Annotated in this window: 57 protein-coding genes, 1 tRNA gene and 1 pseudogene (2 of these 59 cut by a window edge); 37 read left to right on the forward strand and 22 right to left on the reverse strand. The window is 61.1% G+C overall.

What is annotated here, in order from left to right:
* The 7 genes from Q0Z71_RS04850 to Q0Z71_RS04880 all read left to right on the forward strand — a co-directional run.
* Positions 1-780 carry the 3' portion of a xanthine dehydrogenase family protein subunit M gene (locus tag Q0Z71_RS04850; RefSeq protein ID WP_298019067.1) on the forward strand. Its footprint begins 117 nt before the window's first position, so 780 of the gene's 897 nt are visible here — the last part of the coding sequence; its start codon lies beyond the left edge, outside the window; its stop codon occupies positions 778-780.
* A complete protein-coding gene (locus Q0Z71_RS04855) occupies positions 777-1,256 on the forward strand; it encodes a (2Fe-2S)-binding protein (RefSeq protein WP_298019070.1) in 480 nt (159 codons plus the stop codon). Before Q0Z71_RS04850 ends, Q0Z71_RS04855 begins: the two co-directional genes overlap by 4 nt.
* 2 nt (positions 1,257-1,258) lie before the next feature.
* A complete protein-coding gene (locus tag Q0Z71_RS04860; RefSeq protein ID WP_298019073.1) occupies positions 1,259-2,548 on the forward strand; it encodes a xanthine dehydrogenase family protein molybdopterin-binding subunit in 1,290 nt (429 codons plus the stop codon).
* Between the two features lie 13 nt (positions 2,549-2,561).
* On the forward strand, positions 2,562-3,563 hold the full coding sequence (locus tag Q0Z71_RS04865) for a xanthine dehydrogenase family protein molybdopterin-binding subunit (RefSeq protein ID WP_298019076.1): 1,002 nt from the start codon (positions 2,562-2,564) through the stop codon (positions 3,561-3,563).
* 153 nt (positions 3,564-3,716) lie between these two features.
* Positions 3,717-4,844, forward strand: a complete 1,128-nt coding sequence (locus Q0Z71_RS04870; RefSeq protein ID WP_298019081.1) for a PTS transporter subunit IIC — start codon at positions 3,717-3,719, stop codon at positions 4,842-4,844.
* Positions 4,845-5,152: 308 nt separating this feature from the next.
* Positions 5,153-6,313, forward strand: coding sequence for an amidohydrolase family protein (locus Q0Z71_RS04875; RefSeq protein WP_298019084.1), 1,161 nt, complete (start codon positions 5,153-5,155; stop codon positions 6,311-6,313).
* A 59-nt stretch (positions 6,314-6,372) separates the two neighbouring features.
* Positions 6,373-6,990 carry an amino acid synthesis family protein gene (locus tag Q0Z71_RS04880; protein ID WP_298019087.1) on the forward strand — a complete coding sequence of 206 codons (618 nt, stop codon included), beginning with the start codon at positions 6,373-6,375 and terminating at the stop codon, positions 6,988-6,990.
* A 109-nt stretch (positions 6,991-7,099) separates the two neighbouring features.
* Here Q0Z71_RS04880 and Q0Z71_RS04885 read toward each other — a convergent pair whose 3' ends face one another.
* Both Q0Z71_RS04885 and Q0Z71_RS04890 read right to left on the reverse strand, forming a co-directional pair.
* Complete coding sequence (locus tag Q0Z71_RS04885; protein ID WP_298019090.1) at positions 7,100-8,485, reverse strand: MATE family efflux transporter; 1,386 nt, start codon at positions 8,483-8,485, stop codon at positions 7,100-7,102.
* Positions 8,482-8,931 (reverse strand): MarR family winged helix-turn-helix transcriptional regulator, encoded by a 450-nt coding sequence (locus Q0Z71_RS04890; RefSeq protein WP_298019093.1) that lies wholly within the window; start codon positions 8,929-8,931, stop codon positions 8,482-8,484. The genes Q0Z71_RS04885 and Q0Z71_RS04890 overlap by 4 nt, the downstream gene beginning before the upstream one ends.
* Before the next feature lie 171 nt (positions 8,932-9,102).
* Here Q0Z71_RS04890 and Q0Z71_RS04895 point away from each other — a divergent pair, with 171 nt between their 5' ends.
* A complete protein-coding gene (locus tag Q0Z71_RS04895) occupies positions 9,103-9,948 on the forward strand; it encodes a DegV family protein (RefSeq protein ID WP_298019096.1) in 846 nt (281 codons plus the stop codon).
* Between the two features lie 55 nt (positions 9,949-10,003).
* On the opposite strand, the gene rbr is transcribed toward Q0Z71_RS04895, so the two are convergent.
* The 3 genes from rbr to Q0Z71_RS04910 form a co-directional block, all read right to left on the reverse strand.
* Positions 10,004-10,618, reverse strand: a complete 615-nt coding sequence (rbr, locus tag Q0Z71_RS04900) for a rubrerythrin (protein WP_298019099.1) — start codon at positions 10,616-10,618, stop codon at positions 10,004-10,006.
* A gap of 98 nt (positions 10,619-10,716) precedes the next feature.
* Complete coding sequence (locus Q0Z71_RS04905) at positions 10,717-12,465, reverse strand: Na/Pi cotransporter family protein (RefSeq protein WP_298019102.1); 1,749 nt, start codon at positions 12,463-12,465, stop codon at positions 10,717-10,719.
* 250 nt (positions 12,466-12,715) lie between these two features.
* Positions 12,716-13,576 (reverse strand): patatin family protein, encoded by an 861-nt coding sequence (locus Q0Z71_RS04910; protein ID WP_298019105.1) that lies wholly within the window; start codon positions 13,574-13,576, stop codon positions 12,716-12,718.
* 252 nt (positions 13,577-13,828) lie between these two features.
* Here Q0Z71_RS04910 and Q0Z71_RS04915 point away from each other — a divergent pair, with 252 nt between their 5' ends.
* From Q0Z71_RS04915 to Q0Z71_RS04925, 3 genes are all read left to right on the forward strand, one after another.
* Entirely contained in the window at positions 13,829-14,104 is a 276-nt protein-coding gene (locus Q0Z71_RS04915) for a hypothetical protein (RefSeq protein WP_298019108.1), read from the forward strand.
* 99 nt (positions 14,105-14,203) lie between these two features.
* A complete protein-coding gene (locus tag Q0Z71_RS04920) occupies positions 14,204-15,709 on the forward strand; it encodes a DUF1538 domain-containing protein (protein WP_298019264.1) in 1,506 nt (501 codons plus the stop codon).
* Between the two features lie 29 nt (positions 15,710-15,738).
* Entirely contained in the window at positions 15,739-16,404 is a 666-nt protein-coding gene (locus Q0Z71_RS04925) for a P-II family nitrogen regulator (RefSeq protein ID WP_298019111.1), read from the forward strand.
* 478 nt (positions 16,405-16,882) lie between these two features.
* Here the strand turns inward: Q0Z71_RS04925 and Q0Z71_RS04930 are convergent, their stop codons facing one another.
* From Q0Z71_RS04930 to uxuA, 3 genes are all read right to left on the reverse strand, one after another.
* Entirely contained in the window at positions 16,883-17,557 is a 675-nt protein-coding gene (locus Q0Z71_RS04930; RefSeq protein WP_298019114.1) for a GntR family transcriptional regulator, read from the reverse strand.
* A gap of 80 nt (positions 17,558-17,637) precedes the next feature.
* The gene (locus Q0Z71_RS04935; protein WP_298019117.1) at positions 17,638-19,254 is read right to left on the reverse strand and encodes a mannitol dehydrogenase family protein; all 1,617 of its coding nucleotides are present in this window, start codon (positions 19,252-19,254) and stop codon (positions 17,638-17,640) included.
* Positions 19,255-19,265: 11 nt separating this feature from the next.
* A complete protein-coding gene (gene uxuA, locus Q0Z71_RS04940) occupies positions 19,266-20,351 on the reverse strand; it encodes a mannonate dehydratase (RefSeq protein WP_298019120.1) in 1,086 nt (361 codons plus the stop codon).
* Between the two features lie 945 nt (positions 20,352-21,296).
* On the opposite strand from uxuA, the gene eda reads away from it, so the two are divergent.
* The 6 genes and pseudogenes from eda (at position 21,297) to Q0Z71_RS04975 (ending at position 25,843) form a co-directional block, all read left to right on the forward strand.
* A complete protein-coding gene (gene eda / locus Q0Z71_RS04950) occupies positions 21,297-22,256 on the forward strand; it encodes a bifunctional 4-hydroxy-2-oxoglutarate aldolase/2-dehydro-3-deoxy-phosphogluconate aldolase (protein WP_298019124.1) in 960 nt (319 codons plus the stop codon).
* Between the two features lie 13 nt (positions 22,257-22,269).
* Positions 22,270-23,298, forward strand: coding sequence for a sugar kinase (locus Q0Z71_RS04955; protein WP_298019127.1), 1,029 nt, complete (start codon positions 22,270-22,272; stop codon positions 23,296-23,298).
* A 127-nt stretch (positions 23,299-23,425) separates the two neighbouring features.
* Positions 23,426-23,611 (forward strand): annotated as a pseudogene (locus tag Q0Z71_RS04960) (sugar kinase); the annotation flags it as partial.
* A gap of 54 nt (positions 23,612-23,665) precedes the next feature.
* On the forward strand, positions 23,666-25,105 hold the full coding sequence (gene uxaC / locus Q0Z71_RS04965; protein ID WP_298019130.1) for a glucuronate isomerase: 1,440 nt from the start codon (positions 23,666-23,668) through the stop codon (positions 25,103-25,105).
* Positions 25,106-25,151: 46 nt separating this feature from the next.
* The gene (locus tag Q0Z71_RS04970; RefSeq protein WP_298019133.1) at positions 25,152-25,412 is read left to right on the forward strand and encodes a hypothetical protein; all 261 of its coding nucleotides are present in this window, start codon (positions 25,152-25,154) and stop codon (positions 25,410-25,412) included.
* Positions 25,413-25,612: 200 nt separating this feature from the next.
* A complete protein-coding gene (locus tag Q0Z71_RS04975; RefSeq protein ID WP_298019135.1) occupies positions 25,613-25,843 on the forward strand; it encodes a hypothetical protein in 231 nt (76 codons plus the stop codon).
* A gap of 87 nt (positions 25,844-25,930) precedes the next feature.
* On the opposite strand, the gene Q0Z71_RS04980 is transcribed toward Q0Z71_RS04975, so the two are convergent.
* Together Q0Z71_RS04980 and Q0Z71_RS04985 are read right to left on the reverse strand one after the other, a co-directional pair.
* Positions 25,931-26,022: transfer RNA gene (locus tag Q0Z71_RS04980), tRNA-Ser, on the reverse strand.
* Between the two features lie 150 nt (positions 26,023-26,172).
* Positions 26,173-26,352, reverse strand: coding sequence for a hypothetical protein (locus Q0Z71_RS04985; RefSeq protein WP_298019138.1), 180 nt, complete (start codon positions 26,350-26,352; stop codon positions 26,173-26,175).
* A 142-nt stretch (positions 26,353-26,494) separates the two neighbouring features.
* On the opposite strand from Q0Z71_RS04985, the gene Q0Z71_RS04990 reads away from it, so the two are divergent.
* The 5 genes from Q0Z71_RS04990 (at position 26,495) to Q0Z71_RS05010 (ending at position 30,763) form a co-directional block, all read left to right on the forward strand.
* Positions 26,495-27,604, forward strand: a complete 1,110-nt coding sequence (locus Q0Z71_RS04990; protein ID WP_298019141.1) for a GNAT family N-acetyltransferase — start codon at positions 26,495-26,497, stop codon at positions 27,602-27,604.
* Positions 27,605-27,883: 279 nt separating this feature from the next.
* The gene (locus Q0Z71_RS04995) at positions 27,884-28,840 is read left to right on the forward strand and encodes a calcium/sodium antiporter (protein WP_298019144.1); all 957 of its coding nucleotides are present in this window, start codon (positions 27,884-27,886) and stop codon (positions 28,838-28,840) included.
* A gap of 141 nt (positions 28,841-28,981) precedes the next feature.
* Positions 28,982-29,299, forward strand: a complete 318-nt coding sequence (locus Q0Z71_RS05000; protein ID WP_298019147.1) for a PadR family transcriptional regulator — start codon at positions 28,982-28,984, stop codon at positions 29,297-29,299.
* A complete protein-coding gene (locus Q0Z71_RS05005; protein ID WP_298019151.1) occupies positions 29,296-30,243 on the forward strand; it encodes a DUF1700 domain-containing protein in 948 nt (315 codons plus the stop codon). The genes Q0Z71_RS05000 and Q0Z71_RS05005 overlap by 4 nt, the downstream gene beginning before the upstream one ends.
* A complete protein-coding gene (locus Q0Z71_RS05010; protein ID WP_298019153.1) occupies positions 30,230-30,763 on the forward strand; it encodes a hypothetical protein in 534 nt (177 codons plus the stop codon). Before Q0Z71_RS05005 ends, Q0Z71_RS05010 begins: the two co-directional genes overlap by 14 nt.
* Positions 30,764-30,992: 229 nt before the next feature.
* Here the strand turns inward: Q0Z71_RS05010 and Q0Z71_RS05015 are convergent, their stop codons facing one another.
* On the reverse strand, positions 30,993-31,580 hold the full coding sequence (locus Q0Z71_RS05015) for a CoA pyrophosphatase (RefSeq protein WP_298019155.1): 588 nt from the start codon (positions 31,578-31,580) through the stop codon (positions 30,993-30,995).
* Between the two features lie 14 nt (positions 31,581-31,594).
* Complete coding sequence (locus tag Q0Z71_RS05020) at positions 31,595-32,482, reverse strand: diacylglycerol kinase family protein (RefSeq protein ID WP_298019158.1); 888 nt, start codon at positions 32,480-32,482, stop codon at positions 31,595-31,597.
* Positions 32,483-32,616: 134 nt separating this feature from the next.
* Between Q0Z71_RS05020 and Q0Z71_RS05025 the strand changes: the two genes are divergently transcribed.
* The 7 genes from Q0Z71_RS05025 to Q0Z71_RS05055 all read left to right on the forward strand — a co-directional run bounded on the left by Q0Z71_RS05025 (position 32,617) and on the right by Q0Z71_RS05055 (position 40,068).
* Complete coding sequence (locus Q0Z71_RS05025) at positions 32,617-33,873, forward strand: AI-2E family transporter (protein ID WP_298019161.1); 1,257 nt, start codon at positions 32,617-32,619, stop codon at positions 33,871-33,873.
* Between the two features lie 214 nt (positions 33,874-34,087).
* Positions 34,088-35,641: an ABC transporter substrate-binding protein gene (locus Q0Z71_RS05030; protein ID WP_298019165.1), complete on the forward strand. Its 1,554-nt coding sequence runs from the start codon at positions 34,088-34,090 to the stop codon at positions 35,639-35,641.
* Positions 35,642-35,692: 51 nt separating this feature from the next.
* Positions 35,693-36,643, forward strand: coding sequence for an ABC transporter permease (locus tag Q0Z71_RS05035; RefSeq protein WP_298019168.1), 951 nt, complete (start codon positions 35,693-35,695; stop codon positions 36,641-36,643).
* On the forward strand, positions 36,640-37,449 hold the full coding sequence (locus tag Q0Z71_RS05040) for an ABC transporter permease (RefSeq protein ID WP_298019170.1): 810 nt from the start codon (positions 36,640-36,642) through the stop codon (positions 37,447-37,449). Before Q0Z71_RS05035 ends, Q0Z71_RS05040 begins: the two co-directional genes overlap by 4 nt.
* Positions 37,449-38,237: an ABC transporter ATP-binding protein gene (locus Q0Z71_RS05045; RefSeq protein WP_298019173.1), complete on the forward strand. Its 789-nt coding sequence runs from the start codon at positions 37,449-37,451 to the stop codon at positions 38,235-38,237. Before Q0Z71_RS05040 ends, Q0Z71_RS05045 begins: the two co-directional genes overlap by 1 nt.
* The gene (locus tag Q0Z71_RS05050) at positions 38,234-38,968 is read left to right on the forward strand and encodes an ABC transporter ATP-binding protein (protein ID WP_298019176.1); all 735 of its coding nucleotides are present in this window, start codon (positions 38,234-38,236) and stop codon (positions 38,966-38,968) included. The genes Q0Z71_RS05045 and Q0Z71_RS05050 overlap by 4 nt, the downstream gene beginning before the upstream one ends.
* Before the next feature lie 2 nt (positions 38,969-38,970).
* Positions 38,971-40,068 carry a DUF3810 domain-containing protein gene (locus Q0Z71_RS05055; RefSeq protein WP_298019179.1) on the forward strand — a complete coding sequence of 366 codons (1,098 nt, stop codon included), beginning with the start codon at positions 38,971-38,973 and terminating at the stop codon, positions 40,066-40,068.
* Between the two features lie 180 nt (positions 40,069-40,248).
* Here Q0Z71_RS05055 and Q0Z71_RS05060 read toward each other — a convergent pair whose 3' ends face one another.
* From Q0Z71_RS05060 to Q0Z71_RS05075, 4 genes are all read right to left on the reverse strand, one after another.
* Positions 40,249-41,685, reverse strand: coding sequence for an S-layer homology domain-containing protein (locus Q0Z71_RS05060; RefSeq protein WP_298019182.1), 1,437 nt, complete (start codon positions 41,683-41,685; stop codon positions 40,249-40,251).
* A 33-nt stretch (positions 41,686-41,718) separates the two neighbouring features.
* The gene (locus Q0Z71_RS05065) at positions 41,719-42,708 is read right to left on the reverse strand and encodes an LCP family protein (protein ID WP_298019185.1); all 990 of its coding nucleotides are present in this window, start codon (positions 42,706-42,708) and stop codon (positions 41,719-41,721) included.
* Between the two features lie 127 nt (positions 42,709-42,835).
* Complete coding sequence (locus tag Q0Z71_RS05070; protein ID WP_298019190.1) at positions 42,836-43,099, reverse strand: hypothetical protein; 264 nt, start codon at positions 43,097-43,099, stop codon at positions 42,836-42,838.
* A 23-nt stretch (positions 43,100-43,122) separates the two neighbouring features.
* Positions 43,123-43,371, reverse strand: a complete 249-nt coding sequence (locus Q0Z71_RS05075) for a sporulation transcriptional regulator SpoIIID (RefSeq protein ID WP_298019193.1) — start codon at positions 43,369-43,371, stop codon at positions 43,123-43,125.
* A gap of 248 nt (positions 43,372-43,619) precedes the next feature.
* On the opposite strand from Q0Z71_RS05075, the gene Q0Z71_RS05080 reads away from it, so the two are divergent.
* On the forward strand, positions 43,620-43,859 hold the full coding sequence (locus tag Q0Z71_RS05080) for a hypothetical protein (RefSeq protein WP_298019196.1): 240 nt from the start codon (positions 43,620-43,622) through the stop codon (positions 43,857-43,859).
* Positions 43,860-43,900: 41 nt separating this feature from the next.
* On the opposite strand, the gene Q0Z71_RS05085 is transcribed toward Q0Z71_RS05080, so the two are convergent.
* Positions 43,901-45,064, reverse strand: a complete 1,164-nt coding sequence (locus tag Q0Z71_RS05085; protein WP_298019199.1) for a pyridoxal phosphate-dependent aminotransferase — start codon at positions 45,062-45,064, stop codon at positions 43,901-43,903.
* 184 nt (positions 45,065-45,248) lie between these two features.
* Here Q0Z71_RS05085 and Q0Z71_RS05090 point away from each other — a divergent pair, with 184 nt between their 5' ends.
* The 3 genes from Q0Z71_RS05090 (at position 45,249) to deoD (ending at position 47,770) form a co-directional block, all read left to right on the forward strand.
* Positions 45,249-45,770, forward strand: a complete 522-nt coding sequence (locus Q0Z71_RS05090; RefSeq protein WP_298019202.1) for a nitroreductase — start codon at positions 45,249-45,251, stop codon at positions 45,768-45,770.
* Positions 45,771-45,811: 41 nt separating this feature from the next.
* Positions 45,812-46,888, forward strand: a complete 1,077-nt coding sequence (mtnA, locus tag Q0Z71_RS05095) for an S-methyl-5-thioribose-1-phosphate isomerase (protein WP_298019205.1) — start codon at positions 45,812-45,814, stop codon at positions 46,886-46,888.
* 147 nt (positions 46,889-47,035) lie between these two features.
* Positions 47,036-47,770 carry a purine-nucleoside phosphorylase gene (gene deoD, locus Q0Z71_RS05100; RefSeq protein ID WP_298019207.1) on the forward strand — a complete coding sequence of 245 codons (735 nt, stop codon included), beginning with the start codon at positions 47,036-47,038 and terminating at the stop codon, positions 47,768-47,770.
* Between the two features lie 63 nt (positions 47,771-47,833).
* Here deoD and Q0Z71_RS05105 read toward each other — a convergent pair whose 3' ends face one another.
* The 4 genes from Q0Z71_RS05105 to Q0Z71_RS05120 all read right to left on the reverse strand — a co-directional run bounded on the left by Q0Z71_RS05105 (position 47,834) and on the right by Q0Z71_RS05120 (position 50,093).
* Positions 47,834-48,313, reverse strand: a complete 480-nt coding sequence (locus Q0Z71_RS05105) for a MarR family winged helix-turn-helix transcriptional regulator (protein WP_298019209.1) — start codon at positions 48,311-48,313, stop codon at positions 47,834-47,836.
* Between the two features lie 254 nt (positions 48,314-48,567).
* Positions 48,568-49,191 (reverse strand): hypothetical protein, encoded by a 624-nt coding sequence (locus Q0Z71_RS05110; RefSeq protein WP_298019211.1) that lies wholly within the window; start codon positions 49,189-49,191, stop codon positions 48,568-48,570.
* A 13-nt stretch (positions 49,192-49,204) separates the two neighbouring features.
* Positions 49,205-49,621, reverse strand: coding sequence for a hypothetical protein (locus Q0Z71_RS05115; RefSeq protein WP_298019213.1), 417 nt, complete (start codon positions 49,619-49,621; stop codon positions 49,205-49,207).
* Positions 49,605-50,093 carry an RNA polymerase sigma factor gene (locus Q0Z71_RS05120; RefSeq protein ID WP_298019215.1) on the reverse strand — a complete coding sequence of 163 codons (489 nt, stop codon included), beginning with the start codon at positions 50,091-50,093 and terminating at the stop codon, positions 49,605-49,607. The genes Q0Z71_RS05115 and Q0Z71_RS05120 overlap by 17 nt, the downstream gene beginning before the upstream one ends.
* 195 nt (positions 50,094-50,288) lie before the next feature.
* Between Q0Z71_RS05120 and Q0Z71_RS05125 the strand changes: the two genes are divergently transcribed.
* Positions 50,289-51,389: a PhnD/SsuA/transferrin family substrate-binding protein gene (locus Q0Z71_RS05125; protein WP_298019217.1), complete on the forward strand. Its 1,101-nt coding sequence runs from the start codon at positions 50,289-50,291 to the stop codon at positions 51,387-51,389.
* 49 nt (positions 51,390-51,438) lie between these two features.
* On the opposite strand, the gene Q0Z71_RS05130 is transcribed toward Q0Z71_RS05125, so the two are convergent.
* Positions 51,439-51,660: a helix-turn-helix domain-containing protein gene (locus tag Q0Z71_RS05130; protein ID WP_298019219.1), complete on the reverse strand. Its 222-nt coding sequence runs from the start codon at positions 51,658-51,660 to the stop codon at positions 51,439-51,441.
* A 121-nt stretch (positions 51,661-51,781) separates the two neighbouring features.
* Here Q0Z71_RS05130 and Q0Z71_RS05135 point away from each other — a divergent pair, with 121 nt between their 5' ends.
* The 3 genes from Q0Z71_RS05135 to hisD form a co-directional block, all read left to right on the forward strand.
* Entirely contained in the window at positions 51,782-51,991 is a 210-nt protein-coding gene (locus Q0Z71_RS05135; RefSeq protein WP_298019221.1) for a hypothetical protein, read from the forward strand.
* Positions 51,992-52,173: 182 nt separating this feature from the next.
* Complete coding sequence (gene hisG / locus Q0Z71_RS05140) at positions 52,174-53,748, forward strand: ATP phosphoribosyltransferase (protein WP_298019223.1); 1,575 nt, start codon at positions 52,174-52,176, stop codon at positions 53,746-53,748.
* Positions 53,745-54,662, forward strand: the 5' portion of a protein-coding gene (hisD, locus tag Q0Z71_RS05145) for a histidinol dehydrogenase (protein ID WP_298019225.1). 375 nt of this gene lie beyond the right edge of the window; 918 of the gene's 1,293 nt are visible here — the first part of the coding sequence; the start codon lies at positions 53,745-53,747; the stop codon falls past the right edge of the window. The genes hisG and hisD overlap by 4 nt, the downstream gene beginning before the upstream one ends.

The raw sequence follows: 54,662 nt of genomic DNA on the forward strand, positions 1-54,662 counted from the left end.
AACGAGTACAAAGCCGCTCCAGCAGTCGTGATCGATCTGAAGCAGATCAAAGAGCTGGACTACATCCGCGTGGAGGACGGTGTGCTCCGCATCGGCGCCATGGCGACTCACGCCAGTCTGGCGGCGGACCAGACCATCAAGGAAAAGGTCCGCATCCTGTACGAAGCCACCCGTCAGGTGGGCTCTCCCCAGATCCGGAACCTGGGCACCATCGGCGGCAATATCGCCCAGTCCTCCGTGGCGGGCGACGGCCTGGCGGCCTGCGTGACGCTGAACGCCGACGTGACGCTGCGCAGCGTCCGGGGCACCCGCACCATGAACATCAACGACTTCCTGGCCGGAGAGGGCGCCCAGAAGCGCAATATCCTGGCTGCGGATGAACTGCTGACGGAGATCTCCTTCCCCGTCCCCGATACGAAGCATACCGCCACCGCCTTTTACAAGCTGGCCAAGCGCAAGTCCCTGGCCATCAGCGTCATCGGCGGCTGCATGGTGGTCACCGTGGACGATAACGGCGTCTGCACCCACGTCTCCATGCGGGGCGGCGCGCTGGGACGGTATCCCATGCACTTCGCCACCTGTGAGGAGCATCTGCTGGGCAAGAAGCTGACCTACGCCACCATGCTGGAGACCCTGCCCATTATGCACGACCAGATCCTGGAGGCCAACCGCTCCCGTCCCTGGTCCGTGTTTTACAAGAAAGAGGGCGCCCAGGGCGTTTACAAGAAGCTGTTCGCGGATGTCCTGGGACAGCTGGGCATTGAGGAGGTGCAGGAATGAACAAGATCACAGTACATTGCACGGTGAACCACAAGCCTGTGGTTGTGGAGACCGCCCCCAATAAGCGCCTGCTGGATATGCTGCGGGAGGACCTGAACCTGACCAGCGTCAAGGAGGGCTGCAGCGAGGGCGAGTGCGGCGCCTGCACCGTGATCTTCAACGGCGAGACAGTGACCAGCTGCTGCGTGCTGGCCGGTCAGGCCGAGGGCGCTGACATCGTCACCCTGGAGGGTATCAGCGTGGACGGCAAGCCCGACGTGGTGCAGCAGGCATTCATGGACACGGGCGCTGTCCAGTGCGGCTTCTGCACACCTGGCATGATCCTCACCGCCGAGGTGCTGCTGGCCAAGAATCCGGACCCCACGGAAGAGGAGGTCAAGCAGGCCATGAGCGGCAACCTGTGCCGCTGCACCGGCTATGCCAAGATCGTCGAAGCCGTACTGCTGGCTGCTGAGAGAAAGAGAAAGGAGGCGTAAGCATGAAGGACTATGCCGTTCTCGCGCAGGACCACGTAAAAGTTGACGCGCTGGAAAAGGTGCTGGGCACCGCAAAATTCGCGGCGGACTACAAGATGCCCAACATGCTTTACGGCGGTGTGTTTCGCAGCACCGTACCCCACGCCTATATCAAAAAGCTGAACATGGATAAGGCCCGGGCCCTGCCCGGTGTGGCCTGTGTGCTGGACCACACCGCCATCCCCGGCAAGAACCGCTTCGGCATCATCTTCAAGGATGAGCCCTGCCTGGTGGATGACAAGGTCCGCCGGTATGGCGACGCCATCGCCGTGGTGGCGGCGGAGACCCCGGAGCTGGTGCACGAGGCTCTGGACCTGATCGAGGTGGAATATGAGGAGCTGGAAGCTGTTTCCACCTTCGAGCGGGCCATGGAGGAGGATTCTCCCAAGGTCCACGGCGACACCAATGTCAACGTGACAAAGCATCTGGAATACGGCAATGTGGACGAGGCGTGGGAAAAGTGCGACGTCATCGTGGAGAACACCTACACCACCCACATCCTGTCCCACATGTTCATCGAGCCCGACGCGGGCATCGCCTATCTGGATGAGCAGGGCGTTATGAACGTGATCGTCTCCACCCAGAACGCCCACTATGACCGCAACGAGGTGGCGGCGATGCTGGGCGTGCCCCAGAACCGCGTCCGTGTGAAGCAGGCCGTCACCGGCGGCGGCTTCGGCGGCAAGCTGGATATCAGCGTGCAGCTGCACTGTGCGCTGCTGGCGCTGTATACCAAGCGCCCGGTGAAGATGGTCCGCTCCCGCACGGAGTCCACTATGGTCTCCTCCAAGCGCCATCCTATGACCATGAAGTGCAAGACCGGCGCCACCAAGGACGGCAAGCTGGTGGCGGTGGACTGCTACATGACCTGCGACGCCGGTGCGTACAGCTCCTATGCCCCCGCGGTCATCGGCCGCGCGCCGGTGCATATCGTGGGCCCCTACGAATGCCCCAATGTTCGCTGCCATGCGGTGTTCGCCTATACCAACAACCCCATGTGCGGCGCGTTCCGCGGCTTCGGCGTGCCCCAGGCCGCCGTGTGCCATGAGGGACAGATGACCGCCCTGGCAAAGGCGCTGCATATGGACCCGCTGGAGATCCGGATGATCAACGCCCACCGCGTGGGCTCCGTGATCCCCACCGGACAGGAGCTGACGGAGAGCGTCGGCTTCCTGGATACGCTGACACAGGCACGTGACAAGGCCGCGGAGGTTATGCCCGAGGCTTTGGAACGCCTGCAAGAGACGGAATAAGGGAGGACTTGATATGAAAAGAAGAGGAACAGGCGTCGGCTGTATGTTCTACGGCGTCGGCAATACCGGTCTTCCCAATCCCGCCGCTGCATTTGTGCAGGTGCTGCCGGATACCAGCGTCCATGTGACGGTGGGTGCGGCGGATATCGGGCAGGGCTCCTCCACCATGGCGGCCTCCGTGGCCGCGGAGACGCTGGGCCTGAACTATGAGGATATCCAGGTGAGCTGGGCGGACACCATGTACGCCCCCGAGGGCGGCGCCACCTCCGCCAGCCGCCAGACCTTTATCACCGGCAACGCGGTGAAGAACGCCTGCCAGACGGCCATGGGCGAGCTGAAGCGCACCGCCTCCGAGGAACTGAATGTCCCCGAGGAGGACCTGGTCTTCCGCAAGCGGGAGATCTACAGCAGCAAGGATGAGTCCATCCGGATGACCTATCCCGCGCTGATGGCAGCCATGGGCAAAAAGGGCCGTCTGGCGGTGGGCGCCGGCTACTACAACCCCAAGACCACCTATCTGAACCCCGCGGACATGTCCGGCGTCCCCTATGAGCTGTACTCTTACGCCACCTGCATCCTGGAGGTGGAGGTGGACACCGATACCGGCGAGGTCTCCCTGCTCAAAGCGGTCTCTGCCCACGACGTGGGCACCCCCATCGGCATCAAGCTGGTGGAGGGCCAGATCGAGGGCGGCACCGCCATGGGCACCGGCTTTGTCATCAGCGAGAAGATCGATATCGACCCCAAGACCCTGGCCATCAAAAATCCCACGCTGTCCAAGTACATCATCGAGACCAGCATGGACGTCCCTGTGGTGTATCCCATCGTGGTCAGCAGCGAGGGTGAGGCCGGTCCCTTCGGCGCCAAGGGCGTCGGCGAGCCGGCACTGATCCCCAGCATCCCCGCCACCGTCGCGGCCATCAACGACGCGATCGGCAGCAATTTCACCTCCACGCCCATCTTCCCCGCCGACATCGTGAAGGCCTGGAAGGAAAAGCAGGAGACCCAAGGTTAAAAGTACTTTTCCCTAAGGGTGCTTTCAACATAACTCATGGCCCGCCGGAACGCGGCGGGGCCCGCCAGAGGCAGCCCTGCGTACCCGCGCCTCTAGTACCTTTACTGTCATGCAAAGATACCAAGAAACGCGTATTGAGGGAGGAATTTAATTATGTCAAACACCACTACTGAATTGACCGGCTGGAAGAAGTATTGCAAAGAGCAGAACATTGAGTTCTCTGTTCAGCGGATCCTGATCGACGGTCTGGGCGGCATGGCCCACGGCCTGTTCGCGTCCCTGCTGATCGGCACGATCTTCAGCACCATCGGCGTATATCTCTTTGACCTGAATTACAGCATCTGGGGCCAGGAGTTCGCGCTGCTGGTCGACTCCAAGACCTTTGCCTACGCTGTGCAGGGCGCGGCAATGGCCGGCGCTATCGCCTACTCCATGAAGGCGCCGCCCTTTGTCATCTACTCCTGCCTGGCAGTCGGCTATGCCACCAACTCTCTTGGCGGCGCCGGCGGCCCCTTGGCCGTGTTCTTTGTGACGCTGATCGCTGTGTTCCTGGGCAAGCTGGTCTCCAAGCGGACCCCTGTGGACCTGATCGTCACTCCCACTGTCACCATCGTGGGCGGCGTATTCGTTGCCACGCTGATCGCACCCCCCATTGGCGCTGCCGCCAGCTGGCTGGGCAACATCATCATGTGGGCCACCAACCAGCAGCCCTTCCTGATGGGCATCCTGGTCGCCGCCATCATGGGCATCGTGCTGACTCTGCCCATCAGCTCCGCCGCAATCTGCGCCGCTCTGGGCCTGGTGGGCCTGGCCGGCGGCGCTGCCGTGGCCGGCTGCTGCGCCCACATGGTGGGCTTTGCCGTGGCCTCCTATCGTGAGAACGGCATCAATGGCCTGACTGCCCAGGGCATCGGCACCTCCATGCTCCAGGTCCCGAACCTGGTCCGCAAGCCGGTCCTGTGGCTCCCCGCTGTTGTGGCCTCGGTGGTCAACGGCCCCATTGCCACTTGCCTCTTCAAGCTGAAGATGAACGGCGCGGCCATCTCCTCCGGCATGGGCACCTGCGGCTTTGTCGGCCCCATCGGTGTCATCACCGGCTGGATCAATCCCTCTGAGGCCGCTGCGGCCCAGGGTGAAGTCGCCTACTCTGCCGGCGCTTTTGACTGGATCGGCCTGATCATCATTTCCATCATTGTCCCCGCCGTTGTTGCCTGGCTCACCTCTGAGTTCATGCGCAAGAAGGGCATGATTCAGGAAGGCGACTATAAGCTGGACCTGTAAGTGACCCCGCGCCGCCTATCCGAAGAGTCTCTGGAAAGAGATTGGCGGAACATCATCGACTGTGCGGAATGGCTGCACGCAGGCATTTGAGTTATCATACCGCCGCCCGCTCCCGGCGCTGAATCGCCGGGAGCGGGGGAGGACGGTACTTAGGGAAAAAGGTCTCGTCCGGCATCCGGCCGGATACAGGGGGACGAGCACCCTGGAAGTTCATCTATTGTATTTGGCAAATGCTCCGTTGGTAGATCTGACAGAGGAGTTGCAAATAATGAATTGCCGCGCAGACTGCGGCAGAAGGGAGTTCAATCATGGCAACATTAGTAATCAAGAACATTGGAACCATCGTTTCCGGTGACATTACGAAGCCTATTCTCGAGGGCAGCGTCATCGTGGTGGAGGACAATCTGATCTCCGCTATCGGCGGCGAGGAGCTCCTCGCTAACATTGGGGACGCGACTGTGGTCGATGCCAACGGAACCACCGTCACCCCCGGCCTGTGGGATACCCACGTGCATGTTACCACTGCCGACGGTTACGGCACCCGCCAGAAGACCTTCGGCTTCATTGAAAGCGCCAAGAACGGCGGCGTGACCACTATGATCTCCGCCGGTGAGTGCCACTTCCCCGGCCGTCCCAAGGACCCCGCCGGCACCAAGGCCCTGGCTGTTGTGGGCCACAAGAGCTTCGCCAACGCCAAGCCCGCCGGCGTGAAGGTCGAGGGCGGCGCCCTGATCATGGAAAAGGGCCTGGTGGAGAAGGACTTTGAGGACCTGTCCAAGGAAGGCGTTTGGGTCGTCGGCGAGATCGGCCTGGGCTCCGTCAACAATCCCGAGCTGGCTGCTCCCATGGTGGAGTGGGCCCACAAGTACGGCTTCAAGGTGCAGATGCACACCGGCGGCACCTCCATCCCCGGCAGCTCCACTGTTACCGCTGACGACGTGATCAAGACCAAGCCCGATGTGGTCTCCCACATCAACGGCGGCCCCACCGCCATCCCCGAGCATGAGGTGGACCGCATCATGGACGAGACTCCCTTCGCCATGGAGATCGTGCAGTGCGGCAACCCCAAGATTGCTACTTACGTGCTGAAGCGCGCCACCGAGAAGGGCCAGCTGGGCCGTGTCATCTTCGGTAACGACGCTCCCTCCGGCACCGGCATCATCCCCCTGGGCATCATGCGCAACATCTCCTTCGCTGCCTCCATGGGCGGCATCGAGCCCGCTGTCGCTGTTGCCATGGCCACCGGCAACCCCGCGAAGGTCTATGACCGCCTGAACCGCGGCACCATCGCCGTTGGCAAGGAAGCCGACCTGCTGATTATGGACGCCCCCATGGGCTCTGTGGCTGACGACGCTCTGGGCGCTTTCGCCGCCGGCGACCTGCCCGGCCTGAGCTATGTCATCATCGATGGCAAGATCAACGTCAAGAAGAGCAGCAACACGCCCCCCGCCAAGAGAAAGCCCTGCTAAGACCGTATCCAGTCTGATTGGATTGAGAGTTTGATATTATTAAAATAGGAGGAATTATCATGAAAGAACCCAAGATTCGCAAGATCGTTACCAACCTGGAAGAGATCTATCTCGAAGGCGGCGCTGATATGCCCGTTGAGAACGGCGACAAGAAGTGCCTGAAGACCGTCTCTGTGGCGGCCGTCATCAAGAATCCGTATGCCGGCAAGTGGCAGGAGGACCTGAGCGAGCTGACCGAGTACGGTGAGTACCTGGGCGACCTGCTGACCCGCAAGGGCGCTGAGCTGCTGGGCGCTGAGAACGTCGAGACCTACGGCAAGGGCTGCATCGTCGGCACCGACGGCGAGCTGGAGCATTCCTCCGCCATGCTGCATCCCAAGGCCGGCAAGACCATCCGCGCGGCCATCGGCGGCGGCAAGTCCATCATCCCCTCCAACGAGAAGGTCGCCGGCATCGGCGCTTCCCTGGACATCTCCATCCACTTCAAGGATGCCGCTTTCGTCCGCACCCATTACGGCTCCGTCGAGGTCTCTGTCCCCGATGCTCCCAGAGCTGACGAGATTATCATGGCTGTGGTCCTGACCGACGGCGGCCGTCCCCATGCCACTGTGAACGGCGTTGGCCGTATCGGTGGCCTGCAGAAGTCTGAGGCCAAGTGCGAGGACGGCCAGCGCTGATTGGCACGCCCTTTGCGGACATCATCCTGACACTGACATAAAAAGGCGCCTCCTGCTGTGGCAGGAGGCGCCTTTTTGTCGTTTTTCCAGGGCGCCGACTGTGTCTCTCTTAAGAAATGCCGGAGCCGTTTTCCAATGCGCTCATGCTCTTTTTGAACTGGACGGCAAACATGGATGCGGTGGTGCAGACGGCCAGGAAGTCCGCCACCGGCTCCGCCAGAAAGACGGCGAAGGCTTTGTCGGCAAAGAAGAGGGGCAGGATGTAGATCAGGGGGATCAGGAGGATGACCTTCCGCAGGACCGCCAGAAACAGGGAGGTCTTAGCATTTCCCAGGGCGACAAAGGTCTGCTGGCAGGCGACCTGGATGCCGAAGATGCCGGTGGCGGCCATGTAGATGCGGATGGCCCAGGCGGCATATTCCACCAAGGCGGGATTGTTGTTGAAGATGAGCGCGAAGGAGCGGGGGAACAGCTGCACCAGCGCCCACAGCGACAGGGAGTAGGCCAGGCAGGCCCGCAGCAGGCAGCGGAAGGCATCCCGCACCCGCTGGGCATTTTGGGCGCCGAAGTTGTAGCTGATGATGGGCTGGGACCCCTGGGTCAGGCCGTGGAGGGGCATCATGGCAAACTGCATGACGCTGGTCAGCACCGTCATGGCGCCCACGGCGATATCCCCGCCGTATTTCAGCAGGGAGGAATTGAAGCACACGGCGATCAGGCTCTCTGTGGACTGCATGATAAAGGGCGACAGGCCCAGGGCCAGACAGGGCAGAAAAATGGCGGGCACAGGCCGCAGATACGCCTTCCGCAGATGCCAGCGGGTCTTGGGTCCGGTGAGGAACCGCAGCACCCAGACAGCGGACACCGCCTGGGAGAGGATGGTGGCCAGCGCAGCGCCCCGGACGCCCATCCCAAAGGCGAAGATGAAGATGGGGTCCAGCACGGTATTCAGACCCGCGCCGATGAGCACGGTCTTCATGCTGACGGAGGTAAAGCCCTGGGCGGTGATATAGGCGTTCATGCCCAGGGTCATTTGGACGAAGAGGGTGCCCATGGAGTAGATGCGCATATAGTCCAGCGCGTAGCCGATGGTGTTGGGGCTGGCGCCGAAGGTCAGCAGCAGCGGCTCCGCGAAGAGCTGAAAGACCAGTGTCAGCACCAGTGAGACCAACAGCAGCAGCGTGAAGCTGTTGCCCATGATGCGCTCCGACTCCTGCGGATTGCCCCGCCCCTCCTGGATGGAGGCCCGGGGGGCGCCGCCCATGGCCAGCAGTGCCGCGAAGGCGGAGATCACCATGATGACCGGCAGGCACACGCCCACGCCGGTGAGGGCCAGCTTGCCCACGGTGTCCACAGGCTGCATGTGGCCGATGTACACCCGGTCCACCAGGTTGTAGAGCATATTAACGATTTGAGAAGTGATGGTGGGCAAAGACAGAGAAAACAGCAGCTTTCCCACGCTGCCGCTGCCCAGATCCACATTCTTTTGTTTCATACAGAGACCTCCTCCGCCAAACGGGCGCCATTTTCCAAAAGTGTTTCCAGCAGACTGTGGAGCAGGGCTTCCTGCTCCGGCGTCAGTCCGGACAGCAGGCGCCGCCCGCAGGCGGCCTGAATGGCCTGACACTCCCGGGCCAGGGGAAGTCCCTCCCCCGTGATGGCCAGGTGGACGACGCGGCGGTCCCCGCTGTCCGGCGCGCGGGCCAGCAGGCCCTCCGCCGCCAGAAGCTCCACAGCCTGGGAGACCTGGGATTTGGAGATGCCCCGGAACTCCGTCACATCCCGGGCGGTGTCATAGTCCGGATTGTTGACCAGAAACAGCAATACATGGACCTCGCGCATGGTGAGCCCGGTCCTGGCCAGAAGCGGAGAGAATTGACGGGCGTAAAATTTCTCCAGCTGACGGGAGAACTGCAAGATGCGGGAATAGTTGAACGACATGGCCGCCTCCAAAAGTTCCTGAAAAAATGGTTTTAAAAAGAACTATTTGCAGGATACTACCGAATGGATGGGATGTCAAGACGGCGGAAACACTTTTTTACATTGACAAATGCGCGGTATAGCGGTATGATAGGAATATGATATTCAAAACCAGATTATAAGGAGCGGCGTATGACTTGGAATATTGTGAGTGACAGCAGCTGCGATCTGCGGATGAGCGACTTTGAAAGCGCCCGCGTGCGCTTTGAGACCGTGCCCCTGCGGCTTCAGGTGGGCGACCTGGAGTTTCTGGACAACGACGACCTGGAGATCCCGGAGCTGCTGACGGCCATGGCGGCGGAAAAGAGCGCCTCTTCCACGGCCTGCCCGTCTCCCGCGGCCTTTGCCCGGGCCTTTGAAAAGGGCGACCGGACCATTTGCTTTACCATCTCCTCCAACCTGTCCGGCACCTATAACGCGGCGGTGATGGGCCGGGACATGGTGCTGGAGGAGCACCCGGAGAAGAAGGTCTGCGTCATTGATTCCAAGGCCACCGCCGGAGCTATGGTCCTGCTGATCCGCAAGGCCAGGGAGCTGATGGAGGCGGATACCGAGGACGACTTTGAGGGCATCTGCAGCCAGCTGCGGATCTATCAGGCGGCGCTGCGCACCTGCTTCACGCTGGAGAATTTCGACAACCTCATCAAAAACGGCCGGATGCGGCCCCTGGTGGGCACGCTGCTCCACACCCTGGGCATCCATGTCATCGCCGACGCCACGCCCCAGGGCACCATCCATGTGGCCGACAAGGCCCGGGGCGAGGTCAAAACCTACAAGGCCATCACGGCCCTGATGAAGGCCAGCAAGGACTGCACTGACGCGGAGGTGGTCATCTCCCACTGTGAGAATCTTGCGGCCGCCCTGAAGCTGAAGGAACAGATCCTGGCGGACCTGCCGGTCAAGGCGGTGGAGATCATTCCCTGCCGGGGCCTGACCAGCTTTTACGCCATGGAAAAGGGCCTGATCCTGGGCTATTAAGTCTCGAAAAAGAACGCCGCCGGCACTGCCGGCGGCGTTCTTTTTGGGGAGAATGTCAGCGGAACAGGACAGGGGCGCCGCCGTAGGGAGCCATTTCCAGGCGGATGAAGAAGCCCTGGTCATGGCTGCAGACAGGGCAGGACTTGGGGGCCTGCAGGCCCTCCTGGATATGGCCGCAGTTCAGGCACATCCAGCCGCACTTTGTGTCGGAGACAAAGAGCTTGCCCGCCTCCAGCAGGTCTGCGAACTGACCGAAGCGGTTGCCGTGGGTCTGCTCGATCTTGGCGATCTGCTGGAAGGAGGCGGCGACCTGGGGGAATCCCTCCTCCTTGGCGGTGTCGGCAAAGGAGTTGTAGACCGGGTCGAACTTCTCGTACTCGTTGTGCTGGGCGCGGCGCAGCAGCTGCACCACATCATTGGTGATGTCCACCGGATAGCTGCCGTCGATGGCAATGGTCTCCCCGGCCATCTCCTTCATGTGGTTGTAAAAAATCTCCGCGTGCTCCTTTTCCTGCCCGGCGGTGAACTGGAACACCGCCTCCAGCACATGCAGCTCCTGCTTTTTGCACAGGGAGGCGGCAAAGGTGTAGCGGTTGCGGGCCTGGCTCTCACCGGCGAAGGCGCGCATCAGGTTTTTCAGAGTCTCGCTGTTTTTGAATTCCACAGACATTGGAAGGACCTCCTGTTTGGCGTGATGTGGATATTCTTCCCAAAAACTTCAAATCTATACAAAAGAGGCCCCCGCACAGTGTGCGGGGGCTTGTCCGGTCATGCCTTGGGCAGCTGATATTTTTTCAGCTCCCGGTCCAGGTCGGCGGTGAAGTCGCCGGCGGTCTTGATGTCGTGGAGGTAGGCGTGGCGGTCCAGATGGCGGTTCTGCTCCTCAATGACGCAGACAGCGATGTTGGAGCAGTGGTCGGAGACGCGCTCGAAATTGGTCAGCAGGTCACTGAGGACAAATCCCAGCTGAATGGTGCAGTCTCCGGTCTGGAGGCGCTGGATGTGGCGCAGGCGGATCTCCTCAATGAGCTGGTCGATGGTCTCCTCCAGGGGCTCCACAGACCTGGCGGCGCTGGGATCATCGGCCTGGAAGCAGCCGAAGGCGGCGCTCATGATCTCTTCCAAGGCGTTGATCAGGACCTGAAGCTCCGCCTCGGCGCTCTTGGAGAAGCGAAGGCCCTTTTCGTGCAGTTCCCGGGCGGACTCCTGCAGGTTCAGGGCGTGGTCGCCGATGCGCTCAAAGTCGCCGATGGCGTGGAGCAGGCGGGAGACCGTGCGGATGTCGTCCATGGACACGCCGTGCTGGGAGATCTCCACCAGATAGCTGCCCAGGCGGTCCTCATAGATGTCCAGCTTGTCCTCATTTTGAAGGATCTCAGATTCCCGTGCATCACTGTAATCAGACAACTGCTGGATGGCGTGGAGGATATTTTCGTGGGCCAGGGCGCCCATCTGGTTGGTCATGGCAACGCATTCGCTGATGGCGACGCCGGGCGTCCGCAGCAGCAGGGGATCCAGGAAGGCGAACTGCTCGGCCTGGGATTCGCTCCGGACCAGTCTCCGCGCCAGCTTTTCCAGCTGGCGGGAGAACGGCAGGAGCAGAAGGGTGGTCAGGACGTTGAACACCGTGTGGCAGAAGGCGATGCCCACCGCGCCCACGGCGGAGGTCATGAAGGGGAAGTGGAAGATGACGTGGCCGCCGTAGAAGAGGATCAGGAAGATCACCGTGCCAAAGACGTTGAAGGAGATGTGGATGACAGCCACCCGCTTGGCGTTCCGGTTGACGCCGATGGAGGAGATCAGGGCCGTCACGCAGGTACCGATGTTCTGTCCCATGATGATGGGGATGGCCATGCCGTATGTAATGGAGCCGGTGAGGGCCAGCGCCTGGAGGATGCCCACCGACGCGGCGGAGGACTGGATGACGCCGGTGAACACCGCGCCCACCAGCACGCCCAGGATGGGATTGTTGAAGGCGGTCAGCAGGCTGGCGAACTCCGGCAGGTCCGCCAGGGGACTGACGGCGTTTTTCATCAGCTCCATGCCGTACATCAGGATGGAAAAGCCCACCATGATGCGGCCGATGTCCCGGCGGCGCTGTTTTTTGGACCCCATGATGAGGATGATGCCCGCCAGGGCGATGAGGGGGGAGAAATTCTCCGGCTTCAGGAGGTTGACGAACACACTCTCGCTCTCAATGCCCGTCAGGGACAGGATCCACGCCGTCAGCGTGGTGCCGATGTTGGACCCCATGATGACGCCGATGGTCTGCCCCAGCTCCATCACGCCGGAGTTCACCAGGCCCACCAGCATGACGGTCATGGCGGAGGAGGACTGGATGGCGATGGTGATGCCCGCGCCCAGCAGCAGGCTTTTAAAGGGATTGGAGGTCATGCGTTTCAGGGTGCGTTCCAGCTTGCCGCCGGCCATTTTTTCCAGGCTCTTGGACATGGTGGTCATGCCGTAGAGAAAAAACGCCAGGCCGCCGCAAAGGGTAAAGACGGAAAAGATATCCATGCTCATGCTCCTTTATCGTTTCTCCGGCCTGTGGCTTCAGCCGGATGCAGAGAACTCTATGCCGCCCCAATATTATATATGTTTTGAAACGCATTGAGAAGTCAGCAGAACGCCGAAACGCAAAATTTGCGTAAAATTTTAGGTATTATGCAATATGCAACAAAATAAAACTATACATAATAGACAAAAACTGCAAACGTTTGCTGCAAGAAAGGCAGCGCCAGTCTTGGCGCTGCCTGTAAAAGACCGGTCAGAGGGACTCCGTCCAGAAGGCCCGCACGCCGTCCGCAGTCCGGCGTCCGGCAAAGTAGCCAATCTGCCACAGGGCGCGGATGACCTCCATGTCTTTTTCCGTCCGGGAACAGCCCAGGGTGTCCTCCGGCGCGATGACCAGGACCTTCCCCTCCTTTTCCAGGGCGAACAGGGCTTCCCGGCTGGCGTTGTACACGTCGGCCCGGCGGCGCATGGTCTCCACAAAGGCGGGATACTTGCGGAAGGCGCTGGCCAGGGCGCGAATGGTGCGGTCCGTTTTCTTGCAGTAGTCCCGCTCCCGGGTCAGGACCACCACCACGCGGTCGCAGCCCACGTCAAAGGCCCGCTGCCAGGGGATGGGGTCGGCGCAGCCGCCGTCCAGATAGGGCTGGCCGTCCAGGCGGATGGCCGGAAACATCAGCGGAATGGCGCAGGTGGCCTGAAGCAGGAGGTTGTGGCCGTCATGCCGGGGGACCGGGAGATACTCCGCCGCGCCGGTGTTCAGATTCGTGACCACCGCCTCCACCGTGCCGGGATAGGCCTCAAAGGCGTCATAGTCAAAGGGGACCAGCTCGTTGGGGATGGTCTCGTAGGCAAATTTCAGACCGAAGTAGGAGCGGTTTTTGGGGTTTACAAAGTTCCGCCAGCCCATGTAGCGGCGGTCGTTGGCGTAGGTCGTCACCAGCTTCAGATTTCTCCGGCTCTGGCGGGAGAGGTAGCTGACGCCGTAGGCGATGCCGGCGGAGACGCCTACGGTGTAGTCCGGCATAGGCAGCTCCGCGTCCAGAAAGGCGTCGCACACGCCGGAGGAGAAAATGGTCCGCAGGGCACCGCCCTCCAGGACCAAACCGGTTTTCATAGAAGGTCACTTCCTTAAAAAATTTTTCGTTTGCAATTCCAGCATTGCATCCATGGTAAAAATATTTGCTAAAATTTGAAAAGTGGATGGAACTGTATGGCGGCCACCGTGTACGCCAAGAGATCCTGCAGTGTCACAGGCGGCGTACGCTACAGATAAAAATTTTACAATTGTTTCTAACCAGTCACAAGTTTAACAAAAAAGCGTGTTAAAATCAACGCAGTTCATAGAAAAATTAGGGAGATCTCTTGAATGTGCAAACATATCGATTTCAACATAGAGGCTACCCGGTGGCTGATCGCCCACTGGAAGGAATGCGAAATCATGTGCGGTGTCAAACCGGCCGATTCCACCTGCTGCTGGCAGATCGCTGACACACTGAAGGCAACCGGCTTTCAGGAGTTGTCCCAGCTAATGGTAGTACGGGCGCTGCTGCTGGAAGAGCTGGAAAAGACGGAGCCGGACAGGATCGTGGGGGCTTCTGACGCATGCAAAGAATCTGTTAAGAACGGCGCTATCCCCTTGTAACCGGCAAATTTTGCATGGTATATTAATAATAATATGCATTCTGGGCGATAGGAGGTGATGGCATTGCGGAGCGGACTGCACCGGCGCTGGCGGGAGAGAATGGGGCAGACAAAGACCATCCTGGGGGAGAAGGTGCGGGAGGCCCTGGCCTCTGTGGTGCCCATCACCGTCATCGTGCTGGTCCTGTGCTTCACCGCCGCACCGGTGCCCACGGATATCCTGCTGGCCTTCCTGATCGGCGCGGTGATGCTGATCTTCGGCATGGGCCTGTTCACGCTGGGCGCGGAGACTGCCATGACCCCCATCGGCGAACGTGTGGGCGCACACATGACCAGGTCCCGCAAGCTGTGGGTGGTGGTGTCGGTCAGCTTTTTGATCGGCGTCATCGTCACCGTGTCGGAGCCGGACCTGCAGGTCCTGGCAGGCCAGGTGCCCGGCATCCCCAACGCCGTTCTGGTGGGGGCGGTGGCTGTGGGGGTGGGAGCCTTCCTGGTGGTGGCCCTGCTGCGCATCCTGTTCCGCATTCCGCTGAACGGCCTGCTGATCCTCTCATATCTCGTGCTCTTCACCCTGGCCGCGTTCGTCCCCAGGGATTTTCTGGCCATTGCCTTTGATTCCGGCGGCGTGACCACCGGCCCCATGACCGTGCCCTTCATCATGGCCCTGGGCGTGGGCGTCGCCTCCATCCGCAGCGATGAAAACGCCGCCCAGGACAGCTTCGGCCTGGTGGCCCTCTGTTCCGTGGGGCCTGTTCTGGCGGTCCTGGTCCTGTCGCTGGCGTATCCGGCCTCGGGCGTCTATGTGCCCACGGCCATGCCCGCGGCGGGGGACAGCCGCGCGCTGTGGGGGCTGTTTTTGGAGGCGCTCCCCAGGTATGCCCGGGAGGTGGCGGTGTGTCTGGCCCCCATCGCGGCGTTTTTTGCCGTATTCCAAATGGTGTCCCTGCGCTTGAGCCGGAAAAGGGTATTGAAAATCGTGGTGGGCCTCCTGTATACTGACATTGGATTGACGGTGTTTTTGACAGGCGTGAACGTGGGCTTTCTGCCCGCAGGCGCCTATCTGGGACGGCAGATCGCCGCCCTGGACCAGAACTGGGTATTGGTACCCATCGGCATGCTGATGGGCTGGTTCATCGTCCAGGCGGAGCCGGCGGTCCACTCGCTGAACCGCCAGGTGGAGGAGATCACCTCCGGCGCTATCCCCGGCAAGGCCATGAGCACCAGCCTGTCCATCGGCGTGGCGGTGTCCATCGGCCTTGCCATGATCCGGGTGCTGACAGGAGTCTCCATCTTCTGGTTCCTGGTGCCGGGCTATCTGGCGGCCATCGCGCTGTCCTTCTTTGTGCCGAAAATTTTTACGGCCATCGCCTTTGACTCAGGCGGCGTGGCCTCCGGCCCCATGACGGCCACCTTCCTGCTGCCCTTTGCCCAGGGCGCCTGCGAGGCCCTGGGGGGCAATGTGGTCACGGACGCCTTTGGCGTGGTGGCGATGGTGGCCATGACGCCGCTGATGACCATCCAGCTGCTGGGTCTGGCCTATCAGATGAAGCTGCGGCGGACGGAGCGGGCCGGACAGATGGCGGACGAGGAGGTCATCGACCTGTGATCCGTCAATACGAGAGAGGAGAAACGACCATGGGCGGAGCTGTTCTCATGCTTACCATCACGGACCGCAGCCGCGGCGGGGAGTTTGCGGCCTGGTATCACAGCCAGGGGATCCCGCTGGTGCTGACGGCCTTCGGCCGGGGCACGGCCACCACCGAGATCCTGGACTGCCTGGGGTTGGAGGCCACGGAAAAGGCGGTGCTGCTGTGTGTGGCGCCTTGCTCCCCACGGCTGGTCCGCAGGGCGGCCAGGGAACTCTGGCTGGATGTGCCGGGCCGGGGCGTTTTGATGACGGTGCCGGTCTCCAGCATCGGCGGCGCGGCCGCCAGGGATTATCTGCTGCAACAGGAGGCGGAGGAAACGATGGAAAAAGAGCTGACACATGAGCTGATCGTTGTGATCACCAACCAGGGCTATACGGACCGGGTGATGGACGCGGCCCGGGAGGCCGGGGCCACCGGCGGCACCGCCGTCCATGCCAAGGGCACCGGGACCGAGCTGGCGAAGAAGTTTTTCGGCGTGTCCATCGCGGCGGAAAAGGAGTTGATCTTCATCCTGACGAGGGCGGAGGACCGCAGACCCATCATGAAAGCGGTGATGACCCGGGCGGGGATGGGGACGGAGGCCCAGTCGCTGGTGTTCTCCCTGCCGGTGAGCGGCATCGCCGGCCTGCGGCAGTTTGACGCGGAGAATTGAAAAACGGGGCCTACGGCCCCGAAAGGAATTTCTGGAGGCTTACGGCCAGCGCGTCGAAATGCCATTGTTCTGAAATGGCAGTCCCGCAGGGATGGAATATCCGTAAAAAGGCCTGTGATCGATTCGATCACAGGTCTTTTTGATACATGGTAAAAATGAGTGGTATGCTGCGGCGCGGATGTGATACAATAAAATCCAGGGCAGGAGCCGCGGCACGTGTTTCGATCGGTGCGGGAATGCGAAGGATCCGCATCCCGGCGGAGAACTGGCGTGCGGAAAAAGGAGGATCGCAATGGATACAGAGTTTCCCAGCTATCGGAGGATTGACATGGAGACCTGGCCCCGCCGGGTCACACCGCCTCCGGCGGGCTGGGGCAGGGGCTCCGCGTAAGGGACCCATTGCGCGTTTTCTCTGTAAGCATGTGAGCCTCCTGTGAACAAAGCAGGGATAGACGCCGGTACCGGCGTCTATCCCTGCTCACTTGAAATATTGGGGATACTTTGCCCGAATGGCCGCCGCATCCACCTTATAGCGGCTCAGATGGAACTCCATCAGCCGGCGGGCCTCAGCCGGGTCCCCGCGCTCGATGGCGTTTACGATATCCTCGTGGTCCTGCACGATCTTCAGGTCCTTCACGGCGGAGAGCGCCATACTGCGGACCCGGTCAAAGTGAATGGAGATGTTCTGCATCAGCGTGAAGACTTGGGCCTTTCGGGCAATCCCGAAAATCAGTCCGTGGAACTCGTTGTCCAGAGCCATCAGCTTGTTCGGATAAAAGCTGTCTAAATAAAACTTTTGCAGCCGGACGCTTTCCCTCAGGCGGCCAATGTCATCCGGCGAGGCAAGCTCGCAATCCAGCTCCACCACGGCGCATTCCAGTACGTTGCGCATAAAGCGGGACTCCTCCACCATGTCGTAGTCGATGAGGGAGACCACGCTCCGCTTTTGAGGGTAGATCTCGATGATCTTCGCCTTGGACAGATCGATCAGGGCTTCCCGCACTGGCGTTCGGGAAAGCCCAAGCTCTGCCGCCAGCTCGTTCTCGCTGATCTGACTGCCGGGAGCCAGCTCCAGTTTGATGATGTTATCTTTGATCGTCCGCAGGGCGTAATCCCGACCTGTTTCCCGGGGAAGGCGTTCTAAAACATTCATAGGACTGCCTCCTGACTTGTATCAATGTTTGGATACCAACTAGTATACAAGTCGGGAGGCACCCTGTCAAGTGCGTGATATCAGTGCCCCAGGTACTTCTTCAGTGTCGCCCGGACCGCGCCGGGACCTGCCAGCAGTTCCCTGACCATCCCCTCGATCCTCTCCGAGAGACCCAGTTCTACCAAATCGGATCCGAAGATGACGGGATTTCGCAGGATGTCCTCCAGCTTGCCGTCCACGCTGTCCGGGTCCCCCAGGGTGACGCCAGAGAGCTTGGCCTGAAGCTCTGCCAGTATGGGGTCGCCGCTGCACTCGAAGGGCTTGCCCTCGTCATCCACCGCCAGCAGGTAGCGCAGCCATCCCGCGATGGCCAGGGGGATGAACGTCAATGTCTTCGGGTCCAAACCCGGGCGCTCGGCATATGCCTTGATGGTCTCGCCGAAGCGAATGGAGATCTTCTGGCTGGTGTCGGAGGCGATGCGCTGAGGGGTGTCGGGCATGAAGGGATTGGGGAAGCGCCGGTCGATGACCTCATGGATAAAGTCCATGGGCTTGATGATGCCGGGGTCCGTCACCACGGGCATCCCCTCCACATAGCCGATCTTCTCAATGAGGCTCTTCAACTCCGGGTCCCGCAGTTCAGCGGCGATGGAGTTGTAGCCCAGCAGACAGCCGTAAACGGCCAGGGCAGTGTGCAGGGGATTCAGGCAGGTCATGACCTTCATCCGCTCCACGTTGTTCACGGTGTCCCGGTCGGTCATGAACACCCCGGCCTTCTCCAGCGGCGGGCGGCCGTTGGGGAAACGGTCCTCGATGACCAGGTACTGGGGATTCTCCGCGTTGACAAAGGCGGCGGTGTACCCGTTCTTGCTGGTGACCTTGACCTTCATGTCCTCAAAGCCCGCGTCCGCCAGGGCCTTCTCCACGGCGGGAGCGGGGCGGGGCGTGATCTTGTCGATCATGGTCCAGGGGAAGGAGACCTTGTTTTCATCCTCCACCCAGGCGGCGAAGTCCCTGGAGGCAAATCCGTTCTCCACCCACTTCTCCGTCATGGTCACGACGCTGCTGCGTATTTTCTCGCCGTTGCGGGAGCAGTTGTCCGTACTGACCACAGCCATGGGGGTGCCGCCGGCGTTGAACCGCTCCAACAGGAGGGCGGTCACCTTGCCCATGGCGGAGACGCATTTCTCCGGCCCGGCGGCGAAGTCTTTCTCCGCCATGGGCAGGAACTTTCCGTCCATACCGGTGAGGGCATAGCCCTTTTCGGTGATGGTAAAGGTGATCAGCTGGAGGGAGGGATTTCGGAAGATGGATTTCAGCTTCTCCCAATCCTCGGGATAGGACGGGTCCGCCCGGAGGGCCCCAGCTACGGAGCCGACCACGGTCTTTTCCATATTGCCGTCGGGCATCAATGTGACCAGCAGGCTCAGGTTGTCATAGGGGCCATAGGTGTTGTCCACGATCTCATAGTCAAAGGTCTCGGCGGTGTAGAGGCCGCCCTTTACCAGCCCCTGCTCGATAAGAGACTGCTGGAGCATGGAGTGGAAAGCCCGGAAAAGGCTGCCGGAGCCGAAGTGGACCCAGGTAGGGGCCTTCTCCGTGGCGGCGTGCATATCCTTCCAGTCGAACTTCGGCAGAGTCACTCCGGCGGCTTCCCAAGCCGCGCGGTCCTGGATGCTCTCATAACTCAGTTTCATATCGTTGCTCCTCAAATCTTCCCGGCTTCCCGGTCCAGCATATCCCAGCAGCCCCACATATACATGATGCCCAGGGCCCGGTCATACAGGCCGTATCCGGGGCGCACTGTACCGGGGCCCTCGCCCCACAGGTGCCGGCCGTGGTCGGGGCGGATATAGCCGTCAAAGCCACAGTCGTGATAGGCCCGCATGATCTCCAGAATATTGGTGTCGCCGTCGCAGTCCCGATGGCTGGCCTCCGAGAAGTCGCCGTTGGGGAAGTGTTTAATGTTGCGGATGTGGGCGAAGGCGATGCGGTCGCAGCAGGAACGAATGATATCGGGAACGTCATTGTCCTTGTTGGCCCCCAGAGACCCGGAGCATAGGCACAGGCAGTTATACGGATCGTCCACCATCTTCAGGAATTGGAGGATGGATTGCTTATCCACCAGCAGGCGGGGAAGGCCGAAGATGTCCCACGGGGGATCGTCCATGTGGATGGCCATCTTGATATCGCACTCCCGGCAGGTGGGCATCAGGGCCTCCAGAAAGTACTTGAGGTTCTCCCAGAGCTTTTCCTTTGTGACGGGCTTGTAGGCCTCGAAGAGCTCGTTCAGCTTAGCCATCCGTTCCGGCTCCCAGCCGGGAAAGGTCATGTGGTACTTCTCGGTAAAGGACATGACGTAATTTGCCATCTCCTGGGGGTCCTCGTGGATCTTACTGGGTTCATAATACAGGGCGGTGGAGCCATCGCCCATATGGTGGAAGAGATCCGTGCGGGTCCAGTCGAAGATGGGCATAAAATTGTAGGTGACCACCTTTACGCCGAATTGGGCCAGATTGCGCAGGGTCTCTTTGTAGTTCTCGATATACCGGTCCCGGGTGGGCAGGCCGATCTTGATGTCGTCGTGGACATTGACGGACTCCACCACATCCATGTTGAAGCCATACTCGTCTAGCTGCTTTTTAACGGCGGCGATCTCCGACCGCTGCCAGACCTCGCCGGGCATCTTGTCGTGAAGCGCCCAGACGATGCCCGTTACGCCGGGGATCTGTTTGATGTCGGACAGCTTGATTTGGTCGTTGCCCTCGCCGTACCAGCGGAATGTCATTTTCATAGCGTTCTTTTCCTTTCCTTAACTCAGCCCGACTGAGGGATATAGCCGCCCGCCACGATCACAATGGCCAGCAGGGCCCAGACGGAGACCCAGAGCTGCTTGAAAAAGTTGACGGAGTTGAAGCGCTCCCCCCCCCTGGGGCAATTGCATTTGACAGAAATGATATAGGAACCGATCCTCAGGGAGCGAGCCGGCAGGGCGCCGGGCAGGCAGCCCGCCAGGAACAATGCCCCCACGGAGATGCGGTGTTTTTATCCTGGTATCCTCCTGATTTTTATGAATGGGGGCTCCAGGGATGCTGTACTCTTAATGGATATTTACTATAACACATTTTCTTCGATAAGTCTACTAGTATACCAGTCAAAAAATTAGAGGTGCTTTTTGTGTTTTTTATGGAAACATTCGCTAGACCGGAAAAGTTTACTTGCGCACAGATGTCAAATCGCTTACACCCTGCGCCTGGAGTCCGGCATCATACAAGTGACGTCCGTCCCCCAGAAAGCGCCCTATTCCTGAAAGACGGTTTATATGGCCTGCCGGGGACCCGGCTGCATCTGCCTGTATGTGGAGGAGAGGCGGGCCTATCTCTTGCCTGACGGCACCTCCAGTCAGCGGGTATGGGAGCTTATTCGGGACCGCCTGCCTGGAGAAAGCGCGGGACCTCTTAGAATGAAGCGGCGCAGAGCAGGAAGCCTTCTGAACGGGTAGTTCCGTCAGGGCTTCCTGCTTTAAGTTGTATACGATCGTTTCCAGCTTGCGCGGCAGGGCTTATTTGATTTGACGGAATATCGCAAGCTCTGATGTGCAATATAGATAATTTTCCGAATGAAGTTTAGAATTTCTATATATTGCATTCTTGCATACTAGTGTTAAAATAAACTTAATCAGGCTCTTACGCAAATGATCCTGTATATGAACCGCTCGAATGGGAGGAAACTTACAATTATGAACGATGTTTTCCAAACCGCTTCCAATATTGGAATCATCCCCGTCATCGCCATCAAGGGCGCCGCCGACGCTGTCCCGCTGGCGAAGGCCCTGACCGCAGGCGGCCTCCCCGCCGCTGAGGTCACCTTCCGCACCGCCGCCGGGGAGGAGGCCATCCGCCAGATCGCCCAAAACTGCCCCAACGTCCTGATCGGCGCGGGCACCGTACTGAACCTGGACCAGTGCGACCGGGCCATCGCGGCGGGCGCCCGTTTTATCGTCTCCCCAGGCTATAACGACGTTCTGGTCACCCACTGTATCGAAAAGAACATCCCTGTTTTTCCCGGCTGCACCAACGCCTCCGACATGACGAAGGCCGTCAACGCCGGCTTGAAGATCGTCAAGTTCTTCCCCGCCGAGCAGTCCGGCGGCGTGGCCTTCCTGAAGTCCCTGGCTCCGGTGCTGCCCCTGGACTTCATGCCCACCGGCGGCGTGAACACCAAGAACCTGATGGACTACCTGTCCTTCGACCGCATTGCCGCCTGCGGCGGCACTTGGATGGTGAAGAAGGAGCTGATCGAGGGGCAGAAGTGGGATGAGATCACCGCCATCTGCAAGGACGCGGTCAAGACCATGCTGGGCTTCGAGCTGCGGCATGTGGGGATCAACTGCGCCGACGAGGCGGAGGCCGAGAAGGTCGCCAAAGCCTTTGCCGCCGTCTTCGGCATGGAGTATAAGCCCGGAAACTCCTCCGTTTTTGCCGGGACCGCTGTGGAGTGCATGAAGCGGCCCTATCTGGGCGCTCACGGTCACATTGCCATCGGGACCAACAGCGTGGACCGCGCGGTCTATCACCTGGGCCTCCAGAACGTGGAGTTCGACGAGTCCACCCGCAAGACCGATGCCAAGGGCAAGACCACGGTGATTTATCTAAAAGAGCTCTTCGGCGGGTTCGCCGTCCATCTGGTGCGGAAATAAGGAGGACGAGAAAATGGGTAAAGTGATCACCTTCGGCGAGCTGATGGTCCGGCTCCAGCCCTACAACTACGAGCGTTTCGTCCAGGCGGACCACCTGGAGTTCAGCTTTGGCGGCGGAGAGGCCAACGTGGCCGTGTCCCTTGCCAACTACGGCCTGGACGCCGCCTACGTCACCAAGCTCCCCGCCCACGCCATCGGGCAGGCCGCGGTGAATTCCCTGCGGCGCTACGGCGTGGACACCAGCCTTATCGTCCGGGGCGGCGACCGGGTGGGCATCTACTTCAACGAAAAGGGCGCCTCTCAGCGGGGGAGCGTCTGCATCTATGACCGGGCCCATTCCGCCATCCAGGAGGCGAGTTCCTCCGACTTCGACTGGGACAAGATCTTCGACGGCGCGGAGTGGTTCCACTTCACCGGCATCACCCCGGCCCTGGGCCCCAACATGGTGGACATTTGCCGGGAGGCCTGCAAGGCCGCGAAGGCCAAGGGCGTCAAGATCTCCTGCGACCTAAACTACCGGGGCAAGCTCTGGACCCGGGACCAGGCCCGCTCCGCCATGAGCGACCTCTGCCAGTATGTGGACGTGTGCATCTCCAACGAGGAAGATGCGAAGGATGTGTTCGGCATCGAGGCCGAGGCCACCGACATCTACGCCGGCGAGATCAACCGGGAGGGCTACAAGTCCGTGGCCAAGCAGTTGGCGGACAGGTTCGGCTTCGAGAAGGTCTCCATCACCCTCCGGGAGTCCCGCTCCGCCTCCGACAACGGCTGGAGCGCCATGCTCTACGATGTGAAGAGCGGCGAATACTGCTTCTCTAAGAAGTATGATCTGCGCATCATCGACCGGGTGGGCGGCGGTGACAGCTTCGGCGGCGGCCTGATCTACTCCCTGATGACCGGCAAGAGCACCCAAGCGGCGGTGGAGTTCGCCGTGGCGGCGTCGGCCCTGAAGCACTCCATCGAGGGCGACTACAATATGGTCACGGTTGCCGAGGTGGAGAAGCTGGCCGGCGGCGACGGCTCGGGAAGAATTCAGCGGTAAGCGGGATAGAGCACGCCAGCTCCTGCTCCAGGGCAATGACTCACCGCGATGCATCACCATCAGCGAGTGCGATTTCAGTGGGCTGGATGCCGGCGCGCTGCTGGAGGGCTTTGGCTGGCCCCATCTCGGCGGCAACACTTTCGCCAGCGGATTGATCTACGCATAGATGCGCGGCTATAAGCCCATGGACATGGTGAACTTCGCCGCGGCCAGCAGCGTCATCAAGCATACCATCCACGGCGACGGCAATATCACCGACGATGCCGAGAGCATCCGGAACCTGATGAACATGAATTATGACATCAAGCGATGAAACCGCTATTTTGAAAGGAGGACGGCGCGGCCCGGAAGGACCGCGCCAGCCGCTATGAAAGCATTTATGGACAAAGAGTTTCTGCTGGGGACCAATACGGCGAGGCATCTCTACCACGACTATGCCGCCTCTATGCCTCTGGTGGATTATCACTGTCACATTCCTCCCTGCGAAATTTATGAGAACCGCCGCTTTGACAACCTGGCGGAGGTCTGGCTGGGGGGACGAAAACCTGACGGCAGCTATTTTGGCGACCACTACAAATGGCGTCTCATGCGTTCCAACGGTGTCAGCGAGGACTATGTGACCGGGTCCAAGCCTGCCTTTGAACGGTTCATGAAGTTCGCCGAGACCTTGGAGATGGCGATCGGCAACCCCATGGTCCACTGGTGCAACCTGGAACTGCGGCAGTTCTTCGGCTATGAGAAACCGCTGACGCCCGCCACCGCCCGGGAGTGCTGGGATTTCTGCAACGAGAAGCTGCGGACCGACCCTGAGCTCACCGTCCGAGGCATTATCAAAAAGGCCAATGTCGCCATGATCGGCACCACCGACGACCCCATCGACTCTCTGGAGTGGCATGAAAAGATCGCCGCCGACCCGTCTATCACGGTTAAAGTCTGTCCCTCCTTCCGCCCTGACAGGGCCATCAACATCCATAAGGAGGGCTTCGCAGAATACATCGCCGCTTTGGCAAAGAGCGTGGGCAGGGACAGCCTGGACAGCGTGGAGGAGGTCTGCGCCGCCCTGACCGAACGCCTGGAGTTTTTCAAAAAGCTGGGCTGCCGGGCCAGCGATCACGGCCTGGACTATATCCCCTTCCGTCCTTGTGTCATGGAGCGGGCCGACGCGGCATATCAAAAGGCGCTGAAGGGCGAGGCTCTGACGCTGGAGGAGGCCGAGGAATACCAGACCGCGGTCCTTTTGCACCTGGGGCGGGAATACTACCGGCTGAACATCGCCATGCAGCTCCATTACTCCTGCGCCCGAAACGTCAACCGGCGGATGTTCCGCGAAATGGGCCCGGATACCGGCTTTGACATGATCGCCCAGAACACCTGCGGAGCCAGCATCGCGGCACTGCTCTCCGCACTGGAGGAGACCGGCGAGTGCCCTAAGACGATCCTCTACTCCCTGAACCCGGCGGATAACGAACAGCTTGACGCCCTCCTGGGCTGCTTCCAGTCCAGCGAGCTGCCGGGGAAGCTCCAGCACGGCTCCGCCTGGTGGTTTAACGACACCAAAAGCGGCATGGAGGCGCAGATGATATCGCTGGCCAACCTGGGCCTCCTGGGCAACTTCGTGGGGATGCTGACGGATTCCCGTTCCTTCCTCAGCTACGCCCGGCACGACTACTTCCGCCGTATCCTCTGTAATTTGATTGGGAATTGGGTGGAGAACGGCGAGTATCCCAACGACGAGAAAGCCCTGAAGCGTATCGTGGAGGGCATCTGCTATAAAAACGCCGCCCGGTATTTTGACCTGGAGGTGTGATGGACGCACTTTTTCAGGAACGCAGGGAGGACCGCCTGCTCCCGCAGTGAAGACCTCCACCAATACGGTCCTTTTTGAGTGGAAGCCCGGCTGGACCGCCTTCAGCGCTGGCACCGCGGCACAGGGAGAGAGCCTGGATGCCGCCGTGGCCCATACCGCCCGTGTGATCCATTCCGCCTTTCATCCTGACAAGGTGAATTACGGTGCCTATGGCGGCACGACAGGGCAGCTGCATTTTCATCTGGTCCCCAAGCACAAAGAGCGGGCAGAGTGGGGCGGAGTGTTCCAGATGGCCCCCAGCAAGTGATTCTTTCCCAGACGGAGTATGAGGCGATAATCGAAAAAATCAAGGTACAGATGTAAAGGAAAGGTGTTGCAGCGGCCCGCTGTTGGGTCATGCGAAAATCAAAAGGGAATGCAAGGGTGACCATAAATTTTTAAAGAATCACTCCAGCAGTTCCTCCGCAAGGTGCGGCCTCAAATTCAGAACGAGGGGCTGCACGTGCTATGACCCACCACGGTCTCCAGCACAGCTGCGCCGCCCGTACATATCGGGAGCTGATTGAAAATGGCGCCGCTCCCCTGGATGCCAGCTATCAGGTGTCCCGGCTGCTGGGCCATGAGCGGCCCGATGAGACCATAAACATCCATCTGGATGCTTATGGTCGTGTCTCCCAGAAAATGCGCCAGCAGTCCGCAAATCGGATGGAGCAGTTTATCCGGAAAGTATCCGGGTAAACCGCCCTCGAAAGATTGTGAAAAAATCCCGTAAGGGTCAAAGAGTATGACAAAGCCCTGGAACCATTGCAGTTCCAGGGCTTTCTTTGGCGGAGAAGGAGGGATTCGAACCCTCGAGACCCTTTAGGGGCCTACATGATTTCCAATCATGCGCCCTCGACCAACTAGGCGACTTCTCCATAGCTGTTCCAGTGCTTTTCCGCGTATGCGCTTGTGTACTGCCGCTGTGGAGCGACAGCGTTATAATTATAGCAGAAGATCCCTAAAAGTCAAGCCCTTATTTTGAAGTTTCTGAAAAAGCGGAGGGCGTTTGCCCTCCGCTCCGCGCATCAGCGCATTTCGGAAACGATGTTGTCCACGGCATGGTCCACGGCGACACCCAGCTTGTGGATACTCTTTCCCACTTGCGTTTTCATGGGATCTCTGCCGCAGGGCACCATCATTCCCATTGCGGCGCCGGCCATCAATCCGGCGCTCATACCGACCCAAAATCCGGTACACATCTTCATTTCAGTCACTCCTTTTTCGGCACGGAGCTAGTATGACCGAAAAGCGGCGAAAAAAACGCCGGGGAGTGATTTGCCAAAATGTTCTGAATACGCTATACTGTTTATGAAAAATCAAAAAAATTTTGGAGGCATGAAAGGGACTATGACCAGCATCTATTTGATCCGCCACGCGGAGGCGGAGGGAAATCTATACCGCATCGCCCAGGGACAGTATGACAGCATTCTCACCGACCGGGGCTGGCGGCAGGTCCGGGCTTTGGAGCGGCGCTTTGCGGACGTCCACATTGACGCAGTATATTCCAGCGACCTTTACCGCACCTGCGCCACCGCCACCGCCATCTATAAACCCAAGGGGCTGCCCCTGCACCGGGTGCCGGGCCTGCGGGAGATCTGCGTGGGCGCCTGGGAACAGCGGACCTGGGGCGATATCTACCGCCAGGACCCGGAACAGATGGAGAACTTCAACCTCCATCCGGAACGCTGGCAGGTGGACGGCGCGGAGACGCCCCGGCAGGTGCTGGACCGGGCGATGGCAGCTATCCGGGAGATCGCCGCGTCCAACAGCGGCAGGACCGTGGCGGTGTTTTCCCATGGATACGCCATCCGGCTGGTTCTGGCGGCTTTGCAGGGGTATTCTGTGGACCAGCTGGCCCAGACGCCGGTGGGAGACAACACCGCCGTCTCCCTGATCGAAGCGGAGGGGGAGAACCTGCGGGTGGTGTTCCGGGACGACAACAGCCATCTGCGGACGCCGGATTTTCTGGCGGGGGAGACGGTCAAAAAGCGGGCCAACGGATTGGAACCCGGCCTGTATTTCCTGCCCCTGCGGCTGCCGGAGCAGGCGGAGGAGCTGGCGGCGCTGGTATCTGCCGCATGGGACGCTGCGGGAATGGGACAGGTCTTTGACCGGACGCGCCTGCTGGCGGACGCCGGCCGGCGGTCCACCCTGGTCGGCTATCTGAACGGCGAGCCGGTGGGACTGGTGCAGCTGGGGCCGGAGAACGGCTGGATCTCCCTGGCCTGCATCCGCCCGGACTGCCGGAAGCGGGGCTTCGGCGTCCAGCTGATCGGCCAGGCGGTGCAGCACACCCGTCCCCAGGGCGGGCAGACGCTGCGGATCGCGCTGGCACCGGAGGCGGAAGCGCAGCGGTTTTTCCGGGAGAACGGCTTTGTCCCCGTGGGAAAGACGGAGACCGGCCGGGAGATTTTGAAAAAGAATGTGGGCTATGACCCGGAGATCCTGGGTCGCTGAGAAATTTTTTTCAGAAGCCGGTTTGACGACAGGAGCGGACAAAATTACTGTTGACAAACCGGACGGGGTTTCCATATAATGTCCTTACTGTACAAGACGCTTAAAAGGGAGTAGCTTACGGATACAAACGTGATGCGGCCCGTCATCTCGGCAGCTTTTACCCTGCCCGGGCACATCGGAAAAGCGAGACTTTTATTGCGTACGGACCACCGGGAGAATCGGCCTGTTTCCGTGCGCGGTAGAAGTCTCGTTGATTTTTGAAAAGGGCGGTTGTGTGTTATGAGTATTTGGATCACGGTATTGCTGTTCCTGGTGGGATTGCTGCTGATCGTCAAGGGCGGCGACTGGTTTTTGGACGGCGCCGTGTGGATCGCGGAGGCCACCGGTGTGCCCCGGTTCATCATCGGCGCCACCATCGTGTCCCTGGCCACCACCCTGCCGGAGCTGACGGTGTCCGTCACCGGCGTGCTGCAAAATGAGGTGGATCTGGCGGTGGGCAACGCGGTGGGGTCCGTCACCGCCAACCTGGGATTGATCCTGGGCATCTCCGTGTTTTGCATCCCCTCGGCGATAAGCAAAAAGCAGTTCAATTTCAAGGCGGTCCTCATGGTGTCCGGCGCGGTGCTGCTGCTGGTGCTGTGCAGGAACGGCGTGCTGTCCTTCCTGCCCAGTCTGCTGCTGTTTGCGGTATTTATCGCCTATCTTGGCAACAACATCCTGGATGCCAAAGCCAGTATGCAGGAGAGCCGGAGCGAACATCTGGAACGGCGCACCACCTCCCACCGCCAGATGGTCATGAAGCTGGGCATGTTCGCCATCGGCATCGCCGCCATTGTCATTGGCTCCCGTCTGTTGATCGACTACGGCAGCGAACTGGCGCTGCTGCTGGGCGTGCCCGCCAGCATCATCGGCGTGACCATGGTGGCCATCGGCACGTCCCTGCCGGAGCTGGTGACGACCCTGACCGCCATAGCGAAAAAAGAGGCCTCCATGTCCGTGGGCAATATCATCGGCGCCAACGTCATCGATCTGACCATGATCCTGCCCATCTGCTCCGCCGTGTCCGGCGGACGGCTGACCATCGGCGGCCAGACCACGGCGCTGGACCTGCCCGCCTGCCTGCTGCTGTGCTGCGTGGCGGTGGTGCCGCCCCTGTTCAAGGGGAAGTTCTACCGCTGGCAGGGCGTGGTGATGCTGGGCCTGTACGCGGCTTACGTGGTGAAGCTGGTGGCCTGACAGGGCAGAAAAACGAAAAACGCCTGGGGCGATGCCTCAGGCGTTTTTTAGCGTCCGGTTTTCAAAAACAGTATTTTATTTTGGTTAGTACTTGACAATACATAGTAGTTGGTATAAGATAAGAGTCAAAGGAGAGATGTTATGAACGCGCAGTTCAAAAAAGGCGTGCTGGAGCTGATCGTTCTGGAGTCCGTGCGGAAGCGGGACATGTACGGCTACGAGCTGGTGGCCGAGGTGTCCAAGGTGGTGGACGTCAACGAGGGGACCATTTACCCCCTGCTCAAACGGCTGACCAATGAGCGCTATTTCGAGACATACCTCCGGGAGTCCACAGAGGGACCGCCCCGGAAGTACTATCATCTCACCGCCGCAGGCGTGCTGTACCGGGACCAGCTGGAGGCGGAGTGGGACCTGTTCCAGCAGCAGGTGAATCGGTTTCTAAAGGAGCAAAGATCATGAAAAACAAGGAATCGTTTTTGAAGGAGCTGCAAGACCGTCTCTCCGTCCTGGAGGAGGCGGAGCAGCAGGATATTCTGGCGGAGTACGCCCAGCACATCGACCTGCGGGTGGCAGGGGGCCTGACGGAGGAGGCGGCCATCCGGGATTTTGGCGACATTGACCAGCTGACGGCGGAGATCTTGAGCGCCTATCATGTGAAGCCTACCTATCAGGCGCCCAAGGGGAAAAGGCGGATTCCGAATCCCTGGCCCGCCATCCGCCGGGGGACGGCCAAGGCGGGCGGCTTTTTCCGGCGGCTGGGCAGCGGGATCGCGGGCGGCTTTGGAAAGCTTTGGGGGACCCTGAAGGCTTGGAAGGCAAGACTCGAGGAGCGTCTGGGTCTGAGCAGGGACTTCTTTGAAGCGGCGGAGACGGAGGCGGAGAAAGATGCCCCAGAGACTGCGGAGAGCGCGGCAGTGGTGGAGTGCGCGGCGGAGGAAATACCTCCGTATCCCGGGGAAGAGACAGAAAACAAGGAGGCGGTGGAGCCTGTGAACGAGAAAAAAGAGACCGCATGGACCGCTGTAGGCGGCTTTTTCCGGCGGCTGGGCCATGGCCTGTGGCAGCTTTGCCGGGGCGCGGCATGGCTGGCGTGGAACCTGTTTTTGCTGCTGTGCGCCCTGCCCTTCGTGGGGCTGGGGCTGCTGGCGCTGATGTGCCTGGGAGCCCTGATAGTGCTGCTGACCCAGGGGTATCCCCTGACAGGCGTGACCCTGTGCTGCCTAGGCGGCGCGGCCTGCTGCGTGGGCATTCTGGGCCTCGGCAGCGGCCTGATCTGGCACCGGGCCAGACCAGCGGCGCAGGCGGCTGGGACCGTTTTTGAGGCGGAACCGGTGACCGCGCTGGTCCGTGAGACCGTGATGGAAGTGGAGAGAGACGAGGTGACGGAAGATGATGCGGAATAAAAAGACCTTCCGCCTGACAATGCTGGGCATCCTGTGCGGGGGCCTGCTGCTGGTGGGCGTGGGCGCGGGGGTGGCCTTTGCGGAGTATTCCACCTTTACCTATGCCGGAGAGCGGGTGCCGGAGCAGGCCCAGCTCCAGAGTGCAAGCTTCACCGCGCAGGTGGACCCGGAGGCACAGCAGATCGTGATCGGCGGCTATGGCACCGGCCTCTATCAGTTGGAGGAGACCGCCAGGATCGAGACCAGCGAGGACCTGGAGCCGGGAACGCTCCAGTTTGATTTCCAGTACCGGTCCATAGGCCCCAAGCTCGATCTCTCCTGGGACAGGGAGCCTCTGGGAGACTCGATCCGCCTGTACTGGTACAATAATGAGAGTGAGTTGAATCTGCTGCTGTCCTGCAAGGATCAGCTCCTGGCGGATATCAGGGACCATCAGATCGGTGATTATGCGGCGGTCCAGTTGACGGACGCGGTCATCACCGTCAACCCCGCCGGCGCGGAGAAGATCCTATTTGACTGAACACACCAAAAGGACTTCCACTTCCGTGGAAGTCCTTTCTTACGCCTCTTTTCGGGCGATATAGTCAATTAACTTGAAAAATAGCAAAGCTGTTTTTCAAGCGGGCAATGCCCGACCTGCGCGAAGCGCACGGTTAATGACTATGAAATCCAAATCAAGGCCGCTTTTGCGGCCTGTCACAGCGCATGTGCGCTGTGACACTTGAAAAGTGGTAAAACCACTTTTCAAGTTATTTGATTATATCCGCCGCGATGCGGGCGGTCATGCCCCAGATGACATGGCCCTGATAGTGCCACACCGGCACCTCCACCTGTCCCCTGGCCCAGGGGTAGGTCCGTGGGATCCCGACGGACTCATAGGGGAATGACTCCGGCACTCTGGGGAGAAGAGCGTATTGGTGCCGCTCCGGCTCCGTGGCCTGAAAGAAGGACAGGGGCACGGTAAAAACTTCCGCTACCTCGGCGGGGGAGGGCCGCAGGCCGGCAAAGCCCCGGGCGGAGACCAGGCCCAGCACGGGCCGCAGCAAAAAGCCCTTTTGGTTGCAGATGAAATCCGGCGTGCCCAGAAGCGTCACCGTCTCCGGCGGGATGGACAGCTCCTCCCAGGTCTCCCGCAGGGCGCAGTCCTCCACAGACTCCCCGGGTTCCATCCTGCCGCCGGGAAAGCACACCTCGCCGCCCTGGCTGACGCCGGCGGACCGGACCTCGAACAGCAGGTGCAGGCCGTCCGGCTGCTCCACCAAGGGGCAGAGCACCGCATAGCTGTGCCGGGCGCCCAAAAGCCCCGGCTCATGGCCGCCGTACCGGCGGCGCAGCATCTCCAGCTCCCCCATCACAGCAGCACGGTCAGGGCCTGGCGGCAGTTCTGGATCTCCACCACCGGCAGGCTGGGGGCGTATTCGCCGTCCAGGGACCAGGGAAGGGTCTCTCCGGTCTCCAAATGGATGGCGGAGACGTGGCGGAACACAAGGCCCTCCCGGTCATACTGCTGGTTCAGCAGAGCCAGCACCAGATTCTGGAGGTCCAGGGCGGTCTTGGGATTGGGGATCAGCAGCATCTCGAACTTGCCGTCATCCAGCACCACCCGTTCGGGGTCCAGCTTCATCAATCCGCCGATGGACGTGGAGTTGCACACAGCGCCGAAGAGGTAGTCCCCATCCAGCACCTCTCCGTCGGCGGTGAGGCGGATGCGGTACGGCCGCAGGGTGTCCAGGTCCTTCATGCCCTCCAAAATATAGGCGAAGTGGCCCAGGGCGTTTTTGGCGCTCTGGGGAGCGGAGTAGGAGCTTTTGGTAAACGCGCCGAAGGACGCCACATAGACGAAGCTCCGGTCGTTCCAGCGGCCGATGTCCAGCTGCCGGGGCGCATGGGCCGCCAGTGCCTCGGCGGCCACGGCGGGCTTTCCGGAGACATGGAGGCTGGCGGCAAAGTCATTGGTGCTGCCCTGGGGGAGATAGCCCAGCGGGGGCCGCTTTTCCAGCCGCATCAGACCGGAGATGACCTCGTTCAGCGTGCCGTCGCCGCCCACCGCCACCACCACGTCGTACGCGCTGCCCTCCCGGGCCGCGATCTCCGCGGCGTCTCCGGCGGCGGCCGTCTGGCGGATGGAGAGCAGATAGCCGGCCTGGGAGAGAATGGCCGCCGCGTCGAACAGCGGCCCGCGGGATTTGTTCCGGCCCGCCCGGGGGTTGACGATCATCAGAAGTTTTCGATGTTCCATAAGCAGATGCCTCCTGATCGAAAGGACAAAAACATGGGATTAAAAGCGTGTAAAAAATAGTATATCACGGCAAAATGAGGATTGCAATTCCAAGGTGCGGCATGTAGAATGGAACCCAGAGGGGAGGACGGTCGATGAAACGCGAAAACAAGTATATCAGGCAGGGCCTGCTGGTATTTGCCACGGTCTGCGCCATCCTCCTGTTTTATGACACCCTCTTTGGGCGGCATATGATCCTGCGGTTCGGGCGGCAGCTGCTGTCCGCGCTGGAGCCGGTCCTCTGCGGCGCGTTCATCGCCTATCTGCTGGCGCCGATGGTGAACTTTTTTGAGGGCAGCCTGTTTGCCGCGCCCATGAAAAAGGCCCGGGAAGAGGGACGGATGACATCCGTGGGTGTCCGGACGGTGAGCCTGCTGATGACCTGGGCAGTCATCTGCGTGCTGTTCTATCTGCTGGCCTCCGTGCTGCTGCCGGAGCTGTATAAAAGCGTTCTCCAGCTGGTCAGCAATGTGGAGAACTATTACAACGTCATCAGCGGCTGGGTGGAGCGCCTGCTGGAGAGCAACCCGGCGGTGGAGACCTGGGTGGCGGGCCAGATGGATACCGCCTACGAAAAGGCCACCACCTGGCTGGAAAAGGAGGCCCTTCCCCAGGCCCAGACCGTGATGATCGTGGCCGCCGGCGGCGTCATGAGCATCGTGAATTTCCTGAAAACCATGCTGGTGGGCATCATCGTGTCCATCTACCTGCTGGCCACCAAGGAGCGCTGCGCCGCCCACGCCCGCAAGATGGCGTACAGCCTGTTTTCGAAGAGGGACATCCATTGGGTGCTGCGGGGCGCCCACAAGGTGGACGACATCTTCTCCGGCTTCGTCCGGGGCAAGCTGCTGGACTCCCTGATCATCGGCATCCTGTGCTTTGTCGGCTGTTCCGTTCTGGATTTCCCCTACACGCCGCTGGTGTCCGTCATCGTGGGCGTCACCAATGTCATCCCCTTCTTCGGCCCCTTCCTGGGGGCCATCCCCAGCACCTTCCTGATCCTGCTGGCCTCGCCCATGAAGGCGCTGTACTTTGTGATCTTCGTCCTGTTTTTGCAGCAGCTGGACGGCAACATCATCGGCCCCAAGATCCTGGGGGACAAGACGGGACTGCCCAGCCTGTGGGTCATCATCGCCATTCTGGTGGGCGGGAGCTTCTTCGGCCTGCCGGGCATGTTTTTCGGCGTGCCGGTGTGCGCCTGCCTGTACAGCGCGGCGGCCTTCTGGATGGAGTACCGCCTGCGGAAAAAAGAGCTGCCCCTGGGGACAGACGCCTATGCCAGGGATGTGCCGGAGGCCGCGGCAGAGGCGGCGGAGCCGCCCGCAGATCCTGCCGGGGGCAAAAAAAGCTGAAAAAAGGCTTGCAATCACGGCGGATATCGTGTACAATACGGCCTTGCAGGGTGTTCGTTACAAAAATAACGACCAGTTTGCAGGGCTGTATTCATTCCGCCGCGCTGTTCACGCGGGGCGGCGGCCTACAATTGAATAGAGCCGAATCATTTCTGTCAGGGCGAACAGCCCAACACTGACCCAAAGCGGCAGTGATGTAAAGGAGAAGAATGACATGAAGAAGAAACTTTTGGCACTCCTTCTTCTGGTCAGCCTTCTGGGCGCCGTACTCACCGGTTGCGGAGACGGCAGCACAGAAAAGGCCCCGGAAGATGGACAGGAACCCAACGGCTCTACCAGCGTGAGCACACCGGCCAACGAGGTCACGGTGGGCATCGCGCAGGGCCTGGACGAAAGTCTTGACCCCCACAAAGCGGTGGCGGCAGGAACCAAGGAAGTCATGTTCAATGTATTTGAGGGCCTGATGAAGCCCACTTCTACGGGAGATCTGATCCCTGCTGTCGCTGAAAAGTACGAGGTTTCCGACGATCGAATGACGTACACCTTTACCCTGCGGGAGGGTGTGAAGTTCCACAACGGTGACACGGTGGCAGCGGAGGATGTGGTATATTCCATCGAGCGCTGCGCCGACACCTCTGAGGGAGCCCCTCTGGTGGAGGCGTTTTCTGTTATCCAGAAGGTAGAGGCCACCGACGACCGCACGGTCGCCATCACCATTTCCGAGCCCAGCAACGAGTTTATTTCCTATATGACCACCGCCATCCTGCCGGCGGACTATGACCAGCAGGACACCGCCCCCGTGGGCACCGGCCCCTTCAAGTTCGTGTCCCGGGCTGCCCAGGACAACATCGTGCTGGAGAAGTTCGGCGAGTACTGGGGCACCCCCGCCTATCTGGACAAGGTGACCTACAAGATCATTGAGAACGCCGACAGCCTGATGATGAGCCTCCAGAGCGGCGCCATCGATATCTGCTCCCACCTGACCAGCACCCAGGTGGCCCAGCTGGGGGACGACTTCAACGTGGAAGAGGGCACCATGAACCTGGTGCAGGCCATGTATCTGAACAACGCGGAGAAGCCCTTTGACGACGTGCGCGTCCGGCAGGCCCTGAGCTATGCCATCGACAAGCAGGGCGTCATCGACCTGGCCTTTGACGGCTACGGCAGCCCCATCGGCTCCAGCATGTACCCCGCCTTCGGCAAGTATTTTGTGGAGGAGCTGTCCAATTATTACACCCACGACGTGGAGAAGGCCAAGAGCCTGCTGGCGGAGGCCGGCTATCCCGACGGCTTTGAGATGACCATCACCGTGCCCTCCAACTATCAGCCCCATATCGACACCGCCCAGGTGCTGGTGGAGCAGCTGAAGGAGGTGGGCGTCACCGCCAAGATCGAGTTGGTGGAGTGGGGCACCTGGCTGTCCGACGTATACGCCGGCCGGCAGTTCCAGTCCACGGTGGTGGGCGTGGACGCCTCCAACATGACCGCCCGCGCCCTGTTGGAGCGGTTCACCTCCACCGCGGGCAACAACTTCATCAACTACAAGAACGCGGATTACGACGCGCTGTTCGCCCAGGCCCAGTCCAGCTACGACGACGCGGAGCAGACCGCCCTGTACAAGCAGATGGAGGAGAACCTGACCGCCAACGCCGCCAACGTCTACATCCAGGACCTGGCGGACCTGGTGGCCGTCCGCAAGGGACTGGAGGGCATCAACTTCTATCCCATCTACGTGCTGGACCTGTCCACGGTCCGCTACGTCCAGTAATATTTTGAGCGGCTGTTGTCCGGCCGCTCGCCCGGAAAGGGGGCGATGACCATGAAATACGCGGCAAAGCGCATTGCCATGCTGCTCGTGACCATGGTCATCGTCTCCTTTTTGGCCTTCGCGGCGTTTTCCATGATCTCCGGCAATGCGGCGGAGATCATGCTGGGGACCCAGGCCACCCCGGAGCGCCTGGCGGCCCTGGAAAAGGAGCTGGGCCTGGACCGCCCCCTGCTGGTGCGGTATGGGGCGTGGCTGGCGGGCTTCTTCACCGGAGACCTGGGCATCTCCATCAGCTACAAGCAGCCGGTGGGAGAGCTGATCGCCCCCAAGGTGCTGGTGACGCTGTGCCTCAGCGTGCTCAGCTTCCTGCTGATCGCGGTGCTGGCCATCCCCCTGGGGGTCTGGTCCGCCCGGCGGTCCGGCGGCAGGCTGGACGGCGTGCGGACGGCGTTCAACCAGCTGTGCATGGCGGTGCCGCCCTTTTTCACCGGCATCCTGCTGACCTGGCTGTTCAGCACCACGCTGAAATGGTTCACCCACGGCCGGTTCCCGGAGCTGGGAACGGACTTTTTGGGGGCGCTGAAATACATGCTTTTCGCCGCGGTCTCCCTGGCCATCCCCCGCATCGCCATGACGGTGCGGATGCTGCGCAGCACGGTTTTGGAGGAGATGCAGAAGGACTATGTCCGCACCGCCATCTCCCGGGGCAATGACCGCGCCGGCGTGCTGTACCGCCATGTGCTGAAAAACGCCTTGGTCCCGGTGGTCACCTTCCTGGCCCAGACCATGGCGGAGATCGTGGCGGGCGGCATCGTGGTGGAGCAGGTCTTTGCCATCCCCGGACTGGGACGGCTGCTGGTGGCCTCCATCTCCAACCGGGATTACCCGGTGGTCCAGGCCATCGTGGTCATTCTGGCCTTCTGGGTGGTGCTGGCGGGCACGGTGGCGGACCTCATCAACCAGCGGATCGATCCCCGCCTGCGTCTGGGAGGTGGCTCATGAGACGGATGAACGGTTACTTAAAAGCCGGACTGCTCCTGACGGGCTTTTTGGCGGCGCTCATTATTCTGGGCTATTTCTGGACACCCTATGATCCCACAGCCATGGCGGTGGGGCCGAAAACCGACGCGCCCTCCCTGGCGCACTGGATGGGCACCGACAACTTTGGCCGGGACATCTTCAGCCGGGTGCTGAAGGGCGCGGGCATGACCTTTGCCATCGCGCTGTCCACCGTCGCCATCGGCGCCGTGTGCGGCACCGCCGTCGGCGCGCTGACCGGCTATTTCGGCGGCGTGGTGGACGACGCCCTCATGCGTTTCAACGACGCGCTGACCGCCTTCCCCAGCATCCTGCTGGCGCTGGTCATCATCAGCGTACTGGGACCGGGCAGCAAATACAATGTGGTGCTGGCCCTGGGCATTGTGTTCATCCCCAGCTTTGCCCGTGTGACCCGGACGGCCTTTGCAGCCCTCCGGGAGGTGAACTATGTGAAGAGCGCCCGGCTGATGGGGGCGGGAAACGGCCGCATCCTGGCGGTCCACATCCTGCCCAACACCATGCAGGTGCTGCTGCCGGCCATTACCATCGGGTTCAACAACGCCGTGCTGGCGGAGGCGTCCATGAGCTATCTGGGCATCGGCGTGACACCGCCGGACGCGTCTTTAGGCTACATGTTGTCCGAGGCACAGAGCATGTTCACCCTGGCCCCCTGGTACGCCGTCGGCACCGGCCTTGTGATCATCCTGCTGGTGTTCGGCGTGGGCCTGATCGGCGAGGGCTTGCAGCGCCGGGGAAATGAGGTGGCCTGATGCTGGAGATCCGAGATCTGCATGTAAAATTCCATACCCGGGACCGGGAGGCGGTCTCCGGGGTGTCGCTCACGATCCGGGACGGCGAGATCGTGGGTCTGGTGGGGGAGTCCGGCTCCGGCAAATCCGTCACCGCTATGAGCGTGGCGGGCCTGCTGCCCCGGAAACAGTGCGCCTACTCCGGCGAGATCCTGCTGGACGGTGCGGAGCTGCTCCACGCGGACAGGACAGCGCTGCGGAAGGTCCAGGGCAGGGCCATCGGCGTGGTGTTCCAGGAGCCCATGAGCGCCATGGACCCGCTGATGAGGATCGGCGCACAGGTGGAGGAGGTGCTGCGCCTCCACACGGACCTGGGCCCGGAGGAGCGGAAGAAGCTGGCCCTGGAGGCACTGGAGGCCGTGGAGCTGCCGGACGCGGCGGGGATCTATGAAAAATATCCCCATGAGCTGTCCGGCGGGATGCTCCAGCGGGCCATGATCGCGGCGGCCATCGTCATCCGGCCCCGGCTGCTGCTGCTGGACGAGCCGACCACGGCCCTGGATGTGACCATCCAGGCCCAGATCCTGGAGCTGCTGAAAAAGCTGAACCGGGAATCCGGCATCTCCATGCTGTTCATCTCCCACAACCTGAACGTGGTGCGGAAGCTCTGTGGCCGGGTGGCGGTGATGCAGCGGGGCGTGCTGGTGGAGGAGGGGGACACCGAGCAGGTGTTTTACCATCCCCAGCATCCCTACACCCAGCGGCTGATCGCCGCCATCCCCACACGGGAGAGGAGGGAGCGCTCATGAAGGAAGAGCTGGTGCTCTCCGTCCGCCATGTGACCAGCGGCTACCATGAGGGCGGCGTTTTCCGGCGGGGCGCGTATCACGAGGTCCTTCACGACGTGACCTTTGACATCCGCTACGGCGAGATTTTGGGCCTGGTGGGGGAGTCCGGCACCGGAAAATCCACCCTGGCCCGGACGATCCTAAACATGGTGAAGCCAGACCAGGGCGTGGTGGTCCATTACACCAGGCGGCCCCAGATGATCTTTCAGGACCCATACAGCTCCCTGAACCCCGCCTACACGGTGGGCTGGATCCTGGAGGAGCCGCTGCGGATCTACGGCAAGTATGACGCCCCGGAGCGGAAGCGCCGGGTGCGGGACATGCTGGACCGGGTGGAGCTGCCCGGGGAGGTTTTGACCGCAAAGCCCAGAGAGCTGTCCGGCGGACAGCGGCAGCGGGTCAGCATCGCGGCGGCACTGATCCAGCGGCCCAGGTTCATCATCGCGGACGAGCCGGTGTCGGCGCTGGACGTGACCATCCAGGCCCAGATTTTAAAGCTGCTGAAGGACCTGCGGGATGAGCTGGACCTGAGCTTTCTCTTCATCTCCCACGACCTGAACGTGGTGTATCAGCTGTGCGACCGGGTGCTGGTGATGAAGGCGGGCCGCATCGTAGAGCAGGGGGCGGTGGACGACATCTTCGACCATCCCCAGGCGGACTATACCAGGCAGCTTCTGGCTGCGGCGGAGTGAATATGAAGGCATTTTTTCTCAAACACCGAAAACTGCATATCTGGCTGCTGGCGGACCTGTGCCTGCTGGCAGCCTTTTGGCTTTGCCGGGGAAACCGGGCCTGGATGAACGCCCTGGCGGACCACTTCACCGGCCCCCTGCGGCAGGCCCTGGGCAGATTGTGCTACCGGACGGAGATCTCCGTCATGGAGGTGCTGTATGTCCTGGCGGTGCTGCTGGGGACCGCCTATGTGGTCTGGAGCATCGCCGCCGTTGTGAAGGCCAAAGGCCGCCGGGGGCACCGGGCGTACAGCGCGGTGCTGGGGGCGGCGTGCGCCGGACTGTCTGTCTACGCGGGCTTTTGCCTGCTGTGGGGCGTCAATTTCTGGACGGACAGCTTTCAGGACAAGTCCGGCATCCGCGCCCAGCCGGTGGCGCAGGAGGACCTGCTGGATGTGACGGTCTATTTCGCCCAGCGGCTCTCCCAGGCGGCGGACCAGGTGGAGCGGGATGAAAACGGCGTGTTCGCGGTGCCCAGAACGGAGATTTTGGAAAAAAGCCCTGCGGTCTACGACGAACTGGAAAAACAGTTTCCCTTCCTGGAATTTGACGACCCAGGCGTGAAAGCCATGTATTTCTCCCGCCTCATGAGCGTCATCGACTTCACCGGGTTCTACTGCCCCTATACCGGGGAATCCAACGTGAATGTGGACAGTCCCGCCTGCCTGCTGCCCTCCACGGTGGCCCATGAGCTGGCCCACCAGCGGGGCTTTGCCTCGGAGCAGGAGTGCAACTTCCTGGCGGTGCTGGCCTCCACCACCTGCGGCGACCCGGCCTACGCCTATGCCGGATGGCTGATGGGGTACATCCACCTGGGAAACGCCCTGTACTCGGTGGACTCGGAGACCTACTGGGCCATCCGGAACGCGCTGCCGGACACCGTAAAGGCGGACCTGGCCGCCAACAACGCCTACTGGGACCAGTTCCGGGACACCATTGTGCAGAAGGCGTCCACCACCGTCTATGACGGCATTTTGAAGGCCTACGGCGACGAAAGAGGCATTCAGTCCTACGGGACCGTGGTGGACCTGCTGGTGGCGTATTATGATCCAATAACTTGAAAAGTGGTAAATCCACTTTTCGGGTGTCACAGGCCACATGGGCCTAGTCAATTGCTGTGCGCTTTACGCACAGCGGGCATCGCCTGCTTGAAAAATCGCAAGTGATTTTTCAAGTTAATGGACGATCCAAAGAAGCATCAAAAAAGTGCTTTGCGGAATTTTCCGCAAAGCACTTTTTGATCACCAGGAATGCTGCTGCCAGGACTGCTCCGGCGTCATGGCGAAATACTCATAGCTGATGCCGCTGCCGCTGTCGCCCCAGGTGGTATCGATGTGGACCTGCTGTCCATCCAGCTCCGCCACGGTCCAGATGTGGCCGCTGTTGGAGAGGGCGGTGCAGTCGATCCCCTCCAGCTTTAAAAGCAGGTTGTAGGCACCGGTATAGCCGTCGCACACGGCGATCCCGCGGTGGAACAGGCTGTATGGAAGGTGGCTGAGGGAGCGGTCGTTGGCGTTGTAATCATATACGCAGTTATCACAGATCCAGGTGTAATACACCCGGGCTTTTTCGTGGTCCGTCATACCGCTGGCCAGCTGGCCGCTCTCCCACAGCTGGTCATGGACAGCGATGGCGGAGGCCATGGTTTCGGCCCGGTAAAGGGAGATCTTGTTCTCATGACCGGAGGCGGAGAAGGTCAGCGTCACCGAACCCGCCTGATTGTACGAACAGGTAACGGAATTATAGCTCTGTTCACAGTAGGTCTTGGCGATGGAGAGCGCGGACTCCATGACCTTCCGGACCTCCAGGGACGCGATGCCGGGGTATTGCAGGGTCAGGACATTGCTGCCGGAGGAGAGCATATACCGCACGCTTTCCGACAGTTCCCCCACAGTGGAGGGGGCAGAGACATAGGTACCCGCCGGGACCAGGCTGGCCAGGGTGACGCCCTGGGCGCTGGTATAGGAGGTGGAGAGGACCCAGGCCGGTGTGAGCCGTAAGGCGGGGTCCACCAGCCGGGTCAGCATGGCGGCGGCCGCCCCCCGGGTGATGGGAGCGTCCGGCTGGAAGGAGCCGGAGGCGTCGCTGCCCACGGACACGCCTGTGCGGTACAGGGTCAGAATATCGTCCCGGTAGGGGGTGTCCGCCGTTACGTCTGTAAGAAACCGGCCATCGGCGTGAGCCTGGGAGACCAGAGCGTCATGGACCCGGGGCAGGGCCTCCGGCGGCAGGATGTTTGCCAGCACATGGGCCGCCTGGGCCCGGGTGGCGGCGGAGGCAAGGCTGTTATCCAAGGCCGTGTCCAGCACGCCCTCCGCCTGTAAATACAGGAGATAGGGAACGGCCGCCGGAACGCCGCCGCTCTGGTACGCGGCGGGACCCCGCTCCGGATCGCCGGTGCAATACAGGCTGCGGATACGCCCCGCAAAGATGATGACCTGTCCCACAGTCATGGGCTCCTGCAGACCATAGGTGCCGTCGGGCTTGCCCACGGAGAGGCCGTATTCATAGAGGGCGGACACGTTGTCGTAGAACACCGAGTCCGCGGCCAGGTCGGAGAACTGCCCGGCATAGGTTTTGCTCCGGGCGAAGTGCTCCGTGCCCTCGGACACGGCCAGGGCCGGGACCGTCAGCAGCAGGCTGAAAATCAATAGCAGAGAGGGGATGCGCTTTTTCACAGGTGCCTCCTTTCAGGGATGGACAGGAGAACGTCAGGAGGGAATGTTCAGATCCTCGGGAAGCCGGTCCTCCACATAGGGGTTTAAGTGCTGATTCACCAGGGCCAGCGTCTCCGCCTGGTCCAGATAGATATAGGGGGACTTCCAATTGCCGGGCAGGGTGGAGAACTCCACGTTTTCCGCACCGATCTCCACGGCCTCCTTGCCCAGCCACAGCAGGTTGCCCAGGGTGAGGTCCGTTTCCACATATTTTTGGAAGATCTTCACGAAGTCGTCCAGCTTGTCCACATTGGAGAGGGTCAGCGTCTGCTTGGCCACGGCCTTCAAAAAGTTCTGCTGGGTCTGCATCCGGCCGATGTCCTCACTGCCGTAGCCGGTGCCGTCGTTGTTGTGGCGGAACCGGACCACCTTCATGGCATCGCTGCCGTACAGGTGGCGCATACCCTTTGGAAAGTGGATGGAGAGGTCCTGATAGGGGTCGTCGTAATCCATGTCAATGGGGATATAGAAGTCCACGCCGTTGATGGCGTCAACCAAAGCCTCAAAGCCGTGCAGGTCCACCAGCACGGTATAGTCCACAGGAATGCCCAACTGATCGGACACCACGTCCGCCAGCTTTTCCATCCCGCCGGCATTGTACACGGCGTTGATTTTGTGGCTCTTGCCGTCCCACACCGTTTTGCTGTCCCGGGGGATGCTGACGCCGTAGATGGAGTTGTTGGCGGCGTCCACCGCCACCAGGATGTTGGTGTCGTTGAGGCCGTTGCCATCGTCGATGCCGGAGACCAGGATGGTATAAAAATCCGCTTTCCGGACCTGGTGGGTGGAGGGCGGCTGGGAAGCATCCGGCGTGTCCTGGGGGGTGCTGCTCACAGCCTGGGCCGGGACTGCTTCGTCCTGCTTTTGCTCCGGCGCGCGGAACAGGCAGTGGACGCCGGCGTAGAGCGCGGCGGCGATGAAAATCAGCAGCAAAAGGGTCCGGCTCCAGTTGCGGCGTTTTTGGCGGCGGTGGGTTCTGGACATCTGAAACAACGCTCCTTGGCAGATTTACATAATGCTGCCCCTTATTATAAAGCCCTCCTGCGGAAAACACAAGAGGGAAAATAGGGCATGTCCCAGGTCCGGGAAAGAAAAATAGCGGGCGTTGCCGCTATTTTTCCTCCGCCTGTTCCGACGAGATCTGTTCCAGCAGAGCTTTGATGTCCGCCAGAAGCTGATTTTGGTAGGACAATGCGCAGTGGATGTAGTGCAGCGCTGTGTCCAGCTGCCGGGCGGTGGACGCCTGGGCGGCGTCGATGCCGTTTACCGGATGGGGCCAGCGGCGGACCGGCGGCTCGGAAGCGGAGGGGACGCCTGGTGCCGGAGGCTGAAGGCCCCGGCCGGGACAGTCCTGTTCGCAAGCGTGATTGGACATGGATGCTTCCTCCCTTTGCGGCGTCAGGCACCGCGGTATTTTTTGCGGGTGGCGATGCCGCCCCGGATGTGGCGCTGCGCCTTGTTGACGTCCAGCACCTCTTTGACCTGCAGATACAGCGCCCGGTTGAACTGGGGCAGCCGTTCGGAGATATCTTTATGGACGGTGCTTTTGCTGATGCCGAATTTCTGTGCGGCGGCGCGGACCGTGGTCCGGTTCTCTATGATGTAAAGAGCGAGGCGTTCAGCCCGCTCCTCCATGTTCCCTTTCAAAACACAACACTCCCCGCCTCTTGTTGCTCCATCCTATGCAGGCTATCCGGCGGATATGACGGCGGACATGGTTTGGAGGGAGACTGTGTGATTCCGGAAAAAAGAACAATATCCATAAAAAATAGACAAATTCTGCGCCATATAATCTGCGAAAAGTTCACAAAAATGGAAATCTGATCAAAAATTTTTCTTACGAAAAGGGGCGGGGACTGCTAAAATAAAGATATCTTCAAAGGAGGAGATTCTATATGAAACGCATCAAAGCAGCCTGTTTGGAGCAGACGATCCATTTTCTGCTGAAAGAGGACCTGCCCCGCGAAGAAGCGGTGCGGTTTGCCGAGGCGGAGTACACCCATTATCTGGCCCAGATGGACCGGAACCGTACGCCTTACCGCATCCTGGAAAAGACGGAGCAGCCGGACGGCTCCATTCTGGTCAAGCTGAAAAAGCAGTATAACGGCTATGACTGCAAGCCTTACATGGACTGAAGAGACCAACAGGGCCGCCCCTTTCCGGGCGGCCCTGTTGATTATTTTTTCAGAACCTTGATATTTTCCAGGCGGTTGAGGGCCTCGTTCAAGGTCTCGTCGTTTTTGGCGAAGTGGAAGCGGATCAGGTGGTTGACCGGCTCCCGGAAGAAGCTGGAGCCGGGGACGGCACCCACGCCCACCTCCCGCGCCAGGTCCTCGCAGAAGCGCAGGTCGCTGTCGTAGCCGTACTCGCTGATATCCAGCAGGACGTAATAGGCGCCCTCCGGCGTGGTGTGGGCGATGCCCAGGTCGTCCAGGCCCTTCAGGAACAGCTCCCGTTTGTGGGTGTACTTGGCCAGCAGGCCCTCATAGTAGTCCGGTCCGAATTCCAGGGCGGGCATCACTGCCTCCATCAGCGGGGCGGCGCAGCCCACCGTCAGGAAGTCGTGGACCTTTTTGGCCCGCTCAATGACCTCCGGCGGCGCGATGATATAGCCCAGCCGCCAGCCGGTGATGGAGTAGGTCTTGGACAGGGAGGAGCAGGAGATGGTCCGCTCCCACATTCCGGGCAGGGTGGCAAAATAGATGTGGCGGCGGGGGGCGTAGACGATGTGCTCATACACCTCGTCGGTGATGACGTAGGTGTCGTATTTTTCCGCCAGGTCCGCGATGATCTGAAGCTCCTCCAGGGTGAACACCCGGCCGCAGGGATTGGAGGGGTTGCACAGCACCAGGGCCTTGGGATGCTGGCGGAAGGCGTCCTCCAGCACCTCCGGGTCGAAGGTGAAGGACGGCGGCACCAGGGGAACATAGACCGGCTCCGCGCCGGAGAGGATGGTGTCGGCGCCGTAGTTCTCATAGAAGGGGGAGAAGACGATGACCTTGTCCCCGGGATTGGTGACGGTCATCATGGCGCACATCATGGCTTCGGTGGAGCCGCAGGTGGCCAGGAGCTCTGTGTTGGGATCGATGGGGCGGCCCATACAGCGGGACTGCTTTTTCGCCAGGGCCTCCCGGAAATTCTGGGCGCCCCAGGTGATGGCGTATTGGTGGGGACCCTCGTGGGCGACCTGGGCCAGACGGTCCAGAATGGCCTGGGGCGGGTCAAAGTCGGGGAATCCCTGGGAGAGGTTCACGGCGCCGTATTGCAGGGAGATGCGCGTCATCCGCCGGATGACGGAATCGGTGAAGCTGGCGGTGCGGTCGGAAAGCGGCTGGGGCATGAGCGTCACTCCTTTGTATCGGTGGGTATGATGTTCTATCATACCGGAAGCCGGTGAAAAATACCAGCCCCAACAGGCGCTTTTGGAAATATTCTTTGGCATTTTTCATGGAACGTGATAGAATGGTCACAACATGAGGCCGGGCCGGATACCCGGCTCAACTGCAAAGAAAGGAACATGTGCCATGAATGAGACTTTGAAGGTTTTGAGAGAGCGCCGGAGCGTCCGCAAATACAAGGCGGAGCAGATCACGGATGGGGAGCTGAACGTCATCCTGGACGCGGGGACCTGGGCTCCCACCGGCATGGGCAAGCAGTCCCCGGTGATGGTGGTGGTGCAGGACGCGGAGACCATCGCCTATATGTCCCGGCTCAACGCGGAGATCCAGGGGCGGCCGGGCACGGACCCCTTCTACGGCGCGCCCACCGTGGTGGTGGTCCTGGCGGACGGCACGAATCCCAACTGGCTCCGGGACGGCTCCCTGGTGATGGGGAATCTGATGAACGCCGCCGCGTCCCTGAATGTGGGCTCCTGCTGGATCAACCGGGCCATAGAGCTGTTTGACCGCGCCGAGGGAAAGGAACTGCTGAAAAAGTGGGGCCTGCCGGAGCATTACCGGGGTGTGGGCAACTGCATCCTGGGCTACGCGGACGGCCCCCTGCCCGCGCCCAAGCCCCGGAAGGAGAACTACATCATCCGCGTGTGAGCGGGGGAGTCCCGCGGACTGTAAAGAGGAGGAACATGACAATGGCTGATCTGACAAGGGTGACCCACGCGCAGAATATCCGCTATGACCGGAAAGCGGAGGCGCTTTACATCATCGACCAGACCCTGCTGCCCGACGAGGAGCGGGAGATCCGCCTTCAGACGGTGGAGGAGATGGTGGACGCCATCAAAATGCTGAAGGTCCGGGGCGCGCCCGCCATCGGCATCTGCGCCGCCTATTGCATGTATGTGCTGGCAAAGTCCATCCGGACCGAGGACCAGCAGGTGTTTTTAAAGCGGCTGAGCGAATACGGCGAACAGCTGAACGCCTCCCGTCCCACGGCGGTGAATCTGAACTGGGCCATCCGGAGCATGCTCCGCACGGCGCTGGAGCATGTGGGCTGCACCCGGGGCCAGATGCTGGATGCCCTGTACGAGGCGGCGGTGGCCATCCACAAGGACGATATCGCCAAGTGCGCCGCCATCTCCGAATACGGTTTGTCCCTGGTGAAGGACGGCGACGGCATCCTGACCCACTGCAACGCCGGTCCCCTGGCCACCTCCCGGTACGGCACCGCCCTGGGCCCCATTCTGCTGGGCGCCGAGCGGGGCATGAAGTTCAAGGTGTTCTCCGATGAGACCCGGCCCCTGCTCCAGGGCGCCCGCCTCACCAGCTATGAGCTGCACCGGGCGGGAGTGGACGTGACGCTGATCTGCGACAACATGGCCTCCATCGTCATGAAAAATGGCTGGGTGCAGGCCTGCTTCGTGGGCTGCGACCGGGTGGCGGCCAACGGCGACACCGCCAACAAGATCGGCACCAGCGGCGTTGCCATCCTGGCCAGGCATTACGGCATCCCCTTCTATGTGCTGGGCCCCACCAGCACCATCGACATGGACTGTCCCGACGGCGCCCACATCCCCATCGAGGAGCGGGACCCGGAGGAGATCAAAAACCTGTGGTACGAAAAGCCCATGGCCCTGCCGGACGTGAAGTGCTACAATCCCGCCTTTGACGTGACGGACCATGAGCTGATCACCGCCATCGTCACGGAGAAGGGCATCTGCCGCCCGCCGTTCACCAAGAGCCTGGCGGCGCTGTTCAAAAGCGGAACGTGAGTGCCGGATGGAAAAGCCCCCAGCATCCCGAGTGCCTGCTGCAAGGACTGCGGGAGATTTGTCCTGAAGCCGGAAAAGATTATCTGGACGGCAAAATGCGACAACAAAACGCTATATTTGACATAAAATATACAAGGAGGAATTGAAATGCCCATCAAAGAATCCCCCTCCGCCTGCATCGCGGCGGAGGAACAGCAGATCGCAAAGACCGTGCTGATGCCCGGCGATCCCCTGCGGGCGAAGTACGTGGCGGACCACTACCTGGAGAATCCCGTCTGCTTCAACACGGTCCGCAACATGCTGGGCTATACCGGCACCTACAAGGGCAAAAAGCTCTCCGTCATGGGCCACGGCATGGGCGTGCCCTCTGCGGGACTGTACACCTATGAGCTGTACCAGTTCTACGGCGTGGAGTCCATCATCCGCATTGGCTCCGCCGGCGGCGTGGGGGACGATGTCCATGTCCGGGACGTGGTGATCGCCATGGGCGCGTCCACCAACTCCCGTTTCGTGGACCAGTACCGGTTCCCGGGCCAGCTGTGCGCCACCGCCTCCTGGCCGCTGCTGCGGGACGCCGTCGAGGCGGCGGAGCGCCTGGGCGTCCGGGCGGACGTGGGCCAGGTGTTCACCGCCGACCAGTTCTACAACGACAACGCCGAGGCGGGCCAGATGTACCGCAAATTCGGCATCCTGGCGCTGGAGATGGAGACGGCGGGCATCTATTGGACCGCCCAGCGGCTGGGCAAGCAGGCCCTGTCCATCCTGACCATCTCCGACCACATCTTTACCGGGGAAGCCCTCTCCGCCCAGGAGCGGCAGGACTCCTTCCACGAGATGATGGAGGTGGCCCTGGAGACGGCCTGGAAGTCCGTGAAGGAGTGACCGCCGCCGGGGGACGGAAAACCTGATACGGAAAACGGGAACGCCGCAGACGCGGCGTTCCCGTTATTTCTCTCTCTGGCGGTGGGTTTTGGCGTAGGATTCCAGCAGGTGGGCAAACTCCTGCCGGCGTTCGTCCCGGCTGCGGAGCTGGATGCGGTCCAGCAGGGGACAGAGGACCGACAGCTCCTCCTCGGACAGCTCCTCCGTCAGCCAGGCAAAGTAGAAGGACTCCGCCTCCACCTTGGCGTCCCGGATGGCCGAGCCCTTCTCCGTGATGAACAGCTGCTTCCGGCGGCCGTCCTCCGGATGAGGGCGGCGGATGATATAGCCCTCGGCCTCCAGCTTGGCGGCGCGGCGGGCGATGGTGCTCTTGTCCTGGGCGTATTTCCGCCGCAGGTCCTCCTGGGTGATGCCGGGGCGGTGGTGGATGGTGTGGATCATATCATAATCCGAAAGGCTCAGGTTGGTGTTGTCCAGCGCCCGGACGACAAAGCGCTGAACGTCCCGGTCGATCTTTCGGATGCGGCGCCTGGTAGGGTCCATGGCGAGCCCTCCTTTTCATGATGAATTGCTTCCATCATACAGGCTGGCCGCCGTCCCGTCAATTCCGGCAGGACATTTTTGACGGTTTGCACAAATCGTTGCGGCCCGCAACGATTGGAGTTGACTTCCATAGAAACAGGGAATATGATACAGGTATGGGGAGACCCATGAACAGGAGACACCTTGCCGACCGGGAACGGCAGGCCTGAGAAAAAAGAGCGCCGGGACTGATCATCCCGGCGCTCTTGTTTTGCTTATTCGGCGGAGATGGGATAGGTGATGCCGCCCACGGAGATGCTGGCCAGCTCCTCCAAGGGGATGATCTCGTCCAGCACGCCGCCCTTGACGCAGACGGTGGCGCCGCGGTCCGGCTTGACGCTGCCGCCGTTGGGGGCCTGCACCACGGTGCCGTCGGTCTTGGTCAGCAGGATCTCCACGTTCTCCAAATAGCGTCGGACGGTCTCGCGGTCCTCGTCGTTCAGTCTGCCGCTGGGGGCGTCGCTCCACTGGGCCTCGCTGTCCACGGTGTAGGCCACCCGGACGGCCACGGGGGAGACGCGCACCTCGTCGATGGTGAAGGTCATGTCGTCCTGCGCAAAGGTGTCGCCGCCGCCGCAGACCTGCGAGGAATCCTCATAGTCCACGTCAAAGCGGAATTTCCAGTGGCCCTCGATCAGGGGGACGGATGTTTCGGCCTCGTCGTCCCAGCCGCAGAGGTCGCTGAACTCCGCCGTGGCGGTGCATCTGGTGATGGGACGGTCGGAGCTGATGGTCTGCACCATCTGGACAAAATCGTCGTCAGGGTCCTCGTCCACAAACCAGGAGCTGCCGTGACTCCCGCCCTTGACGTTCAGGTCCACGCCGCCGAATCCGCCCATCAGGAGATTTTTCTCATTGATCTCCTCGGGGAACAGGCGGGTGCCGTCGTCCCGGCGGAAGGTGAAGATGATGGCGGCGTTGTACTCGTCGCCGATGATGGCGTCGGCGGAGACGGTGACGCCGTTGTCCGTGGCGCTGGCGCCGATGGGGGTGGCCGATCTTGTCGATGACCTCCGTCTGGGCCACGGAGCCGCCGAAGATGCCGGAGAAGGACTCCACGGCGGTTTTGAGCACGCCGGAGGCCCCGGCGCTGACCACCAGCACTGCGGCGATGCAGGCGGCCGCCAAAAGGGTCCTGCCGATGGGACGGCGGGTCCGGCGGGTCTGCCTCTGGGCCGCGGCGGCCGCCTCCGCCGCCAGCTTGGCTTTTTGCTCTGGGGTGAAACGCAAGGCGCTCAGGTCCTGCTGATATTCATACAGTTTGCTCATCGTCTGTTCCTCCTAACAGTTCTCTCAGCTTGGCCCGTCCCCGGGCCAGCCGTGTGTGAACGGTGGCGGTGGGGACGCCCAGGATGGTCCCGATCTCCGCGGCTTGATAGCCCTCGTAATAATAGAGATAGATGACGGCCCGGTAGTGGGGCGGCAGGCTGTTCACCGCCGCCAGCAGGGAGCCGTCCGCCTCTTCCGGAGCGGGGAGCTCCATGCAGGTCTCCAGGCCGCAGGTCTTTTTCCGCCAGGGACTTTTCAGGATGTCCTTGCAGGCGTTGGCCGCCATCCGCAGGACGTAGGCCCGCTCGTGCGCGGGACTTTCAAACGCCCGTGGCTCCGTCAGCAGCTTGACAAAGACGGTCTGGCAGATGTCCTGGGCATCCTGGGTGTTTTTCAAATAGGTGTAGCTCAGGCGGAGAATGGCGTCGGCATAGGTCTGGGCCAGATATTCCGCCCGTTGGTTCAAATTCATGGTATCAACTCCTTTGGAGCGCTCTCATAAGGGATACGATCAGGGCGGGCAAAAACTTTCACCTGTCAGAAAAAAGATTCACATTTTTTCAGGCGCCCCGCCATTGCGCACCCGGCGGCGGAATGCTATGATACATACAACAGGATGCTGCAACCCGGCGGCGGACAGTGGTCCGCCGGAAAAAAGGAGAGACATATGAAAAAGATTTCCCTGCTGTTGGCCTTGGCGATGCTGCTGGCGCTTCTTGCCGGCTGCGGGCCAAAAACCCCGGAGCCGGTGGAGCCGGAGCCGGAACAGACGGAGCCGCCGGAGGCGGAGGAACCGCTGCGGTTTGAAACCCTTCGGATCGAGTTTGAAAAGGGAGACCTGGCAGTGAGCCGCCTGTCAGAGGCGGTTCGGGAGATGCCGGAGTTGCTGCGGACCGCACTGGCGGAACAGGGCGTGGCGGTGGAGGCGGTAGAGGTCACCATCGGCTCCTCTGTGGCAGCCACGGTCCAGGCGCTGGAGGAGGGAACGGTGGATGTGGCCTTTTTGCCGGCGGAGGATCTGGCCCGCTATGAGACGGAGGTACCGGTGCTTCTGGTGTCCGGCCCCCTGTTCTGGGACCAGGGAGAGGACCTGTCCGCCTGGCGGAGGGAGCCGGTGGAAGCGCCTCTGATACCGGGGTATCGGGCGCTGATCTGCGCCGCGCCCACGGGATACGGCAAAAATCTGGCGGAGCGGCCATCCCTCTCTTGGGCAGAGCTGGACCACGCCCGCTGGGGCGTGCTGGAGGCAGATTCCATTTCCGGCCACCGTGGGGTGGACCTGTGGCTGGCGGACCACTACGAGGGGAACACCCTGGAGGACCTCTCCGATGTCACGGTCTATGACAGCTTCGACGACCTGCTGCTGGCGGCCTCCCGGGGGGAGATCGATCTGCTGCCCATGGAGGAAGCCGAGCGGGAGGCGTGGTCGGAGTTCTGGAACGCCCCTGCGGAACCGGACAAGGAGCAGGACGAAACGGGCCTGGGCCATGAGCGCACCATCTGGGAGGACCTGCCTGCCGTTGCCCTGACGGAATGGTTTTATGACAGGGCCGCCGCGGCAGGCAGCCAGGAGAAATTGACGGACGAACGCTTCACAGCGGCGCTGGCGGAATGCGTGCGGGCGCTGACGGTTTCCAGCGGCTATGACAGGGACACGCACCTGTTGGCCCTGGACCTGTTTGGCCGCAATTCCTACGGCGCTGCCCAGGAGGGCGCGCTGGACGCCACCCGGCGGCTTTTGACCCTGGAGGGGAAGACCGCCGGATAGCCCAGGATACAGATTCATCAAAAAACGGAGCTGCCGCAGGCAGCTCCGTTTATTCGTCTTGGGCAAAGAGGGCGTTGTAGTCCACCCGCAGGACCTCGGCCAGCTTGTCGATCTCGAAGATGGAGGTGGCGCGATAGCCGATCTCGATCTGTCCGACCATGGTTTCAGTGAGGTCGCATCCGGAGGTTTGCAGCTGGGCAGCCAGTTCCTTCTGCGTTAATTTCCGCAGTTCCCGATAATGTTTTACTTTTGCACCGATGTTACGATCCAAAGGTGTGCTTCTTTTCACAAAAACACTCCATATACATAATAATATTTTCTTGATATTATCCGGGAAATGGGGTAGATTTATTATGTATATATAATAAAAACGAAATTTCAGGGGAGCAGACATGGATATCGAACATATCAACATAGGACCCCAGCCATACAGCAGAGCCCTGCGGGCCATCGCCGCCATGATCGAGGAACGGGAGAGCGACGGGGCCTGTATTGCGCAGATCACGCGGTTTCTGGAGCGGAGCGGCGTTCCCGTCAGAGACCGCCCGGAGCCGCGGCGGGAACAAAGGCCCGAAGAAATGCCCTGTCAGGCAGAAGAATGATTGCAAAAACCGGATATTGGGTGTAAAATCCCGATATCCGGCTTTGCTGTTTGCCGGGGATTTGTATAAATGATAGAATTTCTTATATTACCGAATTACCACTTTACTTTGCTAATAAAATAAAGTAAAATGATCTCCGTAAAAGAGACGGGCCGGTGTGCCCTGCGAGGAGGAGCGTCCCCATGGAATTGGATCTGAATATGTTGAAGCCCCAGGAGCGGGTATCTTTGCAGCTGCGGATGCTGTATGAACAGGCGGGCTTCCGCCAATACCACATGGGCCGGTTCGAGGAATACGGATTGTACCAGGAGAACCGCCGCTTTTTGTCCAGCGAGCAGGTCATCACCTTCACGGACCTGGACGGCCGCCTGCTGGCCTTGAAGCCGGACGTGACCTTGTCCATCGCCAAAAACGCCCAGGTGGAGGACGGCGGCTGCGGCCGGTTCTACTATGCGGAGAATGTCTACCGTCCCAGCCAGGAGAGCCATACCTTTAAAGAGATCAGCCAGATGGGCCTGGAGTGCATCGGGGCGGTGGATGGCGAAGTTACTGCCCAGGCGGTGTCCCTGGCCATTCAGAGCCTGGCCCTGACGGAGCGGGACTTTGTGCTGGAGCTCAGCCACATGGGCTTTGTCACCGGCCTGTTCGACGCGGTGGGCGCGCCGGAGGGCATCCGTCCCCGGCTGCTGACCTGCATCCGGGACCGGAACGCCCACGAGCTGCAAAAGTGCGCGGCGGAGGCGGGCCTCTCCCGGCAGGGGACCGACGCGCTGTGCCGCCTGTCCGCCCTGTCCGGCCCCTGGGCGTCTGTTTTGGAGGCGGCGGAGCCTCTGGCGCTGAACGCCGCCATGGGTGGGGCGCTGACTGAGCTGCGGGCGCTGTGCGCCGCCCTGGAGGCCCAGGGGCAGACGGAAAAGCTGAAGCTGGACCTGTCCTTGGTCAACGATATGGAGTATTACAACGGCCTGGTGCTGCAGGGCTATCTGGCGGGCCTGCCCCGGGCAGTGCTCAAGGGCGGCCGGTATGATCCTCTGGCGGCGCAGTTCCGTCCCGGCGCCAAAGCCATCGGCTTTGCCCTGTATCTGGATGAGCTGGACCGCCTTGCCGACGCCCCGGTGGAGGGCGAACGGATCATGGTGAACGTGGCCCTGCCCAAGGGACGCCTGGGCGACAAGGTCTATAACCTGCTGGCGGGCGTGGGCTACGGCTGCCCGGAGAATTACAACGACACCCGGAAACTGGTGGTGGAGAACCCGGAGGCGGGCATCCGCTACTTCCTGGTAAAGCCCAGCGACGTGGCCATCTACGTGGAGCACGGCGCGGCGGATGTGGGCATCGTGGGCAAGGATATTTTGGAGGAGTCCGGCGCGGACGTGTATGAGCTGCTGGACACCGGCCTCGGCAAGTGCCGCATGTGCGTGGCGGGGCCGAAGGATTTTGTGGACGATCCCAGCCGCACCCTGCGGGTAGCCACCAAGTTCGTCAACATTGCAAAGGACTATTACGCGGCCCAGGGCCGGGACATCGATATCATCAAGCTCAACGGCTCCATCGAGCTGGCGCCCATTCTGGGCCTCTCGGACGTGATCGTGGACATCGTGGAGACCGGCACCACCCTGAAGGAGAATCATTTGAAGGTGCTGACGGAATTCATGCCCATCTCCGCCCGGTTCATCTCCAACCGGGTCAGCTACCAGTTCAAGCGCCAGGAGATCGAGACGATGCTGAAAAAACTGACAGAGGTGACGGCGCAATGATCCGGATCTGTGAATTTGACAAGCTCTCCCCGGAGGAGATCCTGAACCGGGACATCCAGGCGGAGGAGGACGTCGGCGCCGCCGTGGACGCGGTGCTGGCGGAGGTGCGGCAAAACGGCGACGAGGCCCTGCGGGCCTATACCAAGCGGTTCGACGGCGCGGCGCTGACGGACCTGCGGGTCAGCGAGGAGGAGATCAGCGCTGCCTGGGAGACCCTGGATGCAGACTTTTTGAAAACCCTGGAGATGGCGGCGGACAACATCCGCCGTTTCCACCAGCAGCAGGTCCACCGGAATTTTGTGCTGGCGGATCAGCCTGGCGTCGTCATGGGACAGCGGTACACGCCCATTGAAAAGGTGGGCATCTGTGTGCCCCGCAGTCCGGCGGCGTTCCCATCCACCATTTTGATGAATGTCATCCCGGCGAAGATCGCCGGGGTGCGGGAGATCGTGCTGGTGACGCCGCCGGAAAAGGACGGCACCGTCAGCCCCGCCGCCCTGGCGGCGGCGAAGATCGCCGGGGCCACGAAGATCTTCAAGGTGGGCGGCGCCCAGGCGGTGGCGGCCCTGGCCTATGGCACGGAGAGCGTGCCCAAGGTGGACAAGGTGGTCGGCCCCGGCGGCATCTTTGTGGCCACGGCCAAGCGGAAGGTGTTCGGGCAGGTGGCCATCGACATGATCGCCGGCCCCAGCGAGATCCTGGTGCTGGCGGACGGCAGATGCGATGCCCGGTGGGTGGCGGCGGACCTGCTGAGCCAGGCGGAGCACGATGTTTTGGCCACCGCCGTCCTGGTGACGGACAGCGCCGGTCTGGCAAAAGCCGTTCAGGCGGAGCTTGAGGTCCAGCTGGAACAGCTGCCCCGCAGAGATATCGCCCGGAGGTCCATTGACGACAACGGCAAGATCATCGTCACC

The sequence above is a fragment of the uncultured Dysosmobacter sp. genome (assembly GCF_947631635.1).
Lineage (GTDB): Bacteria > Bacillota > Clostridia > Oscillospirales > Oscillospiraceae > Oscillibacter.

Bases quoted from the DNA above. Each gene is read 5' to 3' on its own strand.
- Q0Z71_RS04905 (WP_298019102.1), bottom strand. From the start codon at position 12,465: ATGGATATCTTTTCCGTCTTTACCCTTTGCGGCGGCCTGGCGTTTTTT.
- Q0Z71_RS04860 (WP_298019073.1), top strand. From the start codon at position 1,259: ATGAAGGACTATGCCGTTCTCGCGCAGGACCACGTAAAAGTTGACGCG.
- Q0Z71_RS04920 (WP_298019264.1), top strand. From the start codon at position 14,204: ATGGGGCAGACAAAGACCATCCTGGGGGAGAAGGTGCGGGAGGCCCTG.
- Q0Z71_RS05080 (WP_298019196.1), top strand. From the start codon at position 43,620: ATGAAACGCATCAAAGCAGCCTGTTTGGAGCAGACGATCCATTTTCTG.
- Q0Z71_RS04935 (WP_298019117.1), bottom strand. From the start codon at position 19,254: ATGAAACTGAGTTATGAGAGCATCCAGGACCGCGCGGCTTGGGAAGCC.
- Q0Z71_RS05025 (WP_298019161.1), top strand. From the start codon at position 32,617: ATGAAACGCGAAAACAAGTATATCAGGCAGGGCCTGCTGGTATTTGCC.
- Q0Z71_RS05035 (WP_298019168.1), top strand. From the start codon at position 35,693: ATGAAATACGCGGCAAAGCGCATTGCCATGCTGCTCGTGACCATGGTC.
- uxuA (WP_298019120.1), bottom strand. From the start codon at position 20,351: ATGAAAATGACATTCCGCTGGTACGGCGAGGGCAACGACCAAATCAAG.
- Q0Z71_RS05005 (WP_298019151.1), top strand. From the start codon at position 29,296: ATGAAAAACAAGGAATCGTTTTTGAAGGAGCTGCAAGACCGTCTCTCC.
- Q0Z71_RS05090 (WP_298019202.1), top strand. From the start codon at position 45,249: ATGAATGAGACTTTGAAGGTTTTGAGAGAGCGCCGGAGCGTCCGCAAA.
- Q0Z71_RS04985 (WP_298019138.1), bottom strand. From the start codon at position 26,352: ATGAAGATGTGTACCGGATTTTGGGTCGGTATGAGCGCCGGATTGATG.
- Q0Z71_RS04890 (WP_298019093.1), bottom strand. From the start codon at position 8,931: ATGTCGTTCAACTATTCCCGCATCTTGCAGTTCTCCCGTCAGCTGGAG.
- Q0Z71_RS05110 (WP_298019211.1), bottom strand. From the start codon at position 49,191: ATGGGCGGATTCGGCGGCGTGGACCTGAACGTCAAGGGCGGGAGTCAC.
- hisG (WP_298019223.1), top strand. From the start codon at position 52,174: ATGGAATTGGATCTGAATATGTTGAAGCCCCAGGAGCGGGTATCTTTG.
- Q0Z71_RS05010 (WP_298019153.1), top strand. From the start codon at position 30,230: ATGATGCGGAATAAAAAGACCTTCCGCCTGACAATGCTGGGCATCCTG.
- Q0Z71_RS05120 (WP_298019215.1), bottom strand. From the start codon at position 50,093: ATGAATTTGAACCAACGGGCGGAATATCTGGCCCAGACCTATGCCGAC.
- Q0Z71_RS05125 (WP_298019217.1), top strand. From the start codon at position 50,289: ATGAAAAAGATTTCCCTGCTGTTGGCCTTGGCGATGCTGCTGGCGCTT.
- Q0Z71_RS05070 (WP_298019190.1), bottom strand. From the start codon at position 43,099: ATGTCCAATCACGCTTGCGAACAGGACTGTCCCGGCCGGGGCCTTCAG.
- Q0Z71_RS05000 (WP_298019147.1), top strand. From the start codon at position 28,982: ATGAACGCGCAGTTCAAAAAAGGCGTGCTGGAGCTGATCGTTCTGGAG.
- Q0Z71_RS05085 (WP_298019199.1), bottom strand. From the start codon at position 45,064: ATGCCCCAGCCGCTTTCCGACCGCACCGCCAGCTTCACCGATTCCGTC.
- mtnA (WP_298019205.1), top strand. From the start codon at position 45,812: ATGGCTGATCTGACAAGGGTGACCCACGCGCAGAATATCCGCTATGAC.
- Q0Z71_RS05055 (WP_298019179.1), top strand. From the start codon at position 38,971: ATGAAGGCATTTTTTCTCAAACACCGAAAACTGCATATCTGGCTGCTG.
- Q0Z71_RS05115 (WP_298019213.1), bottom strand. From the start codon at position 49,621: ATGAGCAAACTGTATGAATATCAGCAGGACCTGAGCGCCTTGCGTTTC.
- Q0Z71_RS04975 (WP_298019135.1), top strand. From the start codon at position 25,613: ATGACCCACCACGGTCTCCAGCACAGCTGCGCCGCCCGTACATATCGG.
- Q0Z71_RS05045 (WP_298019173.1), top strand. From the start codon at position 37,449: ATGCTGGAGATCCGAGATCTGCATGTAAAATTCCATACCCGGGACCGG.
- Q0Z71_RS05050 (WP_298019176.1), top strand. From the start codon at position 38,234: ATGAAGGAAGAGCTGGTGCTCTCCGTCCGCCATGTGACCAGCGGCTAC.
- Q0Z71_RS05105 (WP_298019209.1), bottom strand. From the start codon at position 48,313: ATGGACCCTACCAGGCGCCGCATCCGAAAGATCGACCGGGACGTTCAG.
- Q0Z71_RS04925 (WP_298019111.1), top strand. From the start codon at position 15,739: ATGGGCGGAGCTGTTCTCATGCTTACCATCACGGACCGCAGCCGCGGC.
- Q0Z71_RS04995 (WP_298019144.1), top strand. From the start codon at position 27,884: ATGAGTATTTGGATCACGGTATTGCTGTTCCTGGTGGGATTGCTGCTG.
- Q0Z71_RS05015 (WP_298019155.1), bottom strand. From the start codon at position 31,580: ATGCTGCGCCGCCGGTACGGCGGCCATGAGCCGGGGCTTTTGGGCGCC.
- eda (WP_298019124.1), top strand. From the start codon at position 21,297: ATGAACGATGTTTTCCAAACCGCTTCCAATATTGGAATCATCCCCGTC.
- Q0Z71_RS05020 (WP_298019158.1), bottom strand. From the start codon at position 32,482: ATGGAACATCGAAAACTTCTGATGATCGTCAACCCCCGGGCGGGCCGG.
- Q0Z71_RS04885 (WP_298019090.1), bottom strand. From the start codon at position 8,485: ATGAAACAAAAGAATGTGGATCTGGGCAGCGGCAGCGTGGGAAAGCTG.
- Q0Z71_RS05040 (WP_298019170.1), top strand. From the start codon at position 36,640: ATGAGACGGATGAACGGTTACTTAAAAGCCGGACTGCTCCTGACGGGC.
- Q0Z71_RS04915 (WP_298019108.1), top strand. From the start codon at position 13,829: ATGTGCAAACATATCGATTTCAACATAGAGGCTACCCGGTGGCTGATC.
- deoD (WP_298019207.1), top strand. From the start codon at position 47,036: ATGCCCATCAAAGAATCCCCCTCCGCCTGCATCGCGGCGGAGGAACAG.
- uxaC (WP_298019130.1), top strand. From the start codon at position 23,666: ATGAAAGCATTTATGGACAAAGAGTTTCTGCTGGGGACCAATACGGCG.
- Q0Z71_RS04870 (WP_298019081.1), top strand. From the start codon at position 3,717: ATGTCAAACACCACTACTGAATTGACCGGCTGGAAGAAGTATTGCAAA.
- Q0Z71_RS05135 (WP_298019221.1), top strand. From the start codon at position 51,782: ATGGATATCGAACATATCAACATAGGACCCCAGCCATACAGCAGAGCC.
- Q0Z71_RS04930 (WP_298019114.1), bottom strand. From the start codon at position 17,557: ATGAATGTTTTAGAACGCCTTCCCCGGGAAACAGGTCGGGATTACGCC.
- Q0Z71_RS05065 (WP_298019185.1), bottom strand. From the start codon at position 42,708: ATGTCCAGAACCCACCGCCGCCAAAAACGCCGCAACTGGAGCCGGACC.
- Q0Z71_RS04880 (WP_298019087.1), top strand. From the start codon at position 6,373: ATGAAAGAACCCAAGATTCGCAAGATCGTTACCAACCTGGAAGAGATC.
- Q0Z71_RS04855 (WP_298019070.1), top strand. From the start codon at position 777: ATGAACAAGATCACAGTACATTGCACGGTGAACCACAAGCCTGTGGTT.
- Q0Z71_RS05030 (WP_298019165.1), top strand. From the start codon at position 34,088: ATGAAGAAGAAACTTTTGGCACTCCTTCTTCTGGTCAGCCTTCTGGGC.
- Q0Z71_RS04875 (WP_298019084.1), top strand. From the start codon at position 5,153: ATGGCAACATTAGTAATCAAGAACATTGGAACCATCGTTTCCGGTGAC.
- Q0Z71_RS04895 (WP_298019096.1), top strand. From the start codon at position 9,103: ATGACTTGGAATATTGTGAGTGACAGCAGCTGCGATCTGCGGATGAGC.
- Q0Z71_RS04955 (WP_298019127.1), top strand. From the start codon at position 22,270: ATGGGTAAAGTGATCACCTTCGGCGAGCTGATGGTCCGGCTCCAGCCC.
- rbr (WP_298019099.1), bottom strand. From the start codon at position 10,618: ATGTCTGTGGAATTCAAAAACAGCGAGACTCTGAAAAACCTGATGCGC.
- Q0Z71_RS04990 (WP_298019141.1), top strand. From the start codon at position 26,495: ATGACCAGCATCTATTTGATCCGCCACGCGGAGGCGGAGGGAAATCTA.
- Q0Z71_RS04865 (WP_298019076.1), top strand. From the start codon at position 2,562: ATGAAAAGAAGAGGAACAGGCGTCGGCTGTATGTTCTACGGCGTCGGC.
- Q0Z71_RS04910 (WP_298019105.1), bottom strand. From the start codon at position 13,576: ATGAAAACCGGTTTGGTCCTGGAGGGCGGTGCCCTGCGGACCATTTTC.